General features: G+C 74.1%; 56 protein-coding genes and 1 pseudogene (1 of these 57 cut by a window edge). 37 read left to right on the forward strand and 20 right to left on the reverse strand.

The window, feature by feature from the left end; genetic code table 11:
* Together AC5L3Z_RS25730 and AC5L3Z_RS25735 are read left to right on the forward strand one after the other, a co-directional pair.
* Positions 1 to 607 (forward strand): glycosyltransferase family 9 protein (locus AC5L3Z_RS25730; protein WP_494845651.1); only part of this gene is annotated, 607 nt, incomplete at its 5' end.
* Complete coding sequence (locus AC5L3Z_RS25735; RefSeq protein ID WP_494845653.1) at positions 591 to 1574, forward strand: DNA topoisomerase IB; 984 nt, start codon at positions 591 to 593, stop codon at positions 1572 to 1574. The genes AC5L3Z_RS25730 and AC5L3Z_RS25735, both read left to right, overlap by 17 nt.
* Positions 1575 to 1735: 161 nt before the next feature.
* Here AC5L3Z_RS25735 and AC5L3Z_RS25740 read toward each other — a convergent pair whose 3' ends face one another.
* The 5 genes from AC5L3Z_RS25740 to AC5L3Z_RS25760 form a co-directional block, all read right to left on the reverse strand.
* Positions 1736 to 2770, reverse strand: coding sequence for a helix-turn-helix domain-containing protein (locus AC5L3Z_RS25740; RefSeq protein WP_494845654.1), 1035 nt, complete (start codon positions 2768 to 2770; stop codon positions 1736 to 1738).
* A gap of 126 nt (positions 2771 to 2896) precedes the next feature.
* Entirely contained in the window at positions 2897 to 3400 is a 504-nt protein-coding gene (locus AC5L3Z_RS25745) for a hypothetical protein (protein ID WP_494845655.1), read from the reverse strand.
* A 54-nt stretch (positions 3401 to 3454) separates the two neighbouring features.
* Positions 3455 to 5086 (reverse strand): RecQ family ATP-dependent DNA helicase, encoded by a 1632-nt coding sequence (locus tag AC5L3Z_RS25750; RefSeq protein ID WP_494845657.1) that lies wholly within the window; start codon positions 5084 to 5086, stop codon positions 3455 to 3457.
* 62 nt (positions 5087 to 5148) lie between these two features.
* Complete coding sequence (locus AC5L3Z_RS25755) at positions 5149 to 6099, reverse strand: TIGR03557 family F420-dependent LLM class oxidoreductase (RefSeq protein ID WP_494845658.1); 951 nt, start codon at positions 6097 to 6099, stop codon at positions 5149 to 5151.
* Positions 6100 to 6176: 77 nt separating this feature from the next.
* Positions 6177 to 6302 carry a hypothetical protein gene (locus AC5L3Z_RS25760; protein WP_494845659.1) on the reverse strand — a complete coding sequence of 42 codons (126 nt, stop codon included), beginning with the start codon at positions 6300 to 6302 and terminating at the stop codon, positions 6177 to 6179.
* A 139-nt stretch (positions 6303 to 6441) separates the two neighbouring features.
* Between AC5L3Z_RS25760 and AC5L3Z_RS25765 the strand changes: the two genes are divergently transcribed.
* Entirely contained in the window at positions 6442 to 7926 is a 1485-nt protein-coding gene (locus AC5L3Z_RS25765; protein ID WP_494845661.1) for a glycoside hydrolase family 3 protein, read from the forward strand.
* A gap of 14 nt (positions 7927 to 7940) precedes the next feature.
* Here the strand turns inward: AC5L3Z_RS25765 and AC5L3Z_RS25770 are convergent, their stop codons facing one another.
* The gene (locus AC5L3Z_RS25770) at positions 7941 to 8228 is read right to left on the reverse strand and encodes a GNAT family N-acetyltransferase (protein WP_494845663.1); all 288 of its coding nucleotides are present in this window, start codon (positions 8226 to 8228) and stop codon (positions 7941 to 7943) included.
* Positions 8225 to 9451, reverse strand: coding sequence for a cysteine desulfurase-like protein (locus AC5L3Z_RS25775; RefSeq protein ID WP_494845665.1), 1227 nt, complete (start codon positions 9449 to 9451; stop codon positions 8225 to 8227). Before AC5L3Z_RS25775 ends, AC5L3Z_RS25770 begins: the two co-directional genes overlap by 4 nt.
* 100 nt (positions 9452 to 9551) lie before the next feature.
* Here AC5L3Z_RS25775 and AC5L3Z_RS25780 point away from each other — a divergent pair, with 100 nt between their 5' ends.
* The 7 genes and pseudogenes from AC5L3Z_RS25780 to AC5L3Z_RS25810 all read left to right on the forward strand — a co-directional run bounded on the left by AC5L3Z_RS25780 (position 9552) and on the right by AC5L3Z_RS25810 (position 13900).
* Positions 9552 to 9917 (forward strand): hypothetical protein, encoded by a 366-nt coding sequence (locus tag AC5L3Z_RS25780; RefSeq protein ID WP_494845666.1) that lies wholly within the window; start codon positions 9552 to 9554, stop codon positions 9915 to 9917.
* Positions 9918 to 9979: 62 nt separating this feature from the next.
* Entirely contained in the window at positions 9980 to 10801 is an 822-nt protein-coding gene (locus AC5L3Z_RS25785; protein ID WP_494845668.1) for a DUF1206 domain-containing protein, read from the forward strand.
* Between the two features lie 75 nt (positions 10802 to 10876).
* Positions 10877 to 12073 carry a mechanosensitive ion channel family protein gene (locus AC5L3Z_RS25790; RefSeq protein ID WP_494845669.1) on the forward strand — a complete coding sequence of 399 codons (1197 nt, stop codon included), beginning with the start codon at positions 10877 to 10879 and terminating at the stop codon, positions 12071 to 12073.
* Positions 12074 to 12257: 184 nt separating this feature from the next.
* On the forward strand, positions 12258 to 12692 hold the full coding sequence (locus tag AC5L3Z_RS25795; protein WP_494845670.1) for a phage holin family protein: 435 nt from the start codon (positions 12258 to 12260) through the stop codon (positions 12690 to 12692).
* Positions 12689 to 12880: pseudogene (locus tag AC5L3Z_RS25800) on the forward strand (DUF3618 domain-containing protein); the annotation flags it as partial. The gene AC5L3Z_RS25795 and the pseudogene AC5L3Z_RS25800, both read left to right, overlap by 4 nt.
* Positions 12881 to 13125: 245 nt before the next feature.
* A complete protein-coding gene (locus AC5L3Z_RS25805; protein ID WP_442933331.1) occupies positions 13126 to 13386 on the forward strand; it encodes a DUF4235 domain-containing protein in 261 nt (86 codons plus the stop codon).
* A 310-nt stretch (positions 13387 to 13696) separates the two neighbouring features.
* Positions 13697 to 13900, forward strand: coding sequence for a cold-shock protein (locus AC5L3Z_RS25810; protein ID WP_007075740.1), 204 nt, complete (start codon positions 13697 to 13699; stop codon positions 13898 to 13900).
* 158 nt (positions 13901 to 14058) lie between these two features.
* Here the strand turns inward: AC5L3Z_RS25810 and AC5L3Z_RS25815 are convergent, their stop codons facing one another.
* Entirely contained in the window at positions 14059 to 14253 is a 195-nt protein-coding gene (locus tag AC5L3Z_RS25815) for a hypothetical protein (protein ID WP_494845672.1), read from the reverse strand.
* Between the two features lie 79 nt (positions 14254 to 14332).
* Complete coding sequence (locus tag AC5L3Z_RS25820; protein ID WP_494845674.1) at positions 14333 to 15316, reverse strand: aldo/keto reductase; 984 nt, start codon at positions 15314 to 15316, stop codon at positions 14333 to 14335.
* A gap of 85 nt (positions 15317 to 15401) precedes the next feature.
* On the opposite strand from AC5L3Z_RS25820, the gene AC5L3Z_RS25825 reads away from it, so the two are divergent.
* Entirely contained in the window at positions 15402 to 16190 is a 789-nt protein-coding gene (locus AC5L3Z_RS25825) for a trans-aconitate 2-methyltransferase (RefSeq protein ID WP_494845676.1), read from the forward strand.
* On the forward strand, positions 16187 to 17206 hold the full coding sequence (locus AC5L3Z_RS25830; RefSeq protein ID WP_334527104.1) for an adenosine deaminase: 1020 nt from the start codon (positions 16187 to 16189) through the stop codon (positions 17204 to 17206). The genes AC5L3Z_RS25825 and AC5L3Z_RS25830 overlap by 4 nt, the downstream gene beginning before the upstream one ends.
* A gap of 421 nt (positions 17207 to 17627) precedes the next feature.
* Here AC5L3Z_RS25830 and AC5L3Z_RS25835 read toward each other — a convergent pair whose 3' ends face one another.
* Both AC5L3Z_RS25835 and AC5L3Z_RS25840 read right to left on the reverse strand, forming a co-directional pair.
* On the reverse strand, positions 17628 to 19031 hold the full coding sequence (locus AC5L3Z_RS25835; protein ID WP_494845677.1) for a HAMP domain-containing sensor histidine kinase: 1404 nt from the start codon (positions 19029 to 19031) through the stop codon (positions 17628 to 17630).
* Between the two features lie 29 nt (positions 19032 to 19060).
* The gene (locus AC5L3Z_RS25840; protein WP_222957637.1) at positions 19061 to 19750 is read right to left on the reverse strand and encodes a response regulator transcription factor; all 690 of its coding nucleotides are present in this window, start codon (positions 19748 to 19750) and stop codon (positions 19061 to 19063) included.
* 73 nt (positions 19751 to 19823) lie between these two features.
* Here AC5L3Z_RS25840 and AC5L3Z_RS25845 point away from each other — a divergent pair, with 73 nt between their 5' ends.
* Positions 19824 to 20744, forward strand: coding sequence for an ADP-ribosylglycohydrolase family protein (locus AC5L3Z_RS25845; RefSeq protein ID WP_494845679.1), 921 nt, complete (start codon positions 19824 to 19826; stop codon positions 20742 to 20744).
* Positions 20745 to 20746: 2 nt separating this feature from the next.
* On the opposite strand, the gene AC5L3Z_RS25850 is transcribed toward AC5L3Z_RS25845, so the two are convergent.
* A complete protein-coding gene (locus AC5L3Z_RS25850; RefSeq protein WP_494845680.1) occupies positions 20747 to 21592 on the reverse strand; it encodes a DUF1775 domain-containing protein in 846 nt (281 codons plus the stop codon).
* Positions 21593 to 21796: 204 nt separating this feature from the next.
* Between AC5L3Z_RS25850 and thrS the strand changes: the two genes are divergently transcribed.
* From thrS to AC5L3Z_RS25865, 3 genes are all read left to right on the forward strand, one after another.
* Positions 21797 to 23800, forward strand: a complete 2004-nt coding sequence (thrS, locus tag AC5L3Z_RS25855; protein WP_494845682.1) for a threonine--tRNA ligase — start codon at positions 21797 to 21799, stop codon at positions 23798 to 23800.
* A 98-nt stretch (positions 23801 to 23898) separates the two neighbouring features.
* Positions 23899 to 24456 (forward strand): HIT family protein, encoded by a 558-nt coding sequence (locus tag AC5L3Z_RS25860; RefSeq protein ID WP_494845683.1) that lies wholly within the window; start codon positions 23899 to 23901, stop codon positions 24454 to 24456.
* 68 nt (positions 24457 to 24524) lie between these two features.
* Positions 24525 to 25157, forward strand: coding sequence for a CG0192-related protein (locus tag AC5L3Z_RS25865; RefSeq protein WP_494845684.1), 633 nt, complete (start codon positions 24525 to 24527; stop codon positions 25155 to 25157).
* Positions 25158 to 25200: 43 nt separating this feature from the next.
* Here AC5L3Z_RS25865 and AC5L3Z_RS25870 read toward each other — a convergent pair whose 3' ends face one another.
* Positions 25201 to 25692, reverse strand: coding sequence for a hypothetical protein (locus AC5L3Z_RS25870; RefSeq protein WP_494845685.1), 492 nt, complete (start codon positions 25690 to 25692; stop codon positions 25201 to 25203).
* Between the two features lie 55 nt (positions 25693 to 25747).
* Between AC5L3Z_RS25870 and AC5L3Z_RS25875 the strand changes: the two genes are divergently transcribed.
* Entirely contained in the window at positions 25748 to 26806 is a 1059-nt protein-coding gene (locus AC5L3Z_RS25875; RefSeq protein WP_494845687.1) for an aldo/keto reductase, read from the forward strand.
* A gap of 16 nt (positions 26807 to 26822) precedes the next feature.
* Here AC5L3Z_RS25875 and AC5L3Z_RS25880 read toward each other — a convergent pair whose 3' ends face one another.
* A complete protein-coding gene (locus tag AC5L3Z_RS25880) occupies positions 26823 to 28985 on the reverse strand; it encodes an elongation factor G-like protein EF-G2 (protein ID WP_494845688.1) in 2163 nt (720 codons plus the stop codon).
* 255 nt (positions 28986 to 29240) lie between these two features.
* Here AC5L3Z_RS25880 and pgsA point away from each other — a divergent pair, with 255 nt between their 5' ends.
* From pgsA to AC5L3Z_RS25925, 9 genes are all read left to right on the forward strand, one after another.
* Positions 29241 to 29861, forward strand: coding sequence for a phosphatidylinositol phosphate synthase (pgsA, locus tag AC5L3Z_RS25885; RefSeq protein ID WP_494845689.1), 621 nt, complete (start codon positions 29241 to 29243; stop codon positions 29859 to 29861).
* The gene (locus AC5L3Z_RS25890; RefSeq protein WP_494845691.1) at positions 29858 to 30790 is read left to right on the forward strand and encodes a phosphatidylinositol mannoside acyltransferase; all 933 of its coding nucleotides are present in this window, start codon (positions 29858 to 29860) and stop codon (positions 30788 to 30790) included. Before pgsA ends, AC5L3Z_RS25890 begins: the two co-directional genes overlap by 4 nt.
* A gap of 16 nt (positions 30791 to 30806) precedes the next feature.
* Positions 30807 to 31976 (forward strand): glycosyltransferase family 4 protein, encoded by a 1170-nt coding sequence (locus AC5L3Z_RS25895; RefSeq protein WP_494845692.1) that lies wholly within the window; start codon positions 30807 to 30809, stop codon positions 31974 to 31976.
* Between the two features lie 8 nt (positions 31977 to 31984).
* Positions 31985 to 32488: a hypothetical protein gene (locus tag AC5L3Z_RS25900; protein ID WP_494845865.1), complete on the forward strand. Its 504-nt coding sequence runs from the start codon at positions 31985 to 31987 to the stop codon at positions 32486 to 32488.
* Positions 32489 to 32650: 162 nt separating this feature from the next.
* On the forward strand, positions 32651 to 33568 hold the full coding sequence (gene pdxS, locus AC5L3Z_RS25905) for a pyridoxal 5'-phosphate synthase lyase subunit PdxS (protein ID WP_494845693.1): 918 nt from the start codon (positions 32651 to 32653) through the stop codon (positions 33566 to 33568).
* A gap of 44 nt (positions 33569 to 33612) precedes the next feature.
* Entirely contained in the window at positions 33613 to 34218 is a 606-nt protein-coding gene (gene pdxT, locus AC5L3Z_RS25910) for a pyridoxal 5'-phosphate synthase glutaminase subunit PdxT (RefSeq protein WP_494845695.1), read from the forward strand.
* Between the two features lie 294 nt (positions 34219 to 34512).
* Complete coding sequence (locus tag AC5L3Z_RS25915; protein ID WP_494845697.1) at positions 34513 to 35262, forward strand: YebC/PmpR family DNA-binding transcriptional regulator; 750 nt, start codon at positions 34513 to 34515, stop codon at positions 35260 to 35262.
* Between the two features lie 80 nt (positions 35263 to 35342).
* Positions 35343 to 35927 carry a ribonuclease FAU-1 family protein gene (locus AC5L3Z_RS25920; RefSeq protein WP_494845698.1) on the forward strand — a complete coding sequence of 195 codons (585 nt, stop codon included), beginning with the start codon at positions 35343 to 35345 and terminating at the stop codon, positions 35925 to 35927.
* A 76-nt stretch (positions 35928 to 36003) separates the two neighbouring features.
* On the forward strand, positions 36004 to 36561 hold the full coding sequence (locus AC5L3Z_RS25925; protein WP_494845700.1) for a GNAT family N-acetyltransferase: 558 nt from the start codon (positions 36004 to 36006) through the stop codon (positions 36559 to 36561).
* A 57-nt stretch (positions 36562 to 36618) separates the two neighbouring features.
* On the opposite strand, the gene AC5L3Z_RS25930 is transcribed toward AC5L3Z_RS25925, so the two are convergent.
* From AC5L3Z_RS25930 to AC5L3Z_RS25940, 3 genes are all read right to left on the reverse strand, one after another.
* Positions 36619 to 37569: a permease prefix domain 1-containing protein gene (locus tag AC5L3Z_RS25930; protein ID WP_494845702.1), complete on the reverse strand. Its 951-nt coding sequence runs from the start codon at positions 37567 to 37569 to the stop codon at positions 36619 to 36621.
* Positions 37566 to 37907, reverse strand: coding sequence for a PadR family transcriptional regulator (locus tag AC5L3Z_RS25935; protein WP_334527165.1), 342 nt, complete (start codon positions 37905 to 37907; stop codon positions 37566 to 37568). Before AC5L3Z_RS25935 ends, AC5L3Z_RS25930 begins: the two co-directional genes overlap by 4 nt.
* A 158-nt stretch (positions 37908 to 38065) precedes the next feature.
* Positions 38066 to 38692, reverse strand: coding sequence for a hypothetical protein (locus tag AC5L3Z_RS25940; RefSeq protein WP_494845703.1), 627 nt, complete (start codon positions 38690 to 38692; stop codon positions 38066 to 38068).
* A gap of 194 nt (positions 38693 to 38886) precedes the next feature.
* On the opposite strand from AC5L3Z_RS25940, the gene AC5L3Z_RS25945 reads away from it, so the two are divergent.
* Positions 38887 to 40281, forward strand: a complete 1395-nt coding sequence (locus tag AC5L3Z_RS25945; RefSeq protein WP_494845704.1) for a serine/threonine-protein kinase — start codon at positions 38887 to 38889, stop codon at positions 40279 to 40281.
* Positions 40282 to 40299: 18 nt separating this feature from the next.
* On the opposite strand, the gene AC5L3Z_RS25950 is transcribed toward AC5L3Z_RS25945, so the two are convergent.
* Together AC5L3Z_RS25950 and AC5L3Z_RS25955 are read right to left on the reverse strand one after the other, a co-directional pair.
* Complete coding sequence (locus AC5L3Z_RS25950; RefSeq protein WP_494845706.1) at positions 40300 to 40845, reverse strand: hypothetical protein; 546 nt, start codon at positions 40843 to 40845, stop codon at positions 40300 to 40302.
* Between the two features lie 81 nt (positions 40846 to 40926).
* Complete coding sequence (locus tag AC5L3Z_RS25955) at positions 40927 to 41472, reverse strand: RNA polymerase sigma factor (protein WP_494845707.1); 546 nt, start codon at positions 41470 to 41472, stop codon at positions 40927 to 40929.
* Positions 41473 to 41768: 296 nt separating this feature from the next.
* On the opposite strand from AC5L3Z_RS25955, the gene dnaE reads away from it, so the two are divergent.
* The 5 genes from dnaE (at position 41769) to AC5L3Z_RS25980 (ending at position 49242) form a co-directional block, all read left to right on the forward strand.
* On the forward strand, positions 41769 to 45302 hold the full coding sequence (gene dnaE, locus AC5L3Z_RS25960) for a DNA polymerase III subunit alpha (RefSeq protein ID WP_494845709.1): 3534 nt from the start codon (positions 41769 to 41771) through the stop codon (positions 45300 to 45302).
* Entirely contained in the window at positions 45292 to 45705 is a 414-nt protein-coding gene (locus AC5L3Z_RS25965) for a hypothetical protein (protein WP_494845710.1), read from the forward strand. Before dnaE ends, AC5L3Z_RS25965 begins: the two co-directional genes overlap by 11 nt.
* Before the next feature lie 23 nt (positions 45706 to 45728).
* Entirely contained in the window at positions 45729 to 46310 is a 582-nt protein-coding gene (locus AC5L3Z_RS25970; protein WP_494845711.1) for a suppressor of fused domain protein, read from the forward strand.
* Positions 46311 to 46546: 236 nt separating this feature from the next.
* Positions 46547 to 47584, forward strand: a complete 1038-nt coding sequence (locus tag AC5L3Z_RS25975; protein ID WP_494845712.1) for an aminotransferase class V-fold PLP-dependent enzyme — start codon at positions 46547 to 46549, stop codon at positions 47582 to 47584.
* 209 nt (positions 47585 to 47793) lie between these two features.
* The gene (locus tag AC5L3Z_RS25980; protein WP_494845713.1) at positions 47794 to 49242 is read left to right on the forward strand and encodes an FAD-dependent oxidoreductase; all 1449 of its coding nucleotides are present in this window, start codon (positions 47794 to 47796) and stop codon (positions 49240 to 49242) included.
* A gap of 40 nt (positions 49243 to 49282) precedes the next feature.
* Here AC5L3Z_RS25980 and AC5L3Z_RS25985 read toward each other — a convergent pair whose 3' ends face one another.
* Positions 49283 to 50455, reverse strand: a complete 1173-nt coding sequence (locus AC5L3Z_RS25985; protein WP_494845715.1) for an acyl-CoA dehydrogenase family protein — start codon at positions 50453 to 50455, stop codon at positions 49283 to 49285.
* An 84-nt stretch (positions 50456 to 50539) separates the two neighbouring features.
* Here AC5L3Z_RS25985 and AC5L3Z_RS25990 point away from each other — a divergent pair, with 84 nt between their 5' ends.
* The 5 genes from AC5L3Z_RS25990 to AC5L3Z_RS26010 form a co-directional block, all read left to right on the forward strand.
* Positions 50540 to 51193, forward strand: a complete 654-nt coding sequence (locus AC5L3Z_RS25990; protein ID WP_494845716.1) for a TetR/AcrR family transcriptional regulator C-terminal domain-containing protein — start codon at positions 50540 to 50542, stop codon at positions 51191 to 51193.
* A gap of 45 nt (positions 51194 to 51238) precedes the next feature.
* Entirely contained in the window at positions 51239 to 52681 is a 1443-nt protein-coding gene (locus tag AC5L3Z_RS25995) for an aldehyde dehydrogenase family protein (protein ID WP_494845717.1), read from the forward strand.
* Positions 52678 to 53754, forward strand: coding sequence for a zinc-binding dehydrogenase (locus AC5L3Z_RS26000; protein ID WP_494845718.1), 1077 nt, complete (start codon positions 52678 to 52680; stop codon positions 53752 to 53754). Before AC5L3Z_RS25995 ends, AC5L3Z_RS26000 begins: the two co-directional genes overlap by 4 nt.
* A gap of 266 nt (positions 53755 to 54020) precedes the next feature.
* Positions 54021 to 54782, forward strand: coding sequence for an ABC transporter ATP-binding protein (locus tag AC5L3Z_RS26005; protein ID WP_334527186.1), 762 nt, complete (start codon positions 54021 to 54023; stop codon positions 54780 to 54782).
* A protein-coding gene (locus AC5L3Z_RS26010; RefSeq protein ID WP_494845720.1) for an ABC transporter ATP-binding protein crosses the window boundary here: on the forward strand, positions 54769 to 54796 show its 5' end (the start). It continues 665 nt past the right edge of the window; 28 of the gene's 693 nt are visible here — the first part of the coding sequence; its start codon is at positions 54769 to 54771; the stop codon falls past the right edge of the window. The genes AC5L3Z_RS26005 and AC5L3Z_RS26010 overlap by 14 nt, the downstream gene beginning before the upstream one ends.

Raw genomic sequence — 54796 nt, forward strand, 5'->3', positions numbered from 1 at the left:
GGTCGACCGCTGGTGCCGCCTGCTCGCCTGGTACGGCATCCCCACCGACCGCACCGACCTCACCCTGCACCGACCACGCCCCGGCCGGCTGCCCACCGGAGTCAGCATCGTCCACCCGGGCAGCAAGATCGCCGAGAAGCGCTGGCCGGCGCACCGGTTCGCCGCGACCGCCCGGGAGCTGGCCGGCCGGGGGCACCGGGTGGTGGTGACCGGCTCGGCGGACGAGCGGGAGCTGGCGGTGCGGGTGGCCGCGGGGGCGGGGCTGCCCGAGGCGGCGGTGCTGGCCGGGCAGACCGACCTCGGGGAGCTGGCCGCGCTGGTCGCCCACGCCCGCCTGGTCATCAGCGGCGACACCGGCATCGGACACCTCGCCACCGGCTACGCCACCCCGTCCGTACTGCTCTTCGGCCCGGTCCCGCCCGCCCAGTGGGGCCCACCCCCGGACCGGCCGTGGCACCGTGCGCTCTGGGCCGGGGAGCGGGATTGGACCGGTGCGCCGGGGGTAGGAACGCATCCGACGTTGGCGGCCCTGCCCGTGGACGAGGTGCTGGCCGCCGTGGACGAAGCCGAAGAGGCGGTGCGGGTCTCCGGTGCGATTGCGGCGTAGTGATCCGGGTCGGGCGGGCTACGGGCGCCGCCGGGCCGGCAAGGGCTGGGTCTTCCTCGACCCGAAGGGCGAGCAGGTCCGTGACCCCGACGAGCAGGCCCGGCTCGACGAGCTGGTCATCCCACCGGCCTGGCAGGACGTCTGGATCTCGCCGTATCCCAACGGGCACATCCAGGCGACGGGGATCGACGCGGCCGGCCGCAAGCAGTACCTCTACCACCCCGAGTGGCGGCGCAAGCGGGACGAGGCGAAGTTCGACCACGTGCTGGAGGTCGCCCACCGGTTGCCGAAGCTGCGCGAGCGCGTCGCGCTCGACCTCCACGGCCGCGGGCTCAACCGGGACCGGGTCCTGGCGGCGGTGGCGCGGCTGCTCGACATGGGGATGTTCCGGGTGGGCAACGACCAGTACGCCGTCGGCGAGGACGCCACCTTCGGGGTCTCCACCCTGCGCCCCGAACACGCCCGGTCCCGGGGTGGCTGCGTGGTCTTCGAGTTCCCCGCCAAGGGCGGCATCGACCAGGTGCGCCGGATCGAGGACCCCGAGCTGTGCCGGGTGCTGACCCACCTGCGCCGGCGTCGCCGCGCCGAGGAACGCCTCTTCGGCTACTGGGACGGGCGGATCTGGCGCGACGTGCGCAGCGACGAGGTCAACGAGTACCTGCGCGACGGCAGCGGCGGGGAGATGACGGCGAAGGACTTCCGTACCTGGCACGCGACGGTGCTGGCCGCGACCGAACTGGCCACGGTGGGGGTGCGGCGCTCCGTCACGGCCCGCCGCAGGGCGGTGGTGGCGGTGATGCGGGACGTCGCCGAGCTGCTGGGCAACACTCCGACGGTGGCGCGCACGTCCTACGTCGATCCCCGGGTGGTGGACCTCTACCACGACGGGGTGGTGGCCCCGGTGCGGGCCGACTCGCCCCGCGAGGAGGCCGAGCGCCGGGTGCTGGAGCTGCTGAAGGAGGCTTGACCGGCCCCGTCGTCGATCCTGGGGGAAGAGCGACGGGGCCGGGGTGCTGGGCGGCCGGATCAGCTGCGGGGCGGCAACCCGTGACCAGTGGTCACGGGCGCCACCCTGCGGCCCCCCGTTGCCGTGGGCCGGAGGACGGTCGCCCGACCGCCGGCCCGCGATCAGTATGTCGGCTCAGAGTTGATCGTGGACGCCGTGCGGTTGACGATCCGTGCCTGTTCCCCGTGCTCCGCCCGGTACGCCTGCGGGGTCGTCCCGTAGGCGGCCCGGAACGCCCGGCTGAAGTGCGCCTTGTCCGGGAACCCCCAGCGCGCCGCGATGGCCTGGATCGGCCGATGGCCCGACGCCGGGTCGGCGAGGTCGCGCCGGCACCGGTCCAGCCGCAGGTCCCGCACGTACGCCGCCACGGTCGTCGCCTCCGACTCGAAGAGCCGGTGCAGGGTGCGGACCGAGACGTGGTGGGCGTCGGCGACCCGTTGCGGGCTGAGCGCGGCGTCGCCGAGGTGGCGCTGGATGTATCCGCGCACCTGGCTGAGCAGGGCCCGGCGGCGGACCTCCCGGGGCAGCTCGTCCTCGGCCACCAGGTGCCGGCCGAGCAGGGTGGAGATCAGGTCGAGGCCGACCGCGCCGAGCCGGTCGGCGTCCGCCGCGTGGTACTGCTCGGGAGCGCCGGTCAGCTGGACGAGGTACTGGGCCAGCAGAGCGCCCACCCCCTCGGTGCCCGACATCCGGCCGGCGAGCAGGGGGGCGAGCCGCTCCGGCGGCAGCGGCAGCGCGCCGTACGGGATCAGCGCGACGATCGAGCTGGCCGGGGCCCGTCCGTCGTCCTCGCCCAGGTGGCTGACCTCGTGCGGGCGCGACCCGTCGTAGAAGGTGAACTCGCCGCGCCCGACCACGCTGTGCCGCCCGGCCTGACCGGACACGCCGGTGCCGGTGGTGGTGAGGGCGAGGAGGAAGTAGTCCACCTCGGTCTGTCGGGCCAGCTTGGCGGTCCGGACGGCGTCCAGCGACGGGTAGCGGTAGCGGACCAGCTGGATGGGGCCGAGGCCGATGATCTCGGCCCGGGCGGCGAAGTCGTCGGCGTGCGCGCTGCGCATCCGCAGCGGCGCGGCGGTGCGGGCCACCAGGTCGAGCCACATGCCGAACCGCTCGCCCGGCGGCAGCAGTTCGGTGTCGATGACGTCCCGGTGCAGCATCGTCCCGCCTCCCGTCGACCGGCGCTGTCGGCCCATTGTCGACGACCGGTCGGACCACCTCGGCCGGCACCGGCCGGCTCCGCGCCGGCCCTGGTGGGGGTCGACGCGGGCCCGGCGGCCGGCGCGTCAGTCGTTGAGCACGTGCGAGAGCCGGTCCCGGAACCGCCGCTCGGAGTCGCTGACCGGGTCGCCACCGAGGCCCAGCAGGCCACTGCTGGAGGCGGCGCCGACCACCTGCTCGGCGATCTCGACCAGCCAGTGCTTGTACGCCCCGGCCTCGCCCTCGTCCACCTTGGTGGCCAGCAGGGCGGCCGCCGCGCCGGCCCGGGCCAGCACGTCGTCGATCAGCGCCTGCGGGTCGGCCGGCGCGATGACCGGCATCTCCTCGCCGGCCTCCGGGTCGCCCACCCGGGACACGATCTCCCCGGCGACGGCCGCGACCAGCGGGCTGGCGGACTCCCGGCCGGTGGAGATGGTCTCCAGGCCCGCGGCGTTCTCGGCGCGGGTGCGCCGGGAGCCGTCGGACTCGGCCGCGCTCGCTGCGGTCAGCACCGACTGCGGCAGCCCGACCAGCAGTCCCCACTCCTCGTCCGAGAACCCGAACCCGGTGTACGCCGGCTGTTCGATCACGCTCGATCCCCTCTCGCTCTGGTCATCGTTGTCGGTGGTGTGCGCCCGGTCAGGCTAGTCCAGCGTGAGCAGGCCCTGTTCGGACACCACGCGTACGGAGAGCGTCTTGTAGCCCACCTCGTCGAAGAGCACCGTCATCCGGTCCTCCTCGTAGTTCAGCACCAGGCCGGGGCCCCACTCGGGGTGCCGGACCTGGCTGTGCACCGGGAACGGGCCGACCGCCCCGCTGTCGGCGGTGCTGGTGCCGGCGTAACAGTTGTCGCAGTGCCCGCAGACCTCCGACATCTGCTCGCCGAAGTAGGCCAGCAGCGCCTGGCTGCGGCAGCCGGTGGTCTCGGCGAAGGCCCGCATCATGTCGGTGCGGGACCGGGTCACCGTCTGCTGGCGTTCCGCCTCGGCCAGCGCCGCCTCGGCGGCGGCGACCGGCTGCGGGGAGTAGCGCGGCGCCCCGATCTTCTGCTTCTTCCGGGGCTCGGCGGCCCCGACCTGCTCCAGTAGGGAGACGTACTGGCCCAGCTTGCGGGGGCCGAGCCCGGTCAGCTCGCGCAGCTCCTTCTTCGTCCGGGCCCGGCCGCGCAGCAGCGCCGCCAGGTCCCGCAGCTCGGTGGGGTCCGGCAGGCCGCCGCTGAAGTAGCGTTGCAGCCCGACGTCCTCGGCCCGCCAGAGCAGCAGCACCCGGGCCGGTTCCCCGTCGCGGCCGGCGCGGCCGATCTCCTGGAAGTAGCTGTCCGGGGAGTCGGGCAGCGCCATGTGCACCACCCAGGCGATGTTGGGCTTGTCGATGCCCATGCCGAACGCCGAGGTCGCCACCATGATCGGCACCTGGTCGGCGAGGAAGGCCTCGTGCAGTTCGTTGCGGGCGCCGGTGGGCATGCCGCCGTGGTAGTACTCCGCCGGGAACCCGGCCTCGGTGAGCCGCTGGGCGAGCTCCTCGGCGGCCCGTCGGGTTGGCACGTAGATGATCCCGGGCCGCTGGTCGTCGCGCAGCAGCGCGACCAGCCGCCGCCAGCGGTAGTCGTCGGTGGGGCAGTGGGCCACTTCGAGGAAGAGGTTGGGCCGGTCCAGCCCGGAGACCACCACCTCGGGGTCGCGCAGCCGCAGCCGGGCGACGATGTCGTCGCGGACCGGGGGTGAGGCGGTGGCGGTCAGGGCCACCACCGGCGGCCGGCCGATGCCGTCGATGAGGTGGCCCAGCGCCAGGTAGTCGGGGCGGAAGTCGTGCCCCCAGGCGGAGATGCAGTGCGCCTCGTCGATCGCGACGAGGGCCGGCTTCAGCGCCGCCACCTCGGCCATCCGGTCGGGGTTGCTGAGCTGCTCCGGGGTGATGAAGAGGAACTCGGCGCGGCCCTCGCGGACCTCCGTGATCGCCTCGGCCTGCTGGGTCGGGCTCTCGTCGGAGCTGATCCGTACCGCCCGCAGCTCGGGGCGCTGCCGTTCGTTGAGCGCGGCGATCTGGTCCTGCTGCAACGCGAGCAGCGGGGAGATCACCACCGTCGGTCCGGGGATCAGGCTGGCCGGGATCTGGTAGATCGCCGACTTGCCGGCTCCGGTGGGCAGGACCACGAGGGCGTCGCGTCGTTTCATCACCGCGCGCATGGCGGCGAGCTGGTTGGGCCGCAGGGTGGTCCAGCCGAACAGGCTGCGCGCCGCGCGGCGCAACGTCGTCGAGTGCGTGGACAGCTTCATCGAGGGCCGGAGGTACCCGAGGAGATCAGCCCCGAAACCGCCGGCGCCTCCCGATCCGGCGATCAGCGCAGGCGGGGCAGCACCTCCCGCTGGTAGAGGTCGAACAGGCCCTGGGCGTGCGGGCCGGTGTTGGCCACGTACACCTCGTCGAAGCCGGCCTCGGCGTACCGGTTGATCATCTCCAGGTGGGCGTCGGCGCTGTTGCCGCAGACGAACGTCTCCTTCATCATCTCCGGCTTGACCAGTTGGGCGGCCTGCTCGAAGTGGCGCGGCGAGGGGAGCACCTGGGTCAGCTCGCCCGGCACGCCGGCGTTCGGCCACTTCTCGTACGCGATCCGCATCCCCTCGTCCTCGCTGTCGGCGTACGCCGCCTTGAAGCCGGCCTGGCATGGCTTGTCGCCGCCGCCGCTCTCCCGGAACCGGCGGACCATGTCCGCGTCGGGCATGACGCTGACGTAGCCGTCGCCGATCCGGGCGGCCAGGTCGATCGCCTTGGGCCCGAAGCCGGAGACGTAGATCGGTGGGGGAGTGTCGGGCCGGGTGTAGATCCGGGCGTGTTCGACCGTGTAGTGCTTGCCGTGGTGGTTGACGAACCCGCCCCGCCACAGCTCGCGCATCACCTGGACCGCCTCCTCCAGCATCTCCAGCCGGACGTCGGTCTGCGGCCAGGCGTCGCCGAGGATGTGCTCGTTGAGCGCCTCGCCGGAGCCGACGCCGAGCACGAAGCGCCCCGAGTGCAGCACGGCGCTGGTGGCGGCGGCCTGGGCGAGCACCGCCGGGTGGATGCGGACGGTCGGGCAGGTCACCGCGGTGGTGACGGGCAGCGAGCAGACCTGGCTGAGCGCGCCGATGGTGGACCAGACGAAGGGGCTCTGTCCCTGCGCGTCCACCCACGGGTGGTAGTGGTCGGAGATCCACAGCGCCTCGAAGCCGGCCCGCTCGGCGCCGCGCGCCTGGTCCAGCAGTTCCGCCGGGGTGTACTCCTCACTGGACAGGAAGTAACCGATCCGCATGACGTCTCCCTCGCTCCTCGCCCGCGCCGCACGCGCGAACCCTGGGAGGGCGGTACCCGCGGGACGGGGGATGAGTCTCAGCGCCGCCCGAACATGGCCCGGATGGCGGCGAGCAGCAGCAGGGCGCCGACCACCACGCCGAGCAGGCGTACGCCGGGGATGTCGGCCGGCGAGGTGGCGTCGGCGAGCAGCACGGGATCCATCTCCGCACTGTCGCACGACGTTCCGGGCCCCGCCAGGGCCTAACAGTAAGGTTTCTTGACTATTACGTCGCGCGGTGTGACCATGGCAGCACCGCGACGGCGTGGGCCGTCGGTCACGACACGGGGGTACGGGGGCGGCATGACCGAGCGCAACCTGGCGGGCCTGGCGGCCGCCGTCCTGCAACCCGGCTTCGTCGGCGCGACCCCACCCGAATGGGTGTGCCGGTGGCTCGGCGAGGGCCTCGGCGCGGTCGTCCTCTTCGCCCGCAACGTGGTCGACCCCGGCCAGCTGGCCGCCCTCACCGCGACGCTGCGCGCCGAGCGCCCCGACGTCCTCGTCGCCATCGACGAGGAGGCCGGCGACGTCACCCGGATCGAGTCGGCCCGGGGCAGCTCCCGGCCCGGCAACTTCGCCCTCGGCGCGGTGGACGACCCGGCGCTGACCGAGGAGGTGGCCCGCGACCTCGGCGTGGAACTCGCCTCGCTCGGCGTCACCCTCAACTACGCCCCCGACGCCGACGTCAACAACAACCCGGCCAACCCGGTCATCGGGGTGCGCGCCTTCGGCGCCGACCCGGGCCTGGTCGCCCGGCACACCGCCGCCTGGGTCCGCGGCCTCCAGTCCGCCGGCGTCGCCGCCTGCGCCAAGCACTTCCCCGGTCACGGCGACACCCGGGTCGACTCCCACCACGACCTGCCCCGGATCACCGCCGACCGGAGCCGGCTCGACGCCGGGGAGCTGGTCCCGTTCCGCGCGGCGGTGGCCGCCGGCGTGCAGGCCGTGATGACCGGCCACCTGCTGGTCCCGGCCCTGGACCCCGACCTGCCGGCCACCCTCAGCCGGCGGATCCTCGGCGACCTGCTCCGCGACGAGCTCGGCTTCTCCGGCGTGGTGGTCACCGACGCGGTCGAGATGCGCGCCGTCGCCGACCGGTACGGCTTCGCCGGCGCCGCCGTCCGGGCCCTCGCCGCCGGGGCGGACGCGATCTGCGTGGGCGGGGAACGGGCCGACGAGGCGGCCGCCCGCGAGCTGCGCGACGCCATCGTGGCCGCCGTGGTCGCCGGTGAGCTGCCCGAGGAGCGGCTCGCCGAGGCCGCCAAGCGGGTCGGCCAGCTCGCCGCCTGGACCGTGGCCGCCCGGGCCGCCCGTCCGGCCGGCGCGGCGGTGGCCCCCGACGGCTCTCCGGTCGGGCTGGCCGCCGCCCGCCGGGCGCTGCGGGTCAGTGGGGACGCCGCCGGCGTCCTGCCGCTGACCGGCGCCCCGCACGTGGTGGAGTTCGCCCCGCCGCGCAACATCGCAATCGGTGCGGAGACCCCCTGGGGGATCGCCGCCCCGCTGACCGAGCTGCTGCCCGGCACCACCACCGTGCGGCTCGCGGAGGCGGACCTGCCGGCCGGCCCCACCGCCGCCGCCGGCCGTCCCGTGGTGCTGGTCGTCCGGGACCTGCACCGGCACGACTGGATGCGCGCCGCCGTCGCCCGCGCCCTCGCCGAGCGCCCCGACGCGGTCGTGGTCGAGCTGGGCGTGCCCGAGCTGGTCACCGGCCGGGTGCACGTGGCCACCCACGGCGCCACCCGGGCCGGCGCGCGGGCCGCCGCCGAGCTGCTCGCCGGGGCCGCCTGAGCGCCTCCGCCCCGCTACGCCGCCGTGATCACCAGGTCGGCGTACTCGGGGTGCCGCTCGAGGTACGCCCGCACGAACGAGCACTCCGGCACCAGCCGGCCGCCCTGCTGCCGCACCTGCTCCAGGGTGCCCTGGACCAGCGCCGCGCCGACCCCCATGTCCCGGTACTCCGGGCGCACCTCGGTGTGGGTGAAGATCCGCACCTCGCCCCGGGGCTCGTACGCGGTGAAGCCGGCCAGCGCGTCGTCGACCAGGATCTCGAAGCGGTGCTTCGCGGGGTTCTCCTCGACCAGGAAGCTCACCGGGCCATTGTCTCCCCCCGCGCGGCCAGCCGGTCCAGTTCGGCCAGCAACCGGTCCACCTCGTCGGCGGTGTTGTAGTGGTAGACGCTGGCCCGCACCGCGCCGCCGCGCTCCCGCAGCCCCATCGCCTGGAAGTACTCGTAGGCGTAGTAGTCGCCGGAGGAGAGGCAGAGCCCGGCGCCGCCCAGCGCGGCCGCCAGCCCGGCCGGCGACCAGCCGGCCAGCCGGAACGACACCGTCGGGCAGCGCCGCGCGGCGGCGCCGTACACGGTCAGCGCCGGGCGCGCGGCCAGCCCGGTCAGCAGCCGGTCGAAGAGCGACTCCTCGTACGCCTGGGCCGCGGCCAGGCCGGCGCGGACCCGCTCCCGCCGGTCGCCGGTCGCGGTCGGGTCCAGCCCGGCCAGGTGGTCCACGGCGGCGGCCACCCCGGCCAGCAGCGGGAAGCTCGGCGTGCCGGCCTCGAAGCGGTCCGGCACGGCGTCGGAGGAGGGGAGCAGCTTGGCCGGGCGCAGCTCGGCCCAGCGGGCCGGGTCCGCCACCATCGCGGCCAGGTGCGGACCCGACCACTTGTAGGCGCTGGTGACCAGGAAGTCGGCGCCCAGCGAGGCCAGGTCGGTCGGGCCGTGCGGGACCGAGTGCACCCCGTCGACGCAGACCAGCGCCCCGGCCGCGTGGGCGGTCTTGGCGATCGCGGCGACGTCCGGCGCGGTGCCGATCGCGTTGCTGCCCGCCGTCACCGCCACCAGCCGGGTCCGCTCGCCGACCAGGTCGGCGTACTGGCCGGCCGGCAGCTCGCCGGTCACCGGGTCGAACTCCGCCCAGCGCACGGTCGCGCCGGCCGCCTCGGCCGCCTGCACCCAGGGCCGCACGTTGGCGTCGTGATCCAACCGGGACACCACCACCTCGTCACCGGGCCGCCAGGTGTCGCCGAGGGTCCGGGCCAGGGTGTACGTCAGCGCGGTCGCGCTCGGGCCGAGCACCACCCCGTCCGCCTCGGCGCCGAGCAGGTCGGCCACCGCCGACCGGGCGGCGGCCACCAGCTCCAGCGAGCGCCGGCCGGGCAGGAACGCGGTGGTGCGGTTGCCCAGCGCGGTGCGCATGGCCTCGGCGACCGCGTCGATCACCGACTGCGGCGTCTGGGTGCCGCCGGCACCGTCGAAATGAGCGAATCCCTCGGCCAGGGCGGGGTAGGCGGCCCGGGTCCGGGCGATGTCGAACGGCATGACCGGACCCTAACCCGCCCCGGGCGGGCCGCCTGCCGGGCCGGACCCCAAGATCACCTCACCGGTGGCGCGGTGGGCGGCGTCTCGTACCCTTGATCGGGTGACGACCCCCTCCGTTATCCCTCCCCGCACCCCTCTCCGTCGGACCGCCGGCCTGCTGGCCGGCCTGGCGCTCGGCGCGGCCGTGCTCGCCGGATGCAGCTCGGACAACGCCGACACCGACTGCGCCCTGGACGCCTGCACGGTCACCTTCGACCGCGGCGTGGACGCCAAGGCCACCGTCCTCGGCGTCGACGCCAAGCTGATCGGCGCCGAGGGCGACCAGGTGACCGTCGAGGTCGCCGGCGAGCAGCTCTCCCTCACCACCGGCCAGCAGGCCACCGAGGTGGGTGGTTTCGCGGTCACCCTGGACAGCGTGACCGATCAGCAGGTCAAGATCCGCGTGGCGCGCGGTTCTGCCAGCTGACGCCGCCCGGGCGGCGGCGGACCCCAGGTTTGGGGATCTTCGCGATCGGAGACTGTGGCGCCATGTCACTCACCCGGAACGCCGAAGCCACCGCCGCCCGCACCGCGGACAGCCGCTGGCTGGAACTCCTCGCCCGGGCCGGCTTCATCGGCTACGGGGTCGTGCACCTGCTCTTCGCGTGGCTCGCCCTGCAGATCGCCTTCGGCAAGCCGGGCGAGGACGGCGACCAGTCGGGTGCGCTGCGGACCATCGCCCAGCAGCCGCTGGGCAAGTTCCTCGTGATCACGATCGCCGTCGGCCTGCTGGCGATGGCGATCTGGCAGGGGCTGGAGGCCGCCGTCGGCCACCGGGCCGAACAGGGCCGTGAGCGGGTGGTGGAACGGCTCGCCTCCGCCGGCCGGACCATCGTCTACCTCTACTTCGCCTGGACCGCGTTCAAGGTCTTCAAGGACGCCGGGTCCAACAGCGCCGACCAGCAGGAGGCGCTGACCGGCAAGCTGATGACCTCCGGCGGCGGCCGCCTCGTGGTCGGGCTGGCCGGGGTGGTGCTGGCCTGCATCGGTGTCGGCCTGGTGATCTACGGCCTGGTCAAGCGCTTCGAGAAGCACCTCAAGACCGGCCAGATGAGCCCGCGGACCCGGACGCTGGCCCGGCGGCTCGGCATCGCCGGCTACGTCGCCAAGGGCGCGGCGTACACCGTCGCCGGCCTGCTGATCATCATCGCCGCCGTGAAGTACGACCCGGAGAAGGCCCGAGGCCTGGACGCCGCGCTGCGCGCGCTGCGGGACCAGTCCTACGGCCAGGTGCTGCTGGTGCTGGTGGCCCTCGGCATCGCGGCCTTCGGCACGTTCTGCTTCCTCCAGTCCCGGTACCGAAAGGTCTGAGCTGGTCGATTCCGGAAACGCCGGGCACCATAGGGCCTTTGCCCGAACCTGATCGTCCGGCCGGAGGGAGAACCTGTGCAGAACTACCTCGAGACGATCGCCGCCGCGGCCGCCGCGGCGGCGATCGCGCTTCTGCTCGTCGAGGTGGTGCACCGCCTGGTCCGTCGGCTCGGCCGGCGTTCCCTGCTGATGACCGAACTCACCCAGCACGCCCACCGCTCGTTCCAGGCCGCCGCGACCGTCCTCGCCGTCCAGTTCGCCGTCCGGCTGAGCACCGGGTACGCGGTCGGCACGCCCTGGCGCCAGGTGGTGCTGCACGGTCTCGTGCTCGCGGTGGTGGCGGCCACCGCCTGGCTGGTCGCCTCGCTGCTGGTGGTGGTCGAGGACACCGCGCTGGCCCGGTTCCGCACCGACGTGCCGGACAACCGGCACGCCCGCCGGGTGCGGACCCAGGTGGTGCTGCTGCGCCGGCTCACCATCGCGGTGATCGTCGTACTGGCGGTCGGCGTGATGCTGATGACCTTCCCGGCCGTCCGGGGGATCGGCGCCGGCGTGCTGACCAGCGCCGGTGTGGTCGGCGTGGTCGCCGCGCTGGCGGCGCAGAGCCTGCTGGGCAACGTCTTCGCCGGCCTCCAGCTCGCCTTCAGCGACGCGGTACGCCTCGACGACGTGGTCGTCGTCGAGGGGGAGTGGGGCCGGATCGAGGAGCTGACCCTCAGCTACGTGGTGGTCCAGATCTGGGACGACCGCCGGCTGATCCTGCCGACCTCCTACTTCACCAGCACCCCGTTCCAGAACTGGACCCGCACGGAGGCCGCCGTGCTGGGCACCGCCGAGTTCGATCTGGACTGGGCGGTCCCGGTGCAGGCGATGCGGGAGGAGCTGCGGCGGCTGGTGGAGAGCACCGAGCTGTGGGACGGCCGGGTCTGCGTGCTCCAGGTGACCGACGCGACCGGCGGCACCATCAAGGTCCGGGCCCTGGTCAGCGCCGCCGACGCGGGCAGCCTCTGGGACCTGCGCTGCCTGGTCCGGGAGCACCTGGTGGCCTGGATCCGGGACCACCGGCCGACGGCGATGCCGAGGAGCCGGACCGAGATCGGCGACGCGGGCGGCGCCCTGCCCTGGCAGTGGGTCACCCCCCGCCGGCCGGTCCGCCGGCGCCCGGACCCCGAGCTGCCCGACGACGCCCGGGTCTTCGGCGGCAGCGACGACGGCGAGGCGCGCAGCGAGGTCTTCGTCGGCCCCGAGGAGACCGCCGACTCCCGCCGCTGACCGTCCCGACCGAGCCCCCGCGCCCGCCGTCCCGGCGATCCGCGGGGGCTCTGTCGTGTCCGCTTCCGCGTTTCGCCGGACGTTGCGGCCCGTCCTGCGGTCAGATGTGACTGGGGTACTGCACGCAGGATTGACCGGCGGCGACTCCGGGCATACAGCGCGGTGATGATGAAAGGAGGACAGCATGGCTGACGTCGCGAACCACCGCACGTCCCGGACCGGGAGCGAGCCGTCCACCGCCGAACTGGTGCAGCGGGCCACGGAACAGGTCTCTCGCCTGGTGCGGGACGAACTGGCGCTGGCCCGGGCGGAGCTGACCCAGAAGGGCAAGCACGCCGGCATCGGGATCGGTCTCTTCGGCGGCGGCGGAGCACTGGCCCTGTACGGGCTGGGCGCCCTGGTCGCCACCGCGATCCTGCTGCTGGACCTGGTACTGCCCGCGTGGGCGGCCGCCCTGATCGTGGCGGTGGCGCTCTTCCTGGTCGCCGGGGTGCTCGCCCTGGTGGGCAAGAAGCAGGTCAGTCAGGCGGTCCCGCCGGTTCCGCAGGCGACGGTGCGCAGCGTCCGGGCGGACGTGGACACCGTCACCGCCGCGGTGAAGGACAGGGGACGGGCATGACGGGCAACGGGACCGGCGACACCGAGGCGCTCCGCGAGGAGATCCGGCGTACCCGGGTGGAGTTGGGCGAGACGGTGGAGGCCCTGGCCGCCAAGGCGGACGTCAAGGCCCGGCTGCGGGAGTCCGCCGGGCAGGCGAAGGAGCGGATGCGCGAGCGGGCCGCGGTGACCATGGCCCGGGTGCGCGGGCAGGCCGAACAGGTGCGGGGCCAGGCCACCCAGAAGGCCGAACATGTGCGGGGCCAGGCGAGCCAGAAGGCCGAACTGGTGCGGGGGCAGGCGGCGCACCGGGCCGAGCTCGCCCGGGAGCAGGCACAGGAGAAGGGCGAGCTGGTACGGCGCAACCCGACGCCCTTCGCCGTCGTCGCGGCCGGTGCGCTGGCCACCGTGGTCGTGCTGCTGATCGTCCGGGGGAGGCGCAGGTGAGCAGGAACATCGGCAGGGCGGCGTACAAGCCGGTCGGCGTGGCGCTCGGTCTGGCCGCCGGCACGGTCGCCGGGGTGATCTTCCGGCAGATCTGGAAGGTGACCGCCGGCGACGGTGAGGCGCCCAGCCCGACCGACGAGGACCGCGGCTGGGTCGAGATCCTGGCCGCCGCGGCGCTCCAGGGCGCGATCTTCGGGGCCGTCCGGGCCGCCGTGGACCGGGGTGGAGCGGTCAGCGTGAAGCGGCTGACCGGCCGCTGGCCGGATTGATCCACGCCGTTCCGGCGACCGGTCCCCAGGCGTCACGGCCCCCCTTCCGCATCGACGGACGGGGGGCCTTTCGCATGGCCCCGACCGCCCGCCCAGGGGACCCGAGGCATCCGTCAGGTCACATGTCGGAAAATTTCGTCGGTTAGGCTGTGCAGAGTTTTTGCGCACGTGGTTTGCTGATCCCCGCTGTTGAGAGATGGCGTGGGTTGAGAGAAGTCTCCTACGTGGGGGCCGCCTCAGGCGCCGCTGCTCGAAAACGGCCAATCGGCCGCACGGCGTGCTCGGCCGCCAGTTTTAGAAGGAGATACACATGGCGCAGGGAACCGTGAAGTGGTTCAACGCTGACAAGGGCTTCGGCTTCATCACCGTCGACGGCGGGGGTGCTGACGTGTTCGTCCACTTCTCGGCCATCCAGACCAGCGGCTACCGCACGCTGGAGGAGAACCAGCGGGTGGAGTTCGAGATCGCCCAGGGTCAGAAGGGTCCGCAGGCCGAGCAGGTCCGCCCCATCTGAGCGAGTGCCGGTCGGCAGCCGCCGGCCCGGGTGGATCCGGCCCCCCGGATCGACGAGAAGCCCCGTGTCCTTCCTGGACGCGGGGCTTTCCGCGTTTCCGGTCCCGACCTGCCCCCGGTCCGGCGGATCCCCGTCCGGGGCACCGCGAACCGGGCGCCTCAGGTGCGCCGGCGGGCCCGCATGCCGCGCCAGAGAAGCACCAGTCCGATGAGGACCAGCACCGGCCCGACGACCACCCAGATCCGCTGGTCGGTCATCACGCTGCCGCTGACGTAGCCGAGCCCCTGGACGGTCCAGACGGCACCCACCACGACGGACAGCAGGCCGAGGGTGAGCGTGAGCCAGCCCCTCATCGGTCCTCCCTGCGCGCGCCGGACCGGCCGTCGGCCCCTGGGGCGGCCGGACCGTCCGGGAGCACACCGTCGGCGTGGCTCACCACCGGTCGTGCACCCGGGGTCGGACCAGCTCGTCGTAGACCGCCCGCACGGTCTCCCGCTCCGTTGTGGTCAGTGGCGCCAGCGCGGCCGCGCCGGCGTTGCCCCGGGCCTGCCCGGCGTCGCGAGCCCCCGGGATGACCACGGTGACGCCGGGCTGGTCGATGACCCAACGCAGCGCGAACTGGGCCATCGTCCGGTCCGGGCCGACCAGCGGGGCGAGCCGCCGGACCACCTCCAGGCCGAGGTCGTAGTCGATGCCGGAAAAGGTCTCGCCGACGTCGAAGCTCTCCCCGTGCCGGTTGTAGTTGCGGTGGTCGTCGGCGGGGAAGGTGGTGTGCTCGTCGTACCGGCCGGAGAGCAGGCCGCTGGCGAGCGGTACCCGGGCGATGATTCCCACCCCGGCCTCGGCGGCGGCCGGCAGCACCTCGTCCAGAGGCTTGAGCCGGACCGCGTTGAGGATGATCTGGACGCTGGCCACCCCGGGCCGGGCGATCGCGGTGAGCGCCTGGTCGCAGGTCTCCACGCTGACGCCGTACCCGGCGACGCGCTTCTCGGCGACCAGGGCGTCGAGGGCGTCGAAGACCCGGTCGTCGGCGAAGACCGCCGTCGGTGGGCAGTGCAGCTGCACCAGGTCCAGAGTGTCCACACCCAGGTTGGCCCGGGACCGGTCGGTCCAGGCCCGGAAGTTGTCCACCGTGTACGCCTCGGGGGTCTGCTCGACCCGGCGGCCCATCTTGGTGGCCACGGTCAGCCCGTGCCCGGGCCGGTCGGCCAGGAACCGGCCGATCAGCCGCTCGCTGCGCCCGTCGCCGTACACGTCGGCGGTGTCGAGGAAGGTGACCCCGGCGTCCACGGCGGCGGCCAGCACGTCGAGGGCGGCGGCCTCGCTGACCTCACCCCAGTCGGCGCCGAGCTGCCAGGCGCCGAGTCCGACGACGCCCACCTGCCGGCCGAGCCGGTCGAAGCTGCGCTGTTCCATTCGTCCGAGCCTAGTGACCGGCTTGCCGGGCCGCAGCGGGGACCGTAGGGTTTCAGCAAGACGTACGTACGGTATGGAGGCTGCGATGTGGGACCCGACGACCTACCTCCGCTACGCCGACGAGCGCTCGCGACCCTTCCACGACCTCGTCGCCCGCGTCGCCGCCGACCGGCCACGGGCCGTGGTCGACCTCGGTTGCGGGCCCGGCACCCTCACCGCCACCCTCGCCGCCCGCTGGCCCGACGCCCGGATCGCCGGCATCGACTCCTCCCCGGAGATGATCGACCGGGCTGCCGCGCTGGAGGCCCCCGTCGACTTCACCGTCGGTGACGTGCGGCGGTGGCGCCCCGGGCCCGACGTCGACGTGGTCGTCGCCAACGCGGTGCTCCAGTGGGTCCCCGGCCACCGCGAACTGCTCACCCGCTGGGCCGGCGAACTGCCCGCCGGCGCCTGGCTGGCGTTCCAGGTCCCGGGCAACTTCGCCGCCCCGTCGCACGGGGCGCTGCGCGAGGTCGCCCGGCGGGAACGCTGGTCGGCCACGCTCGGCCCGCTGCTGCGCGAGGCGCCGGTCGGCGACCCGAGCGACTACGCCGCGTCGCTGGCCGCCGCCGGTTGCGCGGTCGACGCCTGGGAGACTACCTACGTGCACCTGCTGCCCGCCGCCGCCGACCATCCGGTACTGGCCTGGATGGAGGGGACGGCGCTGCGCCCGGTCCGGGCCGCGCTGGACGCCGCGGCCTGGGCGGATTTCCGCGCCGAGTTGGCCGTACGCCTCGCCGAGGCGTACCCGGCACGGCATGGTCAGGTGTACTTCCCGTTCCGCCGGATCTTCGTGGTCGCCCGCACCGGCGCCCGTGCAGAGGAGAAGCTGTGACCGACCTGCCCACCTTCATCGCCGGACTGCCCAAGGTGGAGCTGCACGTCCACCACGTCGGCTCCGCCTCGCCGCGGATCGTCGCCGAGCTGGCCGCCCGCCACGAGGGACGCAGCCCGGTGCCGGCGGACCCGGAGGCGCTCGCCGACTACTTCGCGTTCCGCGACTTCGCCCACTTCATCGAGGTCTACCTCAGCGTGGTCGACCTGATCCGCGACCCCGAGGACGTCTGGATCCTCACCCACGAGGTGGCCCGCGAGCTGGCCCGCCAGCAGGTCCGCTACGCCGAGCTGACCGTCACCCCGTACTCGCACGTGCACCGGGGCATCCCCGCCCCCGCGTTCTGCGAGGCGATCGAGGACGCCCGCAAGCGCGCCGAGGCCGACTTCGGCGTCGCCCTGCGTTGGTGCTTCGACATCCCGGGCGAGGCCGGCCTGCCGGCCGCCGAGGAGACCCTGCGGATCGCCCTGGAGGAGCGTCCCGACGGGTTGATCAGCTTCGGCCTGGGCGGACCCGAGATCGGGGTGCCCCGGCCGCAGTTCAAGCCGTACTTCGACCAGGCCCGGGCGGCCGGGCTGCGCTCGGTGCCGCACGCCGGGGAGACCACCGGCCCGCAGACCGTCTGGGACGCGCTGCGCGACCTCGGCGCCGAGCGGATCGGCCACGGCATCTCCGCCGCCGGCGACCCGGAGCTGCTGGCGTACCTGGCCGAGCGGCGGATCGCCCTGGAGGTCTGCCCGACCTCCAACGTGCGGACCCGCGCGGTGCCCCACCTCGCCGAGCACCCGCTGAAGCGGCTCGTCGACGCCGGCGTGCTGGTCACCATCAACTCCGACGACCCGCCGATGTTCGGCACCACCCTCAACGACGAGTACGCGGTCGCGGCCCGGCTGCTCGACGCCGGCCCCGACCGGCTGGCCGCGCTGGCCCGCGACGCGGTGACCGCCTCGTTCCTGGAGCCGGCGGAGAAGGCCCGGATCACCGCCGAGATCGACGCCTACGCGGCGACCGCGTAGCCGGCTCACCGGGCCCCACTTACCCGGTCGATGATCGGCACGGTTTGCGGCGTGTCGGGGTGTCCAGCGCCGCTGACACCCCGACACGCCGCAAACGGTGGGTCTTTGATCAGCGGTCGACGGCCTGCCGGGCCGGAGCGCGCCGGCCGATGACGGCGGGGCAGCGGGGTGGCCGGGTCAGGGCCAACTCATCGGCTCACCGCACGACTGTCGGGCCGGTGAGGGGTGCGCGCGACGGGAGCGGGGTGTGGGGGGACCGCACTCCCGCCGCGCGCCCGGGTCCACCGACCGGTGGGTGTCAGGGGCGACAGGCCGGTGGACTGGTGGGTTCGGAACTGATCATGCCAGCCCGGACCCCGGACACCGCCGTGGTTAACCCGGATCTAAGGAAGACTTGCGCCGGGCCACAACCCGGCCCCGCTCAGCTGCCCGAGGGGCGCTGCCGCGGCCAGCGACGTCCGCCGCTCTTCTGCTCCCGGGCCTCCCGGGCCATCCGGCCGACCAGCCCGAACCGGCTGACCTGTCGGGGCGTCGCCTCCGGATCCGCCAGCAGCATCACCACGCTCGCCCCGCCCAGCCGGGCCCGGTCGATGCTCACCGAGCCGTTGGCCTGCAACGCGACCCGCTTGGCGATGTCCAGCCCCAGCCCGGTCGAGCCCTGGTCACTGGCGCCCCGGCGCAGCGCCCGGTCCGGGTTGGCGATCCCCGGGCCGGCGTCGTCGATCCGGATCGCCACGTACCCGTCCCGGCGGGAGACCGCCACCTCGAACGCGGTCCCCTGCGGGGTGTAGCGGAAGACGTTGCCGATCACCGCGTCCAGGGCGGCCGCCAGCTCGGCCCGGGGGACCGGGGCGGGGATGCGCAGTTGCGCGCCGCTGACCCGGTGCGGCCGGTTCTGGTCGCCGGCCAGGGCCGCCCAGAACACCATCCGGTCCCGGACCACCTCGCTGACGTCGCACTCCGCCGGCCCGGCCTCGTGGGCGACCGCCTTACGGGTGGTCTTGATCAGCACGTCGATCTCACCCTCCAGGGTGACGATCGCCTGCCGGATCCGCCGGATCGTGCGCCGCCGGTCCAGCTCCGCCGGGGTGAACGAGCCGACGCTGGTGTCGTCGGAGTCCAGCCCCTCGGCGTCGAGCCGCAGCACGGTCAGCGGGGTGCGCAGCCGGTGCGACAGGTCCGCGACCAGTTCCCGTTCGTCGGTGCGGGAGGCGACCAGGCGGTCCGCCATCCGGTTGAAGGCGTAGCCGGCCTCGGCCAGCTCGCGCGGCCCGCTCGGCTCGACCCGTACGCCGAGGTCGCCGTCGCCCACCGCGAGGGCCGCCCGGACCAGGCCCCGGGTGGAGTCCACGGCGCGGGCCGCCACTCGGTCCACCACGATCACCGCCGCGCCGACCAGCGCCAGGGCCACCCCGGCGAGCAGCAGCCAGGTCCCGCCCGCGCCCTCGGACAGCTCCGACTCCGGTACGAAGACCTCCACCACGGCGACCTCGTCGTCGAGCACCACCGGGTCCAGCCGCAGCATTCCGCCGGGGACCTCGGTGAGCACCGACTTCTGCTCCACCCGGGCCCGGTCGAGGTCACCGGCCGAGGCCCGGCCGGCCGAGGAGTCCCCGCCCAGGCCGTGCACCACCGGCCGGGTCGCCGGGTCGTCGCCGCTGGCCTCCACGGCCCGTCGCACGGCCGCCGGGTCGGTGCTGACCGCGAGCGCCCCGGTGACCAGCGCGCCCCGCCGCGCCGCGTCGGCCAGCGCCTCCTCCCGCACCTCGCCGCGCAGGCTCAACCCGAGCGGGATCAGGAAGGCGAGCGCGACCAGCGCGCACATGCCGGCCGTGAGGTAGGCCAGCGCCAGCCTCAGTCCGGGGCCACCAGCCGGAACCCCACCCCCCGCACGGTGCGCAGGTAGCGGGGCTTCGCCGCGGACTCGCCCATCTTTCGGCGTAGCCAGTACAGGTGAACGTCGATGGTCTGGTCCTCGCCGACCGACGGCTGCCGCCATACCTCCTCCAAGAGCTCCCGCCGGGACACTACCCGGCCGGGTCGTGCGGCGAGATACGCCAGCAGGTCGAATTCCTTGCGGGTCAGCGCCAGCGGCTCCCCGTCGAGCACCGCGCTGCGCTCGCCCACGTCCACCCGCAGGCCGCCGACGGTGTGCACCGCCGGCTGCACCGTGCGGCTGGCCCGGCCGACCCGGCGCAGCACGGTGGTGATCCGGGCGTCGAGGTGGGCGCCGGTGAACGGCTTGACCATGTAGTCGTCCGCGCCGGCGCGCAGCAGCCGGACCACCGACTGCTCGTCGTCGCGGGCGGTGGCGATGATGATCGGCACGTCGGTGATGCCGCGCAGCATGCGCAGCGCGTCCGAGCCGTCCAGGTCGGGCAGGCCGAGGTCCAGCACGACCAGGTCGGGGGTCTCGGCGGCGACCCGGCGCAGCGCGTCCAGCGCCGTACCGACCGCGTGCACGGCGTGCCCCCGGTCGGTGAGGGAACGCAGCATCGCGCCGCGTACGACGTGATCGTCTTCGACCAGGAGCACGGTGGCCACGTCAGCACCGTACTGCCCGTGGCAAGTTGATCGCGTTGCGGCGTGCCCGCGGAACGGGCAAGCTGGCACGACGATGCCCTTCACTCTCTTTCCCGACACCCGGCTCTCCCTGGCCCGGGACAGCCTCACCGGTCTCTCCGTCGGCGACGCCCTCGGGTCGCAGTTCTTCGTCCCCGGCCACCACCCCGAAGACATGGCCGCCGGCCGGCTCCCGTCGCCACCGTGGCAGTGGACCGACGACACCGAGATGGCCTGCTCGGTGGTCGCCGAACTCGCCGAGCACGGGGACCTCGACCGGGACCGGCTGGCGTTGGCGTTCGCCGAGCGCTGCGAGCCGTACCGGGGTTACGGACCCGGCGCGGTGACCATCCTGCGGCTGATCCGCACCGGCACGCCGTGGCCGGTGGCCGCCGCCTCGGCGTTCGACGGGCAGGGTTCCTGCGGCAACGGCGCGGCGATGCGGGTCGGCCCGCTCGGCGCCTGGTTCGCCGACTCGACCCGCCGGGCGGCGGACCGGGCCCGGGCCTCCGCCGAGGTCACCCACGCCCACCCGGAGGGCATCGCCGGGGCGGTCGCGGTGGCCGTCGCCGCCGCGCTGGCCGCCCGGGCCCGGCTGGACGGCATCCGCCCCGACCCGGACCGGCTGCTGGCCGCGGTCGCCGCCGCGCTGGACCCGGCCGCCGAGGTGCACCGCCGGACCCGCCGGGCCGCCGGACTGCTCGGCCGGCCGCTGGCCGAGGCCGTCGACGTGCTCGGCAACGGCTCGCGGGTCACCGCGCAGGACACCGTCGCCTTCACCCTCTGGGTCGCCGCCACCCACCTCGAGGACTACCCGGCGGCGATCCGCGCCTGCGTCGAGGCGGGCGGGGACGTGGACACCACCGCCGCGATCGTGGGCGCGGTGGTCGCCGCGTACACCGGGGTGGGCACGCCCGGTGGGGTGCCCGACGGGTGGCTCGCCGCGCGGGAGCCGTTGCCGGAGTGGGTGCGCTGAGCTCAGCGTGAGCCCACCGGTTCGGCCCGCTCGCCCGGTGGCCGCGCCCCCTCGGCCGGCTCGTCGGCCGTCGGCCCGCCCGCGTCCCCGGCGTCGTCGGGGTCGTCGGTCGGGTCGGCCCGGTGCCGGCCCCGGCTCACCGCCCAGCCGACCACCGCGCCGCCGCCGACACCGATCAGCAGCCCGCCGCCGAGCAGCACGTTGGCGCTCGGCCCGGCCTCGGCCGGTCCCGGCGCGGCGGCGGGATCCGCCGCGGCCCCGGCGTCGCCGGTGGTGCCGCCGTGGGCGTGACCGGTGACCGCGCCGGGGGCCGCCGGCAGCAGGGTCAGCGTGGGGGCGGGGTGCGTCCCGCCGGCCGGGTCGGCCCAGCGCACCACCGTCCCGTCCGCGTACGTCTGGACCACCTCGAAGCGCATCGTGTCGGCCTGCGGTAGCGGGCCCATGGCCAGCGGCAACCGGGCCGGCCCGGCCGACGGGGCGCCCGCGGCCCGGGTCCAGGTCACCGCGGCGGTCACCGAGGTGACCCCGGCGGAGTGGATGCCGGCCACCGGTTCGTCCAGGGTCCGCGAGGTCATCAGCGGCGCCCAACCGTCTACCGACAGCGGGTAGACCTCGCCGACCGGGGCGTCGGCGGGGAGCCTGACCTCGATCTTCCGCGTCCGCGTCCCGGGCCGCTCCTCGGGCACCACGAACGTCACCTCCACCGCCCCGCCCTGCACGGCCCGGGTCGGGGTGGTCGTCACCTCCGCCGCCTGGGCCGCCCCCGGCCAGCCCAGCACCCCGGCGACCGCGGCGGCCAGCACCGCCCCGGCCCGGGTCCGACGGCTGCCGCCACGGGTCGTCGCCATCGCTGCCCCCATCCGTGTCCGCGTGACCGGCTCCGGCCACACCGGGTAGTTCGGACGGGAGGCCGGAAAGGTTCAATCGGCGGCGGTGGAAAAGGCCGCCCGTGCTCTACCGGAGGCGTTACGAGGGGGCCCGGCCTCTGCCGATAGCATCGCAGGGAGCCGGTCCCCGGCACGATCCGTACCGTCTGCAGCTGAGGAGTCACCGTGTCCGCACCCCGTACCCCCGTCGTGGCCGACCCCGTCGTCGTCGCCGCCGGGACGACGGCGGCCGACGCGGTGGCCGCGGCCGGGCTGCCCGCGAACGGCCCCAAGGCGGTCGTGGTGGTCCGCGACCCGCAGGGCCGGCTGCGCGACCTGGACTGGGCGCCGGCCGAGGAGACCACCGTCGAGCCGGTCAGCCTGGACTCGCCGGACGGCCTGGACGTGCTGCGCCACTCCACCGCGCACGTGCTCGCCCAGGCCGTGCAGGACGTCTTCCCGGAGGCGAAGCTCGGCATCGGCCCGCCCATCGAGAACGGCTTCTACTACGACTTCGCCGTCGACAAGCCGTTCCAGCCGGACGACCTGGCCAAGCTCGAGAAGCGGATGCAGGAGATCGTCAAGTCCGGGCAGCGGTTCCGCCGCCGCCGTTTCGGCAGCCTGGACGAGGCGAAGGCCGAACTGGCCGCCGAGCCGTTCAAGCTGGAGCTCATCGACGTCAAGGGCGAGGGGCTGGACACCGCCGAGGTGATGGAGGTCGGCGGTGGTGAGCTCACCATCTACGACAACCTCGACGCCAAGGAGGACAAGGTCTGCTGGTCGGACCTCTGCCGTGGCCCGCACCTGCCGAACACCCGGCTGATCGGCGCGTTCAAGCTGATGCGCTCCGCCGCCGCCTACTGGCGCGGGTCGGAGAAGAACCCGCAGCTCCAGCGGGTGTACGGCACCGCGTGGCCGACCCGCGACGAGCTGAAGGCGTACCTGAAGCTGCTGGAGGAGGCCGCCCGGCGCGACCACCGCAAGCTCGGCGCGGACCTCGACCTGTTCAGCTTCCCCGACGAGATCGGCTCCGGCCTGGCGGTCTTCCACCCCAAGGGCGGCATCATCCGCCGGGAGATGGAGGACTACTCCCGCCGCCGGCACGAGGCCGCCGGGTACGAGTTCGTCAACACCCCGCACATCACCAAGGCGCAGCTCTTCGAGACCTCCGGGCACCTCCAGTGGTACGCCGACGGCATGTACCCGCCCATGGAGATGGAGGGCGCGAACTACTACCTCAAGCCGATGAACTGCCCGTTCCACAACCTGATCTTCCGGTCGCGCGGGCGGTCCTACCGCGAGCTGCCGCTGCGGCTGTTCGAGTTCGGGTCGGTCTACCGGTTCGAGAAGTCCGGCGTGGTGCACGGCCTGACCCGGGTGCGCGGCATGACCCAGGACGACTCCCACATCTACTGCACCCCGGAGCAGATGGCCGGCGAGCTGAAGTCGCTGCTGGCCTTCGTCCTCGACCTGCTGCGCGACTACGGCCTGGACGACTTCTACCTGGAGCTGTCCACGCGCAACCCGGAGAAGTCGGTCGGCACCGACGAGAACTGGGAGCGGGCCACCGAGGCGCTGCGCTCGGCCGCCGAGGACTCCGGCCTGGACCTGGTGCCCGACCCGGGTGGCGCGGCCTTCTACGGGCCGAAGATCTCCGTGCAGGCCAAGGACGCGATCGGCCGGACCTGGCAGATGTCCACGATCCAGGTGGACTTCAACCTGCCGGAGCGGTTCGGGCTGGAGTACCAGGCCGCCGACGGCACCCGGCAGCGGCCGGTGATGATCCACCGGGCGCTCTTCGGTTCGATCGAACGGTTCTTCGGGGTGCTCACCGAGCACTACGCGGGCGCGTTCCCGGCCTGGCTGGCGCCGGTGCAGGTGATCGGCATCCCGATCCGTGAGGACCACACCGACTACCTGCACGGCTTCGTCGCGGCGCTGCGCGCCGAGGGGATCCGCGCCCAGGTCGACGCCGGTGACGACCGGATGCAGAAGAAGATCCGCACCGCGCAGCAGCAGAAGATCCCGTTCATGGTGATCGCCGGCGACGACGACGTGGCCGCCGGCACGGTGTCGTTCCGGTACCGCGACGGCTCGCAGCGCAACGGGGTGCCGATGACCGAGGCGGTCACCCACGTGCTGGACGTGGTGGGCTCCCGCGCCAACTCGGGGCCGTCCGCCGCGAGCTGAGCACTCCGCGGCGGGTGCTCCCGCCGGCCGGGCCCGAGCGGCCCGGCCGGCCGGTACGGCCGACCGGGGTTCACCGCGGTGAACGTAGGATCGGCGATGTGACTGGGGCGGAACGGCACTTCGACGGCGGCACGGAAACCGGCTCGGCGGACGGGCTGGAGCGGCTCTGGACGCCGCACCGGATGACCTACATCTCCGGGGAGGACCGCCCCGAGGGCGGCTACGAGAAGCCCACCGGCTGCCCGTTCTGCCTGGCCCCCGGCCTGCCGCCGGAGCAGAGCCTGGTGGTGGCCCGGGGCGAGCGGGTCTACGCGGTGCTGAACCTCTACCCGTACAACCCCGGTCACCTGCTGGTCTGCCCGTACCGGCACGTCGCCGACTACACCGAGCTCGACCCTGACGAGACGATCGAGCTGGGCGTCTTCACCCAGACCGCGATGCGGGTGGTCCGCAAGGTCAGCAACGCGCACGGCTTCAACCTGGGCATGAACCAGGGCGGGGTGGCGGGCGCCGGCATCGCCGCGCACCTGCACCAGCACGTGGTGCCGCGCTGGGGTGGCGACGCCAACTTCATGCCGGTGATCGGCCGGACGAAGGTCCTGCCGCAGCTGCTCACCGACACCCGGGACCTCTTCGCCCAGGTCTGGCCGAGCTGATCCCGGCGGGCGGCCCACCGTGATCCACGGGGCGGCCCGGAGCCGGCGCGGCCTCTACCATTCGGCGCATGGCCCTGCTGCACCGCGCGGAGATCCGCCCCACCAAGCTGGAACTGTTGACCGACTGGCTGCCGGGCCGCTCCTGGTGGCGGGGCCCGCTCACCGCCGGGCTGACCCGCGTCGCCGGCTACCGGTTCGACGACCCGGCCGGCGCCGTCGGCATCGAGACGCTCCTGGTCCGCGCCGGTGACGGGCCGGTCCACCAGGTCCCGCTCACCTACCGCGACGCCCCGCTGGCCGGCGCGGGCGACTGGCTGGTCGGCACCACCCGGCACTCGGTGCTCGGCCCGCGCTGGGTCTACGACGCCTGCGGCGACCCGGTCCACGCCGCCGCCCTGGCGTCGGCCATCCTCACCGGCGCCGGCCAGGCGCAGGAGTACTTCGAGGTCGACGGCGTGCGCGAGGTCCGGGCACCCAGCATGACGATCACCAGTGGCGGCGCGAGCCACAGCGGGCCTCCCGCCGTCGGCGCCGTGCGCGCCGTGCGGGACGGCGACCTGACGGTCACCGTCACCGACTCCGTCGAGCTGACCGTCGTCCGCCGCCCCGGCGGCGCCGACGTGCCGCCGGGCGCCCGGCTCACCGGCACCTGGCCGGGGCAGTTGCACCCGGTGCCGCTGGCGTACGCCGTGCCGCGCTGACCCGCGCGCCGGGCCGGCGGGCCACCGCCGCCCCCGCCCGGCCTCAGCCGCGCAGCGCGGCGGCCAGCTCGGGCCAGCTCTCCACCCGGTGCACCCCGGGCAGGTGCCGGCGGTACGCGTCGACCTCGTCCGGGCGGGGCCGGAGCAGGTAGCGGTGCGGCACCGTGTCGAGGTAGCCGAGCACCTCCAGCCGGTCGTCGACGAAGTGGGTCAACCCCAGCCCGGCGGCGATCGGCGCCTTCTCCGGGCGGGTACGGCAGAAGCGCAGCCGCTCCGGCCCGATCCCGGTGCGGCCGTGGAAGTCGTGGTGGGCCAGCCACCGCCGGGTGCGCTCCTCGGTCTCCGCGCCGCACTTCGACACCACGTACGCCTCGTCGAAGAGCGGAACCACCTCGGCCAGCGCGTCGAACACGCCGGCCATCGGGGGTGTGCGCAGGAAGTTGCCGCCGAAGAACGAGGTGTCCTCGTCCCCGTCGCTCAGCTCGATGATCACGCCGCCGACGTCCACACCCAACCGCCGCATGTGCTCGATCATGCACGATCGGCGAACTCCGCGCCCGTCGCCGCGTTCGAGGTGGCACGATGCGTCGATGGCAGTGACGACAAGGACGTTGGGCCGCAGCGGCATCGAGGTCAGCGCCCTCGGCATGGGGTGCTGGGCGATCGGCGGCCCGTGGGCCGAGGGCAGCCGCCCGCTGGGCTGGGGCGCCGTGGACGACGAGGAGTCGATCCGGGCCGTCCGCCGGGCGCTCGACCTCGGGGTGACCCTGTTCGACACCGCCGACACCTACGGGGCCGGGCACGGTGAGCGGGTTCTCGGCCGGGCGCTCGCCGGCCGGCGGGACGAGGCGGTGGTCGCCACCAAGTGGGGGTACACCTTCGACGAACGGTCCCGGCAGGCCACCGGGGAGGACCCGTCCCCGGCGTACCTGCGCCGGGCGGTGACCGACTCGCTGCGCCGGTTGGACACCGACCGGATCGACCTGTACCAGCTGCACCTGGGTGACCTGTCGCTGCCCCGGGTGGAGGCGCTGGTGGGCACGCTGGAGGAGTTGGTCGCCGAGGGGCTGGTCCGGGCGTACGGGTGGAGCACCGACCGGGTCGACCGGGCGGCGGCCTTCGCGCAGGTCGCGCCGCACGCCACCGCCGTGCAGCACACCCTGTCGGCGCTGCGGGACGCCCCGGCGATGCTCACCGCGTGCGACAAGCACGACCTGGCCAGCGTCAACCGCAGCCCGCTCGGGATGGGGCTGCTGACCGGCAAGTACACCACCGCCTCGAAGCTGCCGCGCGACGACGTACGCGGCCTCGCCCCGACCTGGTTGGAGTGGTTCCGCGGCGGCCGGCCGGCGCCGGAGTGGCTGCGCCGGGTCGCCGCGGTCCGGGGGGTGCTCACCGCCGACGGCCGTACCCTCAGCCAGGGGGCGCTGGGCTGGATCTGGGCCCGCAGCGGGCGGACGGTGCCGATCCCCGGGTGCCGCACCGTCGCCCAGGTCGAGGAGAACGCCGCCGCCCTGCACCGGGGCCCGCTGACCCCGGACCACTTCGCCGAGGTGGAACGCCAGCTCGCGGCGGTACGCACCGCCGCCCTCCGCGACGCCGACCGCCCCCACTGGCCCATGCCCCCCGTTCCCGCCGCCCGCCCCTGACGGGGCGGGTGCGGGGTCAGGGGTGGGTGGTGTGTTCCTTGCGGGCCTGGTCGGCCAGGTGCGCGGGCATGGGGTCGTAGCGGACGAAGTGGCGGCGGAAGGTGCCGGTGCCGGCGGTCATCGCGCGCAGCTCCACCGCGTAGCGCAGCAGCTCGGTGGCGGGGACCTCGGCGCGGACCAGGGTGCGCCCCTCGGCGTCCGGGTCCGGCTCGGTGCCGAGCACCCGGCCGCGCCGGCCGGAGAGGTCGCCCAGCACCGCGCCCACCGAGGAGTCGGCCACCCGGACGACCACCTCGTCCACCGGCTCCAGCAGGGCCGGCTGTCCCTTCTCGGCGGCGTCGCGCAGGGCGAGCGCGCCGGCGGTCTGGAACGCCGCGTCGGAGGAGTCGACGCTGTGCGCCTTGCCGTCGACCAGGGTGACCCGCAGGTCCACCACCGGCTGGCCGGCGACCAGGCCGCGCTCCATCTGCGCCCGGACGCCCTTCTCCACCGACGGGATGTAGTTGTGCGGGACGGCGCCGCCGACCACCCGGTCGACGAACTCGAACCCGCCGCCGGCCGGCAGCGGCTCGACCTCGATGTCGCAGACGGCGTACTGGCCGTGGCCGCCGGACTGCTTGACGTGCCGGCCGTGCCCCTTCGCCGGCACGGTGAGCGTCTCCCGCAGCGGCACCCGCACCGGCTCGGTCTCCAGCTCCACCCCGCCGCTGCGCAGCCGGTCCAGCACCACGTCGGCGTGCGCCTCGCCCATGCACCAGAGCACCAGCTGGTGGGTCTCCGGGTTGCGCTCCAGCCGCAGCGTCGGGTCCCCGGCGACCAGCCGGGCCAGGTTGCGGGCCAGGGCGTCCTCGTCGGCCCGGGTCTTGGCCACCACCGCGACCGGCAGCAGCGGCTCCGGCATCTCCCAGGGGGCGATCAGCAGCGGCTCGTCCTTGGCGGAGACGGTGTCGCCGGTCTCCGCGCTGCCCGATTTGGTGATCGCGCAGATGTCACCGGCGACGCAGACCGGCACCTCGCGCAGCGTCGCGCCCAGCGGGCTGTAGACGTGCCCGACCCGCTCGTCGGCGTCGTGGTCGGGGTGCCCGCGCTCGGCCAGGCCGTGCCCGGAGACGTGCACCACCTGGTCGGGGCGGAGGGTGCCGGAGAAGACCCGCACCAGCGAGACCCGCCCGACGTGCCGGTCGACGGTGGTCTTGACCACCTCGGCCACCAGCGGGCCGTCCGGGTCGCAGCTCAGCGGGGGCCGGGGCGAGCCGTCCACCCCGGTGACCGCGGGCACCTCGTGCTCCAGCGGCGACGGGAAGGCGGCGGTCAGCACCTCCAGCAACGCGTCCAGCCCGACGCCGGTATCGGCGCAGACCGGCACCACCGGGTAGAAGTGGCCCCGGGCGACCGCCTTCTCCAGGTCCTCGATCAGGATCTCGGTGCCGATCTCCTCGCCCGCGAGGTAGCGGTCCATCAGCGACTCGTCTTCGCTCTCGGCGATGACACCCTCGATCAGCTCGTCGCGGGACTCGAGGATGGCCGGCAGGTGCTCCGGGTCCGGCTCGCGCACGTCGGCGGGGAGCCCGGCGGTGTAGTCGAAGACCCGGCGGGTGATCAGGCCGAGCAGGCCGACGGTGGACACCCCGTCGTCGCCGAGCATCGGCAGGTACAGCGGCATCACGTTGTCGCCGAAGACCCGCTGGCAGAGCGCCACCGTCTCGTCGAAGTCCGCCCGGGGCTGGTCCAGCCGGGCCACCGCGACCGCGCGCGGCATGTCGACCGCCGCGCACTCCTCCCACAGCGCCACGGTGGCCGCGTCCATCCCGCCCGCCGCCGAGACCACGAACAGCGCCGCGTCGGCGGCCCGCAGGCCGGCGCGCAGCTCGCCGACGAAGTCGGCGTAGCCGGGGGTGTCCAGCAGGTTCACCTTGATGCCGTTGTGCAGCAGCGGGGCGCAGGCCAGGCTCACCGAGCGCTGCTGGCGTACCGCCGCCGGGTCGTGGTCGCTGACGGTGGTGCCGTCGGCGACGGAGCCGGCCCGGCTGATCGTGCCGCTCGCCGCGAGCAGCGCCTCGACCAGGGTCGTCTTGCCCGCGCCGGAGTGCCCGACGAGCACCACGTTGCGAACCCTGCCGGGCTCGGTCACCACCGGCGCGTTGCCGGCGACACCCTTCTCCTGGTTCCTCTGCGCCATCGCGGCGCACCTCCCTCAGCGGTGGTTGGTGGCGACCGCCGCGGGCGACGGGGAAGCGGGGCCCGGACGGGTGCCGCGGCGATATCTTCCTGGGCTCTGCCGAACGACGGACAGTCAGGCGGTCGGGTCGGTGAGCTGGCTCACCTCCCACACCCGATCTCACACCCGTGGCGGACCCGACACAAGCCTCCGGTGGGCGGGTCGACACGACCGGGCGTATCGCCGGCCGCTGCCTGCCGTTATCGTGGGACCGCCATGGCGAAGATCTTCCAAGTGACGGCCCGCGCGGGGATGACCCGCGTCGTCGAGCCGGTCGCGCGCGGACTGCTCCGCGCGGGTGTGTCCCCCAACGCGGTCACCGTGACCGGCACCGTCGGCGTGCTCGTCGGCGCCCTCGGCTTCGGCGCCCGCGGCGACCTGGTCGCCGGCGCGGTGATCGTCACGGTCTTCGCGCTCACCGACCTGCTCGACGGGACGATGGCCCGGATGAGCGGCGGCTCCACCCGGTTCGGCGCGTTCCTCGACTCGAGCATGGACCGGGTCGCCGACAGCGCCGTCTTCGGCGCGGTCGCCTACTGGCTGGCCACCGAGGGCAACCACTCCGGGGTGGCCGCCGCGCTGCTCTGCCTGGCCGCCGGCGGGCTGGTCTCGTACGTCAAGGCCCGCGCCGAGGGGCTCGGCATGAGCGGCGACGTCGGCATCGCCGAGCGCACCGAGCGGCTGCTGATCGTCGGGGTGGGCGGCCTGCTCACCGGTCTGGGCGTCGACCCGGCCCTGGAGATCGCGCTCTGGCTGCTCGCCGCCGTGTCGATCTTCACGGTCGGGCAGCGGATGCGGCACGTGTACCGGCAGGCCCGGCTGGTCGGCCGGGAGTGAACCTCACCGAACTCGGCTACGTCGCCGGATGGCGCCTGGCCCGCGCGCTGCCCCGGCCCGTGGTGGCCGCGGCCTTCCGGGCGGGCGCCGACCGCGCCGCCCGGAGAAACGGCGGGGGTACGGCCCGACTGCGCGCCAACCTGCGCCGGGTGGTCGGCCCGGAACTGCCCGAGGCGGAGCTGGACGAGCTGGTGCGGCGGGGCCTGCGCTCCTACGCGCGGTACTGGATGGAGGCGTTCCGGCTGCCGGCGCTGAGCCGGACGCAGATCCTCGCCGGTTTCCGGCTCGACGGGGCCGAGAAGCTCGCCGCCGACGTCGCCGCCGGCCGGGGCGCGGTGGTGGCCCTGCCGCACGCCGGCAACTGGGACGCCGCGGGCGCCTGGGTGGCCGCCACCGGCTGGCCCATCACCACCGTCGCCGAGCGGCTCAGGCCCGAGGCGGTCTACGAGCGGTTCGTCGCCTTCCGGCAGGGCCTCGGCATGGAGATCCTGCCCACCCACGGCGGCGACCGACCCGCCTTCGACGTGCTGGAGGACCGGCTGCGCAGGGGCGCGGTGGTGCCGCTGCTGGCCGACCGGGACCTCTCCGCCCGGGGCGTCGAGGTCGACTTCTTCGGCGGCCGGACCCGGATGCCGGCCGGTCCCGCGCTGCTGGCGATCCGCACCGGCGCCCCGCTCTACGTCGCCTCGATGTGGTACGAACCGGACGCCGCGTGCGCCTCGATCGAGGGCCCGATCCCGCTGCCCGACCCGGCGAGCGCCCCGCTGGACGTCCGGGTGAAGGTGCTGACGCAGCGGATTGCCGACGGTCTGGCGGCGGGCATCGCCCGGCATCCGGAAGACTGGCACATGTTGCAGCGGATGTGGCTGGACCAGCGGGGCACGGCAAGCGGCGCGACACGGTCCGCGCCGACCAGCGGCCAGGCCTGACGGGAAGGGCGCCTACGTGCGGATCGGCATCGTGTGCCCGTACTCCTTCGACGTCCCCGGCGGGGTGCAGAACCACATCGTCGACCTCGCCGAGGCGCTGATCGGGCTCGGTCACGAGGTGAGCGTGCTCGCCCCGGCCGACGAGGATTCGCCGCTGCCGCCGTACGTGGTGTCGGCGGGGCGGGCGGTGCCGCTGCCGTACAACGGCTCGGTGGCCCGGATCGCGTTCGGCCCGGTCTCCACCGCCCGGGTCCGGCGCTGGATCACCCGGGGCGACTTCGACGTGCTGCACGTGCACGAGCCGCTGACCCCGAGCCTGTCGATGCTCGCCGTGCTCTGCGCCCGTGGCCCGGTGGTCGCCACCTTCCACACCGCGATGACCCGGTCCCGGGTGCTCGCCGCCGCGCAGGGCGTGCTGCAGATCCTGCTGGAGCGGATCACCGCGCGGATCGCGGTCAGCGCGCTGGCCCGCAAGGTGCAGGTCGAGCACATGGACGGCGGCGCGGTGGAGATCCCCAACGGGGTGGCGGTGGCCAAGTTCACCGGCGTGGAGCCGCTGCCCGGCTGGCCGGGGGAGTGCCCGCCCGGCCGCGGCGGCGCCCTCGGCTTCCTCGGCCGGTTCACCGAGGCCCGCAAGGGTTTCCCGATCCTGCGGGACGCCTTCGTGGCGCTCGCCCCGCAGCGGCCGGGGCTGCGCCTGCTGGTGGCCGGGCCGGGGGACCGCGACGACCTGTACGGGCGGTTCCCGGCCGAGCTGCACGACCGGGTGACCTTCCTCGGCATGGTCTCCGAGCCGGACAAGGCCCGGATGCTGCGCAGCGTGGACCTCTACGTCGCGCCGAACACCGGCGGGGAGTCGTTCGGCATGATCCTCACCGAGGCCCTTGCGGCCGGCGCCACGGTGGTCGCCAGCGACCTGGACGCGTTCCGCCGGGTGCTCGACGGTGGACGGGCCGGCCGGCTCTTCCCGACCGGCGACGCGGCGGGGCTGCGCGACGCCCTGGCCGAGCTGCTCGACGACCCCGACCAGCGGGCTGCGCTGACGGCCTGCGGCGACCAGGTGGTCGCCCACTACGACTGGCCGGTGGTGGCCCGCCGGGTGGTGGAGGTGTACGCGGCGGCGATCGAGGCCACCGACGGCCGGGTCATGGACCAGGAGTGGGCGGGGCTGGGCGGGGCGGTGTGACCACTACGATGCCGCACATGTGGTGGGTGGTGGTCGCGACGCTGGTCGTCGGCCTGGTCGTGGCGTACCTGATCTGGACCGCCGGCCGGGTCGAGCGGCTGCAGAGCCGCGCCGAGTCGGCGGCCCGGGCCCTCGACGCGCACCTGCTGCGCCGGGCGGCGGCCGCCGCGGTGCTCGCCGAGCGGCGGTACGGCGTCGAGCTCTACGCCGCGGCGCGGATCGCCCTGGACGCGGGCCCGGCGGAGCGGGAGGCCGCCGAGAACGACCTCACCCGGCAGCTGCGCGTGGTCGAGCTGGATCCGGCCGACCCGGCCTGCGAGGCGGTGATCGCGGCGAGCCGGCGGCTGGCCCTGGCCCGGCAGGTGCACACCGATCTGGTCCGGGACGCCCGGACGGCGCGCGGCCGGCCGCTGGTGCGGCTGTTGCGGATGGGGCGGCGGCACCCCTGGCCCCGCTACTTCGACATCGACGACCCGACCCTCGTCGTCCCCGCCGACGTTCCGGCCAGCTGACGTCCGCCGTGTCCCGGAGCTGCCCGGGTGTCCGGTTTCCGGGCGGGTGACGGCAGCCACATCGCAGGCCACCGTGGGTCCGATTGGCTGTCGGAGCGGCGTCGGCGCGGTCGTAGCATGAGCCGAAGCCACCCCCCGAGCACGTCCGAGGAGCGATGCCCCGTGCCCGAAACCACCTCCCCGAACACCGGCGCCACCTCCGTCGTCGGCACCGCCCGCGTCAAGCGCGGCATGGCCGAGATGCTCAAGGGCGGCGTGATCATGGACGTGGTCACCCCCGAGCAGGCCAAGATCGCCGAAGACGCCGGCGCCGTCGCCGTGATGGCGCTGGAGCGGGTACCCGCCGACATCCGCGCCCAGGGCGGCGTCTCCCGGATGAGCGACCCGGACATGATCGACGGCATCATCGCCGCGGTCTCGATCCCGGTGATGGCCAAGGTCCGCATCGGCCACTTCGTCGAGGCGCAGATCCTCCAGTCCCTCGGCGTCGACTACATCGACGAGTCCGAGGTGCTGACCCCGGCCGACTACGCCAACCACATCGACAAGTGGGCGTACACCGTCCCCTTCGTCTGCGGCGCGACCAACCTGGGCGAGGCGCTGCGCCGGATCACCGAGGGCGCGGCCATGATCCGCTCCAAGGGCGAGGCCGGCACCGGTGACGTCTCCAACGCCACCACCCACATGCGGAAGATCCGGCAGGAGATCCGCCGGCTCAGCTCGCTGCCCGCCGACGAGCTCTTCGTCGCCGCCAAGGAGCTCCAGGCGCCGTACGAGCTGGTCAAGGAGGTCGCCGAGACCGGCAAGCTGCCGGTGGTGCTCTTCACCGCGGGCGGCATCGCCACCCCGGCCGACGCCGCGATGATGATGCAGCTCGGCGCCGAGGGCGTCTTCGTCGGCTCCGGCATCTTCAAGTCCGGCAACCCGGCGCAGCGCGCCGCCGCGATCGTCAAGGCCACCACCTTCCACGACGACCCGGACGTGCTGGCCAAGGTCTCCCGCGGTCTCGGCGAGGCGATGGTCGGCATCAACGTCGACGAGATCCCGCAGCCGCACCGCCTGGCCGAGCGCGGTTGGTGACCGGTCCGGCGGGGCTGGGTTTCCGACGAGCGAGAGGAGCGGACGTGACGGCACCGGTCATCGGTGTGCTGGCGCTCCAGGGGGACGTCCGGGAGCACGTCGCGGCCCTGGCCGGCGCCGGCGCGGACGCCCGCCCGGTACGCCGCCCGGCCGAGCTGGACGCGGTCGACGGGCTGGTGATCCCCGGCGGCGAGTCCACCACGATCAGCAAGCTGGCCGACATCTTCGAGATGCGCGAGCCGATCGACAAGCGGATCGCCGGCGGCATGCCGGTCTACGGCTCCTGCGCCGGCATGATCATGCTGGCCACCGAGGTGCTGGACGGCCGGCCGGACCAGCGGGGCTTCGACGGCATCGAGATGACGGTGCGCCGCAACGCGTTCGGCCGCCAGGTCGACTCGTTCGAGGCGCCGGTGGAGCTCGACGGGGTGGCCGGCGGGCCGTTCCACGCGGTGTTCATCCGGGCCCCGTGGGTGGAGCGGGTCGGCGACGGCGTGCAGGTGCTCGGCACGGTGACCGACGGACCGACCGCCGGGCGGATCGTGGCGGTCCGGCAGGGCAACCTGCTGGCCACCTCGTTCCACCCCGAGCTGACCGGTGACCTGCGCGTGCACGCGTACTTCGTGGAGCTGGTCCGGGCCGCCCGCTGAGCGGTCCCCTGGTGGCGCACAGTCTCCGGATTCAGCGAGGTCGGGGTCGTACGGCTTCGGGGAATGACCGGCCGTCGCGTCCCGTCTGTCCCCGTTGGGGCGGATGGGGCGCGACGGTGCCGTGCGGTGCGTGACAGCGACCCGCCGACCGCCGGTAGGATTGCCGAGATTCGGCAGGGCCATCTGCCCGCCACGGCTTCCACCAGGGCTGACCGGCACCACCGCGTGCGCCGGCGGGAGCGGGGGCGCGTGCGGTGCGGTCGATGCGACGGCGGGTAGCAACGGAGGTAACAGATGTCCGGCCACTCAAAGTGGGCGACGACCAAGCACAAGAAGGCGGTCATCGACGCCAAGCGCGGCAAGATGTTCGCCAAGCTGATCAAGAACGTCGAGGTCGCGGCGCGGACCGGCGGCGGTGACCCGGCCGGCAACCCGACGCTCTACGACGCCATCCAGAAGGCCAAGAAGAACTCGGTCCCGAACGACAACATCGACCGGGCGGTCAAGCGGGGCTCCGGCCTGGAGGCCGGCGGCGCCGACTGGCAGACCATCATGTACGAGGGCTACGGCCCCAACGGCGTGGCGATGCTCATCGAGTGCCTCACCGACAACCGCAACCGGGCCGCGACCGAGGTCCGTACCGCGCTGACCCGCAACGGCGGTTCGCTCGCCGACGCCGGCTCGGTGTCGTACATGTTCTCCCGCAAGGGCGTGGTGATCGTCCCCAAGGCCGACACCACCGAGGACGACGTGATGATGGCGGTCCTCGACGCCGGCGCCGAGGAGGTCAACGACCTCGGCGAGGCGTACGAGGTGGTCTCCGAGCCGACCGACCTGATCGGGGTCCGCACCGCCCTGCAGGACGCCGGGATCGAGTACGAGTCGGCCGAGTCCTCCCTCGTCCCCAGCGTCAACGTGCCGCTGGACGAGGAGGGCGCTCGCAAGATCTTCAAGCTGATCGACGTGCTGGAGGACTGCGACGACGTGCAGAACGTCTACGCCAACTTCGACGTCAGCGACGACGTGATGGAGGCGGTCGGCTGAACCGCCGCCGGACCTCCGGTCGGTTCCCCGTCGCTGGCGGGGAACCGGCTGCCGCCGCGCGTCGCTTCTCGCCGGGCGAGGTGGTCGTCCGGCGGGAGATCCTGCGCGGCGAGGTCTGGTTCGGCTGTCCCACCATCTGCGTCGAGGACACCGACGACCTGCTCGCGCTCTACCTGCCGCCGGGGGCCGAGTTCGGCTTCCCCGAGCACGGCCGCTTCCCCTGCGGCCGGCATCCGTGGCAGACCGCCGGGCACACCGCCTGGTCGGGCCACGGCAAGCTGATGCTCCAGCGCCCGGGCGAGGCGCACTCGGTGGACGTCTTCTGGACCGGCCCGGACCGCGCCTTCGCCGGCTGGTACTTCAACCTCCAGGACCCGTTCCGGCGTACCCCGGTGGGGGTGGACACCCTCGACCACGAGCTGGACCTCTGGTGGGCCGCGGACGCCGACCGGTACGTCTGGAAGGACGTCGAGATTTTCGCCCAGCGCCTCGTGGAGGGGCGTTACCCGGGCCGGGGTGACGCGATCCGGGCCGAGGGGGACCGGATCGCCGCGCTGCTCGACGCGGGCCGGCGCTGGTGGGACGAGCGCTGGGCCGGTTGGCGGCCGGAGGAGTCCTGGGCCACGCCCCGGCTGCCGGCGGGCTGGGACACCGTCCCCTGCTGACGCCGCGGCCGGGCACGAGGTCGCCGACGCCGGAGGTCGGGCCGAGCGGCGGACGCGCCCGCCGTACCCTGCCGGCATGCTGGTCCCCGACCTCCCGCTGCGCACCGACCGCCTCGACCTGCGGCTCTTCACCGCCGACGACTTCGACGCCCTGCACGACTACCAGTCCCGCCCCGACGTCACCCGGTACCTCTACTTCGGGCCGAACGACGAGGCGGCGAGCCGGGAGGCGCTGGCCCGCAAGCGGCGGCGCACCGCCCTGCGGGCCGAGGGCGACGTGCTCAACCTGGCGCTGGTGCGGCGGGACTCCGGGGCGCTGATCGGCGACGTGATGCTGACCTGGACCAGCGCCGCCCACCGCCAGGGCGAGATCGGGTACGTCCTGCATCCCGACCACGCCGGCCGGGGGTACGCCACGGAGGCCGCCCGGGTGATGCTGGGGCTGGGCTTCGACGGTCTCGGCCTGCACCGGATCGTGGGCCGGTTGGATGCCCGCAACACCGCCTCCGCGCGGGTGCTGGAGCGGCTCGGCATGCGGCGCGAGGCGCACCTGCGGGAGAACGAGTGGGTCAAGGGGGAGTGGACCGACGAGCTGGTCTACGCCCTGCTGGCCCGCCAGTGGCGGGAGCGGTAGGCGGCGGGCGGACGCCCGGCCCCGGCCCGGTCCGCCCGGGCGCGGCCGGGCCCCGGGTCAGCGGGTGGAGCGGTAGGTCCGGACCGCGCTGTCGGCCAGTCCCCAGATGACGATCAGGGCGACGCCGACGATCGCGACGGTGGTGACGGTGGCGAGGTGGTCGCCGTCGCGCAGCCAGTCGAAGCGCCGCACGAGCGCCGGGTTGAGCAGCCGGTCGGTGTGCAGCAGCCACACCACCGGCGCCGCGAAGGCCAGGTCCAGCGCGGCCTTCACCGCGAAGAGCCGCCACGTCCAGCGGCCGGTCCGGTACCTGACGGCCTCGAACACCATGCTGGCCAGCAGCACCGCGATCAGCGCCGGCAGCCACGACCGCCACAGCGCCGGGTCGATGATCGGGATGTTGCGGCCGGTGTCGTCGTCGATGAAGGACTGGAAGTGCTGCCAGGGCAGGTAGGCCGCGACCAGGGCGAGCATGGCGATCGAGGCGCAGGTGTCGGTGAGCCGTACGTCCCGCTCCACCGGGCCCTCGGTGAGCTGGTCGACGCTCCACTCGGGCAGGTGGAGCGAGGTGTCGGTCCGCTCCAGCACCGCGAAGACCAGGGTGACCCAGAAGGCGATCTGGACCGCCACCTGGAGGGCGGTGGCGATGCCGGCCCCGATCGCCCCGCCGGCGTTGTCTCCGGCGGTCGCCTCGATCAGGCCGACCACGACCCCGACGGTTGCCGGTACGAAGCTGAGCAGCAGCTTGAGCAGCCGTTCCCAGGCCAGGTAGTACCTCGGGCCGATGAGCTGCAACCGGCGGTCGGCGTAGCGGGCCGCGAGCTGCGCCGGGTTGCCCAGTTCGGTGAGCACCTCCCGCTCGGCGCTGGCGGTGTCCTGCCCGCCGGCGGAACGGTCCTCGATCATGTCCTCGATGGAGGCGCGCAGCTCGGTGGCGAGCTCCGCGCGGCGGGGCGCCGGCACCGCGCGCAGGGTGGCGGCCAGATAGCGGTCGGTCAGGGAACTCATCGGTCCACTCCTTCGATCAGGCCGGCGACGGAGGCCTGCACGGCGGCGAGGTCGTCGAGGAGCCGGCGCAGCACGGACTCGCCGTCCTCGCTGGTGCGGTAGAACTTGCGGGGGCGGCTCTCCTCGGTGTTCCACTCGCTGGTCAGCAGGCCCTGTTCCTCCAGTCGGCGCAGCAGCGGGTAGAGGGTGTTGGCGTCCACCGGGAAGCCGTGCCCGGCGAGCCGTTGGAGCAGCGCGTAGCCGTAGTCGGGCCGGCGCAGGGCGACCAGGCTCGCCACCACCACGGTGCCTCGGCGCAGCTCCTGGAGATGGGTCCGCAGAATCTCCTCACCAACCATGACTGACACGATAGTGTGTGTCACACACTATCGTCCAGCGCTACATCATCGTGTGGCATTGCGGCAACGGGGCGGAGCCGGTCCCGGACGACGAGCGGGGCGCCCGGTACGACCCGGACGCCCCGCGCGCTCCCGCTCCGCCGCGTTCCGCGGCGGGATCAGCAGGACGGCCGCTGGCGGAAGTTCCGCTCCACGAAGTCCGCCGGGCCGACCTGGAAGTAGCCCACTCCCGGACGGATCGGGTGCCCGGTGAAGAGCTCGACCCGCGACCCGAAGCGCACCAGGTACGCCGAGGCGTCCCCCGCGTCGTTGCGGATCAGCGCGCCCCGCCGCCCGTAGATCTCCTCCAGCTCCTCAAAGGACATGCCGACCGTCGCCCCGGCGGGTGACCGGGGCGGCGCGGTCGCCGTACCCACCTCGACCAGCCGGCCGTCCCGGAAGGCCAGCAGGATGACGCCGGCCCAGGCCCCGGTGGCCCCCGCGTGCACCACCCCGGCGCAGCCCGGCGCCGTCCAGGAGATGCGCCCGGCCGCCGTGAGCGTCGCCAGGTCGGCGCCGATCCGGTACGCGCCGGCGCCCCGGACACTGAGCAGCCGGGGGTGCTGGTGCCCCGGGTCGGTGTCGGGCCGTCCGGCCGGGAACCCGGTGACCGGTCCGACGTGCCCCGACGCGGGTGCGGTGACACCGGACGGGACGGCTGCCCGGGCCGGCCCGGCGACGGCTGCCGGGGCGAGCGTGACGAGCGCCAGCGCGCCGGTGGTGATCAGGATCGAACGACGGTTCATGGCCTGCTCCTTCGTGGTTGGTCTCTGCTCTGTTGGTCTCCCCGGCGACGCCGATGGTTCGTCGGCTTTCCGACCGACCACCGCCGCCCCGGCCGCCCCCGACCTGCCGGCGCGCCCGGACCTGCCGCCGCGCCGGCCGGGCGGTCTACTGTCGGAGGGCACGGCAACCGACGGCGTGGCCCGGAGGTGAGGCGGTGACCGCTCCGGCGCGGATCGGGCCCTACCGCATCGAGCGGCTGCTCGGCGTCGGTTCGTTCGCGATGGTCTGGCTCGGCTACGACGACGCCCTCGACTCCCGCGTGGCGATCAAGGTGTTGGCGGAGAACTGGAGCCACGACCTGCGGGTGCGGGAACGCTTCCTCGACGAGGCCCGGCTGCTGCGCCGGCTGGACCACGAGCGGCTGGTCCGGGTGCACGGTGTGGGCGAGCTGCCCGACGGCCGGCCCTACGCGGTGCTGGCCTGGGCCGATGGGGGGAGCCTGCGCGACCGCCTGGCCGGGGGCCCGATCCCCGTGCCGACCGCGCTGCGCCTGCTGGGCGAGGTCGCCGCCGGGGTCGCGGTCCTGCACCGGCACGGCGTGGTGCACCGCGACCTGACTCCCGGCAACGTCCTGTTCCGCTCCGCCGCGCCGGCGGGGGACCCGGCCGCCGGAGAGGTGCTGATCGCCGACCTCGGCCTGGCCAAGGCGCTCGCCGCCGCCTCGGGGCTGACCGCCCGCGCCGGTACGCCCGGTTACATGGCGCCGGAGCAGGACGACCCGCTGGCGGTCGTGGACACCCGCGCCGACGTCTTCGGGTTGGGCCGGCTCGGTCTACGGCTGCTGGCCGCCCGTCCCGACAGCCCGCACCCCGACCGCCCCACAGCGGCGGTCCGGATGCGCGACGGTGTGCCGCCTCGGGTGGCGGCGGTGCTGCGCCGGGCCACCGCGCACCGGCCCACCGACCGGCACCCGGACGCGGCGGCCTTCCGGGTGGCGTTGGAGCGCGCGGTGGCCGGCCCGGGGCACCCGCCCGCTGTCCGGCCGTCGCGCCGGGCCCACCGCCTCCGGATGGCCGGGGTGGCCGTCGTGGCCCTCGCCGCGCTCGGTGGCGTCGGCGGCGCCGAGGCCGGAGGCGGGGGCCCGGGGCGGCCGGCCACGGCGACGTACACCAGCGGACCGCTCACGGTGGCGTTGCCGGCCGGCTGGTCGGCGGCCGGCGCGACGTGGGCGGGCCAGTACGGCGCCGACGGGCGCCCCGAACCGGCGCTGGTGATGTCGCCGCAGCCGCGCCGGTGGGTCGCGGACCCCGGCCTGCCCGGTGCGTTCGTCGGCCTCTCCGCCAGCACGGCGGCGCGCACCACCCCGGCCGGTTTCCTCGCCGAGCGCACGCACGCGGACTGCGTGCCGGTGCCGGCGCGCAGCACCCGGCGGGCGGGCGTGGAGTGGACCGTGGTGGCGTACCGCTGCGACCGGGGCCGGCCGCTGATCGTCGAGTCGGCCGGGCTGGCGCCGGGCCGCGCCGCCCTGGTGTACGTCCAGATCGTCCCACCGGCGGACGGTGGGGCCGACTTCGTCGACACGCTGCTCGCCGGGGTGCGGGTGCGGTAGCGGCCGCGGGCCGGACCGCTAGCGGACCACCACCGTGATGGTGTGCGTCCGGTCCTCCTGCGGGATGGTGACGGCCACGGTGCCGGGGCGGACGAAGCGGATGTCCACCACCCCGGCCTCGTAGTGCTGGGAGACCAGCTCCGGACGGTCGACGGTGACCAGGCCGGGCCCGATGCCCTGGATCCGCAGCACCGCGCCGGTGGCGAAGCAGAGCGACTTCAGCAGCTCCAGCTCGGTCTCGGCGAGCGGCAGGTCGTAGCGGACCGCGCCCTGGCAGGCCGAGGTCGGCGGGGTCGGCGAGGGGGCCGGTCGGGGCGGCGTACCCCGGGTCCTGGTGGGTGCGGGCGGGGCGGCGACCGGGCGTCCGGTGCTCGGCGGCACCCGGGACGGTGACGCGGCGGCGGTGGTGGGGGTGGCGCCGGGGGTCGGCGTCGCGCGGGACGGGGCGGCGGGCTGGACGGGCAGTGGCGACACCGCGTCGTCGCCGCAGGCGCCGACCGCCCCGGCCAGCGCGACAGCGGCGACGACCCCGGTGACGAGCCGGCGGATCGAGGTGTGGCGCATGGCGGGGGCTCCCCCTTCCGGGACCGGTGCCGTCTTCCGTTGGTCGCCACCGCCGCCGGTCCGGTTCGCGGTCGGGCGCGGTCAGCGCGAATCGTCGCCGAGTCGTTGCCGGACCTGGCGGCGGGCCAGGTGCAGCCGGGACTTCACCGTGCCCTCCGGCACGTCGAGCAGCGTGGCGATCTCGGGATAGCTCAGCCCGAGCACGTCGCGCAGGGCCACCACCTCGGCGAGGTCGGGGCGGACCGCGTCGAAGGCGTCGAGCAGGTCGAGGCGGGTGCCGGCGACCACGCTGGTCCGCCGGGGATCGGGCCGGTCGGGCAGCGGCACGCCGTCGGCCTCCAGCAGCCACCGGCGGCGCAGGGTGCGGTAGGTCGAGCGGGCCCGGTTGGCGGTCAGCCGGTGCAGCCAGGTGCGGAACGCCGACCGGCCCTCGAACCGGGTGATCCCGCGGGCCAGCGCCAGCAGCGTGTCCTGGCAGGCCTCCTCGGCGTCCTCCCGGTTGGGCAGGAACCGGGCGCAGAGTCGCAGCACCTCCGGCCGCACCGCGACCAGCAGGGCGTCCAGCGCCGCCGGGTCGCCCCGCGCGGCGGCGCGGGCCAGGGTGTCGATGCGCTCGTCGTGGGGCATGCCGGGTGTCCAATGCTCGCCGGTGCCGATCCTCGAGCGTACGGCCGGTGCCGGCGGGGCGGGCCCGTCCAGTCCGGCACCCGACGGCCGGGGGAGGCTCGCCGGGCGGACCGGCACCCCGGGTCGGGGGCGGCGCGGCGGCCGGTCGGCGACGCGTCACCGCCGGGTCGTGGGGAGACCTCCGCCACGTGGTCGAAGGTCCGTCCGCGCGGCTGTCGCAGCCCCTGATCGAATCTCGGTAGGGTGGGCCGACCGACCTGAACCAACCCATGATCCGACCCGGGGGGGCGCTCTGCATGGGCGATTCGTTCGCGCATCTGCACGTGCACACTGAGTACTCGATGCTCGACGGGGCGGCCCGACTCAAGGACCTCTTCGCCGAGGCCAACCGGCTCGGCATGCCGGCGGTGGCGATCACCGACCACGGCAACATGCACGGCGCGAACGACTTCTACAACCAGGCGATGGCCGCCGGGATCACCCCGATCCTGGGCGTCGAGGCGTACGTGGCGCCGGAGTCGCGCTTCCACAAGGCCCGGGTGAAGTGGGGCCGGCCGGAGCAGAAGAGCGACGACGTCTCCGGTAACGGCGCGATCACCCACAAGACCATGTGGGCGCGGAACGCCACCGGCCTGAAGAACCTCTTCACCCTCAACTCGCGCGCCTCCATGGAGGGCCACTACGTCAAGTGGCCCCGGATGGACATGGAGCTGATCGCCGAGCACGCCGAGGGGATCATGGCCACCACCGGCTGCCCCTCGGGCGCGGTGCAGACCCGGCTACGGCTGGGCCAGTTCGACGAGGCGCTCAAGGTCGCCGCGAGCTACCAGGACATCTTCGGCAAGGAGAACTACTTCCTGGAGATCATGGACCACGGCCTCTCCATCGAGCGCCGGGTCCGCGACGGGCTGACCGAGATCGCCCGCAAGCTGGACATCCCGCCGGTGGTCACCAACGACTCGCACTACACCCACGAGGCCCAGGCCACCGCCCACGACGTGCTGCTCTGCGTGCAGACCGGCAGCAACATCGACGACCCGAACCGGTTCCGGTTCGAGGGCGGCGGCTACTTCATCAAGTCCGCCGAGCAGATGCGCGCGGTCGACAACTCCGAGCTGTGGCAGCAGGGCTGCCGCAACACCCTGCTGGTCGCCGAGAAGGTCGACCCGACCGGGATGTTCGAGTTCCGCAACCTGATGCCGCGGTTCCCGGTGCCCGAGGGGGAGACCGAGGAGTCGTGGTTCCGCAAGGAGACCTTCGCCGGCCTGGCCCGCCGCTACCCGAACGGCATCCCCGAGGGGCACGTCGTGCAGGCCGAGTACGAGCTGGGCGTCATCAACCAGATGGGCTTCCCCTCGTACTTCCTCGTGGTCGCCGACTTCATCCAGTGGGCGAAGAACCAGGGCATCGCCGTCGGTCCGGGCCGTGGCTCGGCCGCCGGCTCGCTGGTCGCGTACGCCCTGGGCATCACCGACCTGGACCCCATCCCGCACGGCCTGATCTTCGAGCGGTTCCTCAACCCCGAGCGCGTCTCGATGCCGGATGTCGACATCGACTTTGACGAGCGCCGGCGCGGCGAGGTGATCAAGTACGTCACCGACAAGTGGGGCGAGGACAAGGTCGCCCAGATCGCGACCTTCGGCACGATCAAGGCGAAGGCCGCGATCAAGGACTCGGCCCGGGTGCTCGGCTTCCCGTACGCGGTGGGGGACCGGATCACCAAGGCGATGCCGCCGGCGGTGATGGGCAAGGACATCCCGCTCACCGGCATCTTCGACCCGAAACACCCGCGCTACGCCGAGGCCGGCGAGATCCGCGGCCTCTACGAGTCCGACCCGGACGTCCGCAAGGTGATCGACACCGCCAAGGGCATCGAGGGGCTGATCCGGCAGACCGGTGTGCACGCCGCCGGCGTCATCATGTCCGCCGAGCCGATCATCGAGCACATCCCGCTGATGCGGCGGGACGCCGACGGGGCGATCATCACCCAGTTCGACTACCCGACGTGCGAGTCGCTCGGGCTGTTGAAGATGGACTTCCTCGGCCTGCGCAACCTGACGATCATCGACGACGCGGTCAAGAACATCAAGCTCAACCACGGCCTCCAGCTCGACCTGCTGGGCCTGCCGCTGGACGACAAGGCCGCGTACGAGCTGCTCGCCCGGGGCGACACCCTGGGCGTGTTCCAGCTCGACGGCGGGCCGATGCGCTCGCTGCTGCGGCTGATGAAGCCGGACAACTTCGAGGACATCTCCGCGGTCCTGGCGCTGTACCGGCCCGGCCCGATGGGCGTCGACTCGCACACCAACTACGCGCTGCGCAAGAACGGCCTCCAGGAGATCACCCCGATCCACCCGGAGCTGGAGGAGCCGCTGCGGGAGATCCTGGCCCCGACCCACGGCCTGATCGTCTACCAGGAGCAGGTGCAGCGCGCCGCGCAGATCCTCGCCGGCTACACCCTCGGCCAGGCCGACCTGCTGCGCCGGGCGATGGGCAAGAAGAAGAAGGAGATCCTCGACAAGGAGTTCATCCCGTTCCGCGACGGGTGCCGCGAGCGCGGCTACTCCGACGAGGCGATCCAGGCGGTGTGGGACGTCCTGGTCCCGTTCGCCGGCTACGCCTTCAACAAGGCGCACTCCGCCGCCTACGGGCTGGTGTCGTACTGGACGGCGTACCTGAAGGCGCACTACCCGGCCGAGTACATGGCCGGGCTGCTCACCTCCGTCGGTGACGACAAGGACAAGATGGCGCTCTATCTGTCCGAGTGTCGCCGGATGCGGATCCAGGTGCTGCCGCCGGACGTGAACACCTCGGCCGGGCCGTTCACCCCGGTCGGCCGGGACATCCGGTTCGGCCTGGCCGCGGTGCGCAACGTCGGCGCGAACGTGGTCGCCGCGATCATGCGCTGCCGCGAGGAGAAGGGCGACTACACCGACTTCTACGACTTCCTGTCGAAGGTGGACGCGGTGGTCTGCAACAAGAAGACCATCGAATCGCTGATCAAGGCGGGTGCCTTCGACTCCCTCGGGCACACCCGCAAGGGCCTGCTCGCGGTGCACGCCGACGCCATCGACGCCTTCGCCGACGTCAAGCGCAAGGAGGCCGTCGGCCAGTACGACCTCTTCGGCGCCGGCTTCGGCGACACCGACGCCGGCGGCAGCACGACGGTCATGCCCACCATCGGCGACAGCGAGTGGGACAAGCGGGACAAGCTGGCCTTCGAACGCGAGATGCTCGGCCTCTACGTCTCCGACCACCCGCTCTTCGGGCTGGAGCACGTCCTCGGCGCGGCGGCGGACACCACCATCGCCGCGCTCGCCGAGGAGGGCGGGGTGCCCGACGGCGCGGTGGTGACCCTCGCCGGCATCCTCTCCGGCGTGCAGCGCCGGGTCACCAAGCAGGGCCGGGCCTGGGCGTCGGCCACCCTGGAGGACCTCGCGGGCGGGGTGGAGACGCTCTTCTTCCCGAACACCTACGAGGTGATCGGGCAGTACATCGCCGAGGACGCCATCGTGGTGGTCAAGGGGCGGGTCGACCGCCGCGACGACACCCCCAGGATCATGGCGATGGACATGTCCATGCCGGACGTCAGCAGCAACCCGGCCAACAAGCCGGTCACCCTCACCATCCCGGTGCACCGCTGCACGCCGCCGCTGGTGGAGCGGCTCAAGGAGACCCTGGTGCTGCACCCGGGCGACACCGAGGTGCACGTCAAGCTGCTCAACGGCGGCAAGACCACCACGCTGCGGCTGGGGCCGTTCCGGGTGGCGGCGACCACCGCGCTGATGGGTGACCTGAAGAGCGTGCTCGGGCCGGCCAATGTCAGCTGAGGCCCGGGCCCGCTTCCTCGCCGAGGTCGGCGCCCGGCCGCCGCAGCGCCGCCTGCCCCTGGTCGGCGGGGTGCTCGGCCGGGTCTTCGACACCCCCGCCGTACTGCTGGGGGAGCTGCCGCCCGCGCAGGTCCTGGCCGCCGCGGTGCTGGTCGGCCGGAGCCTGCCCGGCGGGGCGGAGCTGGCCGGCGACGACCCGGCCCTGGCCGCCGCGGCGCTGCCCGCGCCGGCGACCGCCGAGGTCGCCGGCCTGGCCCTGGAGGCGGTCACCATCATCGCCGACCGGGGGTTGATCGCCGAACCGGTCGGCGCGACGCCCGCCGACCGGCTCCTGACGGAGTTGCGCGCCGTCCTCATCGACGGCGTCCGCGCCGCACCCCGGGGTACGCCCAGCCCGGCCTGAGCACGCTGTGGCAGCATCGCCGCGTGGATCATCAGCTGCCGCCGTCCGCCGAGCTCCTGCGCGAGCACCTGACGCGCCGGTTCCCCACCCGGCCGCTGGACGTGCTGCCGCCGGTCGCCGGTCCGATCCACCGGCGGGTACCCGACTTCCACGTCCTGCGGCTCGCTCCCGGGCCCGGTGAGGGCGGCTGGTTGTACGTCACCGCCGGGCTCTGGGAGGCGACCCGGCGGCACGGGCACGCCCTGGAGTTCGTGCTCTTCGCCCCGGAGCACGCCGACCTCCACGTGGAGACGCTGACCATGGTCGCGTACTACCACGGCAGCGGCGGGCCGTACGCCCTGGACCACGGACACACCGTGCCGATCGGACGGCCCTGGCTGCCCGGGTCGGCCTGCGACCACCTGCTCGTCAGCCTCCCGTACCCGTGGGGCGAGAGCCTGGAGTTGTGCCCGGTGACCGACGGGCACATCCGGCTGCTCTGGCTGCTGCCGATCACCGCGGCGGAGAAGACCTACCGGCACGAACACGACCTCGAAGCGCTGGAGCAGCGCCTCGAGGACGCCGACATCAATCCGGTGGACCCCCGCCGACCTTCCGTCGTCTGACCGCAGGCGATCCGACCGGCGGCCGGCCCCAGCGGGTCGACGCCGCGGACTGGCGGGTGGGGCTTGGGTCGCAGCCGTGGGTCCACGTCCGAGCGCAGCAACCCCCTCCACCACGGGACAGCCCCTGCAGAGACGATGAAGCTCCTGGCCCACCCGACGTGGAGCCCGGGCTCTGCGGGCCACCGCTGTCCGATTGGCGCTCACCGTCGCCGGCACCCGCCACTAGCCTCGGCGGCATGGAGCTGGAACAGGCGCAGAAGCTGTGGCAACCGGAACCGGGCTGGCTGAACACCGCCAGCTACGGGCTGCCGCCCGAGCCGGTCTGGACGGCGGTGCAGGACGCGCTCGCCGACTGGCGGGTCGGGCGTACCTCATGGGAGGGCTGGGGGGAGGCGACCGAGCGGTCCCGCGCGGCCTTCGCCGGGCTGGTCGGGGTGCCGGTGGCGGACGTCGCCGTCGGCAGCACGGTGTCCCAGCTGCTCGCCCCGGTCGCCGCGGCCCTGCCCGCCGGCGCGACCGTGGTGGTGCCCGAGGTCGAGTTCACCTCGAACCTCTTCCCCTGGCTGGTGCAGGAGGAGCGGGGCGTGCGGGTGCGCACGGTGCCGCTGGCCGGGCTGGCCGACGCCATCGACGCCGGCACCGACCTGATCGCGTTCAGCCTGGTGCAGTCCGCCGACGGCGCGATCGCCCCGTACGCGGAGATCGTGGCCGCAGCCCGCGCGCACGGTGTCCTGGTCGCGGTGGACGCCACCCAGGCGTGCGGCTGGCTGCCGTTCGACGCGGGGCTGGCCGACGTGGTCGCGGTCGGGGCGTACAAGTGGTTGATGGCGCCGCGCGGGTCCGCCCTCGCCTACCTTGCGCCGTCGCTGCGGGAGCGGCTGCGGCCCGACGCCGCCGGCTGGTACGCGGGCAAGGACCCGCACTTCTCCTACTACGGCCCGCCGCTGCGGCTCGCCGACGACGCCCGGCGGTTCGACATCTCGCCGGCCTGGTTCAGTTGGGTCGGCACCGCGCCCGCCCTGGAACTGCTCGCCGAGATCGGCGTGCCGGCGATCCGGGACCACGACGTCGCGCTGGCGAACCGGTTGCTGGCCGGGCTGGGTCGGCCGCCGGGGGAGAGCGCGATCGTCACCGTCGAGGTGCCCGGGGCGCGGGAGAAGCTGGAGCGGGCCGGCGTCCGGGCGGCGGTCCGCGCCGGCCGCGTCCGGGCCTCCTTCCACCTCTACACCACTGTGGACGACGTGGACCTGGCCCTGGAGGCGTTGACGAGCTGAGGTCGCGGCGGGCCCCGGCCCCGCCACGGCCGCTCAGGCGGCAGTAGCAGCCGAGGTCGTGCCGGACCCACGGGGTTCGGGCGGGTACGGCGTCGGGTTGATCTCGCTTCGTGTCCCGGAACGGGGCCTACTACGGCTACTGACGGCGGAGGCTCTGGTGGTTACGGTCTTGGATGTCGATGTTCCGGACCACGTCGAGGAGTGATCGCATGCCCCCCTCCCCGTCCAGGCTCTTCGCCGAGATAGCGACGGCCGAGCGGCCGGCGAACGCCACAGTGGTCATGCGGCGTGCGGTGGTGCTCGGCGGCAGCATCGCGGGACTGATGGCGGCCCGGGTGCTGGCTGACCACGCCGAGGAGGTGCTGATCATCGAGCGGGATCCGTCCGAGGTGGAGAACGGGCCCCGGCCCGGCGTACCCCAGGGCAGCCAGGTGCACGCGCTGCTGCCCGCCGGTCAGGTCCAGTTGGAGCGGTGGTTTCCCGGCATCGTCGACGAGGCGTTCGCGCTCGGCGCCCCGCCGCCGCCGAGCGACGAGGGCACCGCGAAGATCTTCGTGAACGGCGTGCTGGGGCTGCCGCCGGCACCGTCGGACACCGGTCCGGCGCTGATCACCACGCGACCGTTCCTGGAGGCGTTGGTCCGGCGGCGGACCCTCGCCGTCGACAACGTCCGGATGGCGTACGGCCGGGCGGACGGCCTGGTCTTCGCCGACCGGCGCGTCATTGGCGCGCGGTACGTGCCCGAGGGCGGTGGTGAGCCGGTGGTCGAACCGGCGGATCTGATGGTCGACGCCATGGGACGGTCCAGCCGGCTGAGCGACTGGCTGGCCGACAACGGGTGGCCCCGCCCGCCGATACAGCGGATGCCGATCAAACTGAACTACGCGACCGCGCTCTTCAAGCAGGACGAGAAGGTCAGCGACGCCTGGGTGGTGGTCCACCACACCATGGCCGGCAAGGGCCGTACCGCCCGCATCGGCGGGATCAACTCGGTCGAGGGGGACCGCTGGATGATGCTGGTGGCCGGTTACGACGCGGACCGGCCCAGCCGCGATGTCGCCGACTTCACCGCCCGCTGCCGGAAGCACTATCCGCAGGAGTTCGGTGACATCGCCGAACACGGCGAGATGCTCGGCGGCGTGGTGACCTACCACCAGGCAGACAGCCGACGCCGGGACTTCCACAAGCTCGACCGGATGCCCGCGGGACTGGTCGCCGTCGGAGACGCCATCGCCTCCTTCAACCCGGTGTACGGCCAGGGCATGACCTCCGCGACGCTGCACGCCTCCTGCCTGTCGGCGTACCTGCGGTCGGACCCGGAACTGCGCGAGGAGCCGGCGCGGGCGTACTTCGACCGGGCGCGGGTGGTCGTCGATGCCGCGTGGCAGGTCTCCACCTCCGCCGACATCGAGCTTCCACACGTCGACGGGCCGTACCCGCCCGGGTACCGGGTCACGAAGTGGTTCGGTGACCTGCTCTTCCGGACCTCGCTGACCGATCCGGTGCTCAACGCCCGGCTGGGCCGGGTCACCACCATGCTCGACCACCCGGCGACGCTGAGCCAGCCCGGCACCCTGCTGCGGACGCTCCGGCTCGGCCTGTTCCGGAGCCGTTCCACCACCACCGGCACGACCGAGGAAGGGCTCGCCCCGAGGTGACCGGAGCGGGTCGGCGCGTTCGCGACCGGGAACTGCCGGCTCAGGCCAGGTGGCCGCCGATCTTCGTGTAGCCGCGCAGCAGGTCCCGCGAGATGATCAGTCGCTGCATCTCGTCGGTGCCCTCGAAGATCCGGTACAGCCGGACCTGCCGGTACCAGCGTTCGATCGGCAGCTCCCGGGTGTAGCCCATCCCGCCGTGGATCTGCAGCGCCCGGTCGACCACCCGGTTGACCATGCCGGCGCCGTAGAGCTTGCCCATCGAGGAGGCGTGCCGGGGGTCCATGCCCTGGTCGACCGTCCAGGCGGAGCGCAGCACCAGCCAGCGGGCCGCCTCCAGCTCGGTCTCCGAGTCGGCGATCATCCACTGGATGGCCTGGTTGGTGCCGATCTTCGCGCCGAAGGTCTCCCGGGTGTTGGCCTGGTCGATCGCCATCTGCAGGACCCGCTCGGCGATGCCGATCGCGTGCGACGGGATGGTGTAGCGACCCTTGCCGATCCACTCCATGCCGAGCGCGAAGCCCTGGCCGATCTCGCCGAGGATGTTGCGGTGCGGCACCCGTACGCCGTCGAAGACCAGCGCGGCCGGCCCACCCTCGCCCATGGTCTGGATGAACTCCGAGCGCCAGCCCATCGACCGGTCCACCAGGAACGCCGTGGCGCCGCCGTTGCGGGCGCCCCTCTCCCGGTCGGTCACCGCCACCACGATGGCGAAGTCGGCGTCGTTGCCGTTGGTGATGAAGGTCTTCTCGCCGTCGAGGATCCAGTCGTCGCCGTCCCGGCGCGCGCTGAGCCGGATGTTGGCCGCGTCCGAGCCGGCCCCCGGCTCGGTGATCGCGAAGCAGGAGATCCGCTCGCCCTCGATGGTGGGGAGGAGGAACTCCCGCTTCTGCTCCTCGGTGGCGTGGAAGAGGATGTTGTCGGCCTCCCCGCCGAAGCGGAACGGGACGAAGGTGCGGCCCAGCTCCGTCCAGATCAGCGACTGCATGACGGCGGGCAGGTCCATCCCGCCGTACTCCTCGGGGGTGGCCAGCCCCCAGAAGCCGAACTTCCGCGCCTTCTGTTGCAGCTCGCGCAGCTCGTCGCGGGTCACGCCCGGCTGGTGGGCCCGCTCGCGGCGCAGCACCTCCTGCTCCAGCGGCAGCACCTCGCGGGTGATGAACGACCGGGCGGTGTCCCGGACCGCCCGCTCCTCGTCGGTCAGTGAGAAGTCCATGCTGGTCCCTTCCGCCGTCGTGGTGCCGTCCCGGTTAAACTAGCGGTGTTAGTTTTCCGCCGTCCAGACCCGCGAGGAGCCGACGTGCCCCGACCCCGGCAACCGGTGCTCACCCGGGAACGGATCGTCACCGCCGCCCTGGCGCTGATCGACGCCGAGGGGCTGGCCGCGTTCTCCACCCGCCGGCTCGCCGCCGCGCTCGGCGTCCAGGGCCCCTCGCTCTACCACCACTTCGCCAACCGCGACGCGATCCTCGACGCGGTCGCCGACAGCGTCACCGCCGCCGTGGACACCAGTTTCTTCGCCCGCCACGAGTGGCGGGAGGCGCTGCGCCGGTGGGCCTGGTCGTACCGGGCGGCGCTCACCGCGCACCCGAACGTCGTTCCCCACCTGGCCCAGGGCCCGGGGCGGCGACCGGCCGCGCTGGCCATGGCGGACGCGGTCTACGGCGCCCTGGTCAAGGCCGGCTGGCCGCCGGCCCGGGCCACCCACGTCGGCGCGGCGATGCGCTACTTCGTCGCCGGGTCGGCGCTGGGCTCGTTCGCCCGCGGCTTCGTCGAGGATCCCGAGCTGTACGCCGCCCACTACCCGCATCTGCGCCAGGCCCACCGCCTCGCCGAGCACCAGCGGAGCGTGGACGAAGGTGCGTTCGCGCTCGGTCTGGACGCGCTGCTGCACGGGTTGGCCGCCGAGCACGCCCGGACCGCGGGTCTGGAGCCGGCCGGGCCGGCGCGGTAGCGTCGAAAACTCCCAGCGCTAGTCTCCTCACCCCCGAAGGACGACATGGATCTCGCCGCCGCGCCACCCGCGCTCCTGGTCCGCCGGCACCTGCACATCGGCGGCGCCTGGGTCGACCCGTCCGACGGCGAGCGCATCGCCGTGGAGAACCCGGCCACCGGGGAGATCGTCGGGCAGGTGCCGGCCGGCGCCCCGGCCGACGTCGACCGGGCCGTCGCCGCCGCCCGGGCCGCCCTCCCCGGCTGGGCGGCGACCGACCCGGCCGACCGCTCCGCCCACCTCGACCGGCTGCACGCCGCGCTGACCGCCCGCGCCGACGAGATCGCCCGGACCATCGCGCTCGAACTCGGCACCCCGCTCAAGCTGGCCGCCCGGGTGCAGACCGGCCTGCCGCTGACCGTGCTGCGCAGCTGCGTCGAGCTGGCCGCCCGGCCGCCGGCCGAGGAGACGATCGGCAACTCCCTCGTGGTCCGCGAACCGGTCGGCGTGGTCGGCGCGATCACCCCGTGGAACTACCCGCTGCACCAGGTCGTCGCGAAGCTCGCCCCCGCCCTGGCCGCCGGCTGCACGGTGGTGCTCAAGCCCAGCGAGCTCACGCCGCTGGCCGCGTACCTGCTCTTCGACGCGGTCACCGAGGCCGGGCTGCCGGCCGGTGTGGTCAACCTCGTCCCCGGCACCGGGCCGGTGGTCGGCGAGGCGCTCGCCGCCCATCCCGACGTGGACCTGGTCTCGTTCACCGGCTCCACCGCCACCGGCCGCCGGATCGCCCACCTCGCCGCCGACCGGATCGCCCGGGTCGCCCTCGAACTGGGCGGCAAGTCGGCCAACCTGATCCTGGCCGACGCCGACCTCGCCACCGCGGTCAAGGTCGGGGTGGGCAACGCCCTGCTCAACTCCGGGCAGACCTGCACCGCCTGGACCCGGATGCTGGTCCACCGCGACCGGTACGACGAGGCGCTGGACCTCGCCGCCCGTGCCGTCGCCGCCTACCGGCTCGGCGACCCGTTCGACCCGGCGACCCGGCTCGGCCCGCTGGTCTCCGCCGCGCAGGCCGAACGGGTCCGCGGCTTCGTGGACCGGGCGCTGGCCGACGGGGCCCGCCTGGTCGCCGGTGGCCCCGACGCCCCGCTGCCGGCGCGCGGGCACTTCGTCGCCCCCACCGTCCTCGCCGACGTGCATCCGGACAGTGAGCTGGCCCAGGAGGAGGTCTTCGGCCCGGTGCTCGCGGTCATCGGATTCGCCGACACCGACGAGGCGGTCGCCATCGCCAACAACTCCCGCTACGGCCTCGCCGGCGCGGTCTGGTCCGCCGACACCGAGCGGGCGGTCGCCGTCGCCCGGCGGCTGCGCACCGGCCAGGTGGACGTCAACGGCGGCGCTTTCAACCCGCTCGCCCCGTTCGGCGGCTACCGGCAGTCCGGCCTCGGCCGGGAGCTGGGCGGGTACGGCATCGACGAGTTCACCGAGCTCAAGGCGATCCAGCGATGAGGGCGCTGGTGGCCCGGGGCCCCGGCCTGCCGCTCCGCGTCGAGCAGGTGCGCCTGCCCCCGCCCGGCCCGGGCGAGCTGCGGGTCCGGGTCCGGGCCGCCGGGGTCTGCCACTCCGACCTGTCCATGGTGAACGGCACCCTCGCCCCGGCGTACCCGCTGGTGCTCGGCCACGAGGCGGCCGGCGTGGTGGTCGAGTCCGGGCCCGGCGCCCGGATGCCGGTGGGCACCCAGGTGGTGCTGAACTGGGCGCCGGCCTGCCGGGCGTGCTGGTTCTGCCGACACGACGAGCCGTGGCTCTGCGCCGCCAACACCGCCCCCGCCCTGCCCCGGGGCGAGACCGCCGACGGCACGCCGCTGCACGTCACCCTCGGGCTCGGCGCGTTCGCCGAGGAGGTGGTGGTCTCCGCGGCGGCCGTCGTCCCGGTGCCCGTCGACCTGCCCCCGGAGTGGGCCGCCCTGCTCGGCTGCGCGGTGCTCACCGGCACCGGCGCGGTCCGCAACACCGCCCGGGTCGCCGCCGGCCAGTCGGTCGCGGTGATCGGGCTCGGTGGGGTCGGCCTGTCGGTGCTCACCGCCGCCCGGGCCGCCGGCGCGGCGCCGATCGTCGCGATCGACGTGGCCGAGGCGAAGCGGGACCTCGCCCTCGCCGCCGGCGCCACCGAGTTCCTGCTCCCCGACGACCGGCTGTCGAAGCGGGTCCGGGCGCTCACCGAGGGCCGCGGCGTCGACCACGCCTTCGAGTGCGTGGGCCGGGCCGCCACCATCCACACGGCGTGGCGGCTGACCCGGCGCGGGGGAGCGGTCACCGTGGTCGGCATGGGCGGCCGGGACGACCCGCTCAGCCTCGCCGCCGCGGACATCTTCCACTCCGCCCGGACGCTGCGCTCCTCGGTGTACGGCTCGTCCGATCCGGACCGGGAGGTGCCCGCGCTGGCGCGGCAGGTGGGCGACGGGACGCTGGACCTGGCCCCGCTGATCAGCGGCCTGGTCCCGCTCGACGACGCCCCGGCGGCCTTCGACCGGCTGGCCCGGGGCGAGGGCGCCCGCTGGGTGGTCACCTTCCCCGACTGACGCCCGCGCCGCCGCGGCCGACCTCGGCAGGTGGGCCGACCACATGGGAGCGGTCGCGGACCCCACCCTGTTCACCATCGTCGATCCCGCACCGCCGTCCGGGTGGGAGGGGACATGTCCGTCGCCCCCGCGTGGACCGGAGGGAAAGTGTGGGGAACCGACATGGCTCGACTCCGGCCGTGCCCCGTAGGTTTCCTCCACGCGACGACCCTGTGACCCCGGTCACCGACCCCGGTCGTCGCCGCTGACGTGCGGAGGATGAGGCGATGGCCGGGCAAGCGCTCCTGTCGGCCCGCGGGCTGAGCCGCGACTTCCGGGGCTTCCGGGCCGTCGACCAGGTCGACCTGGACATCGCGCCGGAGAGCGTGCACGCCCTGGTCGGCCCGAACGGTGCCGGCAAGACCACCCTGTTCAACCTGCTCACCGGCTTCCTGCCGCCGACCGCCGGGCGGATCGAGCTGGCGGGTCGGGACATCACCGGGCTGCCCCCGGAGCGGGTGGCCCGGCTCGGCGTGGCCCGCTCGTTCCAGATCACCAGCCTCTTCCCGCAGCTGTCCGCGCGGGAGCACGTGGAGCTGGCGTTGCAGAGCCCGAGCGGGCTCGGCTGGCGGTTCTGGCGCTCGGCGAAGCTGATGGGCCGCTACCGGGACCGGGCCGACGAGCTGCTCGACATGGTCGGGCTCGCCGCGCTCGCCGAGGCCCCCGCCGAGGCCCTCGCCTACGGGCGCAAGCGCGCCCTGGAACTGGCCATCGCCCTCGCCCTGGACCCGAAGGTGCTGCTGCTCGACGAGCCGACCGCCGGGATGGGGCTGGAGGACGTCGACCGCACCGTCGAACTGGTCGCCCGGGTCCGCGCCGGCCGGACCGTGGTGATGGTCGAGCACAACATGAGCGTCGTCGGCCGGCTCGCCGACACCGTCACCGTGCTCCAGGCCGGCAAGGTGCTGGTCGAGGGGCCCTACGAGCAGGTCCGCGCCGACGAGCGGGTCATCACCGCCTACCTGGGAGCCGCTGATGCTGCGCATTGAGAACCTCTCCGCCT

Source organism: Micromonospora sp. LZ37 (assembly GCF_059359015.1).

Excerpts from the sequence above, each read along its gene's own strand:
- AC5L3Z_RS25755 (WP_494845658.1), bottom strand. The coding sequence starts at position 6,099 with ATGCGGATCGGTTACTTCCTGTCCAGTGAGGAGTACACCCCGGCGGAA.
- AC5L3Z_RS25995 (WP_494845717.1), top strand. The coding sequence starts at position 51,239 with ATGGATCTCGCCGCCGCGCCACCCGCGCTCCTGGTCCGCCGGCACCTG.
- AC5L3Z_RS25950 (WP_494845706.1), bottom strand. The coding sequence starts at position 40,845 with ATGCGCCACACCTCGATCCGCCGGCTCGTCACCGGGGTCGTCGCCGCT.
- AC5L3Z_RS25775 (WP_494845665.1), bottom strand. The coding sequence starts at position 9,451 with ATGCCGTTCGACATCGCCCGGACCCGGGCCGCCTACCCCGCCCTGGCC.
- AC5L3Z_RS25875 (WP_494845687.1), top strand. The coding sequence starts at position 25,748 with ATGGCAGTGACGACAAGGACGTTGGGCCGCAGCGGCATCGAGGTCAGC.
- AC5L3Z_RS25870 (WP_494845685.1), bottom strand. The coding sequence starts at position 25,692 with ATGATCGAGCACATGCGGCGGTTGGGTGTGGACGTCGGCGGCGTGATC.
- AC5L3Z_RS25880 (WP_494845688.1), bottom strand. The coding sequence starts at position 28,985 with ATGGCGCAGAGGAACCAGGAGAAGGGTGTCGCCGGCAACGCGCCGGTG.
- AC5L3Z_RS26000 (WP_494845718.1), top strand. The coding sequence starts at position 52,678 with ATGAGGGCGCTGGTGGCCCGGGGCCCCGGCCTGCCGCTCCGCGTCGAG.
- AC5L3Z_RS25900 (WP_494845865.1), top strand. The coding sequence starts at position 31,985 with ATGCCGCACATGTGGTGGGTGGTGGTCGCGACGCTGGTCGTCGGCCTG.
- AC5L3Z_RS25915 (WP_494845697.1), top strand. The coding sequence starts at position 34,513 with ATGTCCGGCCACTCAAAGTGGGCGACGACCAAGCACAAGAAGGCGGTC.
- AC5L3Z_RS25985 (WP_494845715.1), bottom strand. The coding sequence starts at position 50,455 with ATGGACTTCTCACTGACCGACGAGGAGCGGGCGGTCCGGGACACCGCC.
- AC5L3Z_RS25785 (WP_494845668.1), top strand. The coding sequence starts at position 9,980 with ATGTCACTCACCCGGAACGCCGAAGCCACCGCCGCCCGCACCGCGGAC.
- AC5L3Z_RS25850 (WP_494845680.1), bottom strand. The coding sequence starts at position 21,592 with ATGGCGACGACCCGTGGCGGCAGCCGTCGGACCCGGGCCGGGGCGGTG.
- AC5L3Z_RS25935 (WP_334527165.1), bottom strand. The coding sequence starts at position 37,907 with ATGGTTGGTGAGGAGATTCTGCGGACCCATCTCCAGGAGCTGCGCCGA.
- AC5L3Z_RS25765 (WP_494845661.1), top strand. The coding sequence starts at position 6,442 with ATGACCGAGCGCAACCTGGCGGGCCTGGCGGCCGCCGTCCTGCAACCC.
- AC5L3Z_RS25930 (WP_494845702.1), bottom strand. The coding sequence starts at position 37,569 with ATGAGTTCCCTGACCGACCGCTATCTGGCCGCCACCCTGCGCGCGGTG.
- AC5L3Z_RS25760 (WP_494845659.1), bottom strand. The coding sequence starts at position 6,302 with ATGGATCCCGTGCTGCTCGCCGACGCCACCTCGCCGGCCGACATCCCC.
- AC5L3Z_RS25740 (WP_494845654.1), bottom strand. The coding sequence starts at position 2,770 with ATGCTGCACCGGGACGTCATCGACACCGAACTGCTGCCGCCGGGCGAG.
- dnaE (WP_494845709.1), top strand. The coding sequence starts at position 41,769 with ATGGGCGATTCGTTCGCGCATCTGCACGTGCACACTGAGTACTCGATG.
- AC5L3Z_RS25810 (WP_007075740.1), top strand. The coding sequence starts at position 13,697 with ATGGCGCAGGGAACCGTGAAGTGGTTCAACGCTGACAAGGGCTTCGGC.
- AC5L3Z_RS25965 (WP_494845710.1), top strand. The coding sequence starts at position 45,292 with ATGTCAGCTGAGGCCCGGGCCCGCTTCCTCGCCGAGGTCGGCGCCCGG.
- AC5L3Z_RS25940 (WP_494845703.1), bottom strand. The coding sequence starts at position 38,692 with ATGAACCGTCGTTCGATCCTGATCACCACCGGCGCGCTGGCGCTCGTC.
- AC5L3Z_RS25865 (WP_494845684.1), top strand. The coding sequence starts at position 24,525 with ATGGCCCTGCTGCACCGCGCGGAGATCCGCCCCACCAAGCTGGAACTG.
- AC5L3Z_RS25925 (WP_494845700.1), top strand. The coding sequence starts at position 36,004 with ATGCTGGTCCCCGACCTCCCGCTGCGCACCGACCGCCTCGACCTGCGG.
- pgsA (WP_494845689.1), top strand. The coding sequence starts at position 29,241 with ATGGCGAAGATCTTCCAAGTGACGGCCCGCGCGGGGATGACCCGCGTC.
- AC5L3Z_RS25835 (WP_494845677.1), bottom strand. The coding sequence starts at position 19,031 with ATGTGCGCGCTGGTCGCGCTCGCCTTCCTGATCCCGCTCGGGTTGAGC.
- AC5L3Z_RS25750 (WP_494845657.1), bottom strand. The coding sequence starts at position 5,086 with ATGAAGCTGTCCACGCACTCGACGACGTTGCGCCGCGCGGCGCGCAGC.
- AC5L3Z_RS25795 (WP_494845670.1), top strand. The coding sequence starts at position 12,258 with ATGGCTGACGTCGCGAACCACCGCACGTCCCGGACCGGGAGCGAGCCG.
- AC5L3Z_RS26005 (WP_334527186.1), top strand. The coding sequence starts at position 54,021 with ATGGCCGGGCAAGCGCTCCTGTCGGCCCGCGGGCTGAGCCGCGACTTC.
- AC5L3Z_RS25975 (WP_494845712.1), top strand. The coding sequence starts at position 46,547 with ATGGAGCTGGAACAGGCGCAGAAGCTGTGGCAACCGGAACCGGGCTGG.
- AC5L3Z_RS25955 (WP_494845707.1), bottom strand. The coding sequence starts at position 41,472 with ATGCCCCACGACGAGCGCATCGACACCCTGGCCCGCGCCGCCGCGCGG.
- AC5L3Z_RS25845 (WP_494845679.1), top strand. The coding sequence starts at position 19,824 with ATGCCCTTCACTCTCTTTCCCGACACCCGGCTCTCCCTGGCCCGGGAC.
- AC5L3Z_RS25815 (WP_494845672.1), bottom strand. The coding sequence starts at position 14,253 with ATGAGGGGCTGGCTCACGCTCACCCTCGGCCTGCTGTCCGTCGTGGTG.
- AC5L3Z_RS25820 (WP_494845674.1), bottom strand. The coding sequence starts at position 15,316 with ATGGAACAGCGCAGCTTCGACCGGCTCGGCCGGCAGGTGGGCGTCGTC.
- AC5L3Z_RS25825 (WP_494845676.1), top strand. The coding sequence starts at position 15,402 with ATGTGGGACCCGACGACCTACCTCCGCTACGCCGACGAGCGCTCGCGA.
- AC5L3Z_RS25980 (WP_494845713.1), top strand. The coding sequence starts at position 47,794 with ATGCCCCCCTCCCCGTCCAGGCTCTTCGCCGAGATAGCGACGGCCGAG.